We start from the raw sequence: 53,554 nt of genomic DNA on the forward strand, positions 1-53,554 counted from the left end.
GCTGGCCTTGGGCGGCGATCATTCCTTCGGCACCGGCATGGCCGACGTGCTGCGCTTTGCCGCGAGCGACGTGACCGGCGGGGTCATCCCGGATTCCGGGCATTGGATCATGGATGAGAATCCGGCGGCGACGATCGGGTTCGTGACGAAGTTTCTGCGGCAGTAACCGCCGCATGTCGTGTCTAACCACAGCCGTCATCCCGGCGCTAGGCGCCGGGATCCACGCCTTGGGGCTCGAAGAAAGAAAGGCGTGGATCCCGGGACCAAGTCCCGGGATGACGGGCCAGTGATCCGCGACAGCGTGCATCATCCCCAAAGGCCAACTCGCGTCCCGGCAAGCCCGGCTGCTAGAGTTCAGGCATAACCCAGGGGAGCTCTCATCATGCGGATCATGTCCGGCGCAGCTGCGCTGATGCTCACCTTGCTTCTGCCCGGCATCGCCGCGGCGGAGGGCGTGCTGGACCGGATCGCCAAGCAGGGCGAGATCCGGCTGGCCTATCGCGACGATGCGGCGCCGTTCTCCTTCATGGCCGAGGGGGCGAGCGTGCCCGAGGGCTATTCGGTCGAGCTCTGTCGCGCGGTCGTGGAATCGGTGAAGGCCGAGCTGAAGCTGCCCGCGCTCAAGATCGCCTACGTGAAGGTGACGCCCGAGGATCGGCTGCAGGCCATCACCGAGGGCAAGGCCGACCTGCTCTGCGAGGCGACGACCGCGACCCTGGAGCGGCGGGCGTCGATGGATTTCTCGATCTCCACCTTCATCAGCGGCGCCGGCATGATGATCCAGCCGGGCGGACCGACCAGCTTCGAGGCGCTGGCCGGCAGCAAGATCGGGGTGCTCGGCGGGACGACGACGGAGCAAGACCTGAAGGCCTTCCTGGCGGCGCGCAGCATCAGCGCCGAGATCGTCACCATGAAGAGTCATTCCCAGGGCTTCGAGCAGCTGTCGAGCGGCGCGCTCACCGCTTATTTCGGCGACCGCACGATCCTTCAATACATGCTGATGAAGCGCAACCAGAACGGCAAGCTGATGCTGGCCGACCAGTTCCTGTCGGTCGAGCCCTATGCGCTGGCCATGCCGCGCGATGCCGATTTCCGGCTGGAAGTCGACCGGGCGCTGAGCCGCCTGTTCCGCAACGGCGGCGCCAAGGCGGTGTTCGCCAAGGCCTTCGGCGCGGATTCGAAGCCGACCGGGCTGCAGGCGTCGCTGTTCGTGATCTCCGGGTTGCCGGAGTAGGGCTGCACCTTTAGCCGTCACCCGCGGCCTTGACCCGCGGGTCTGGTCGGGAGTTCGCACCGGAGCCAGATCCCCGGATCAAGTCCGGGGATGACGGTTTTATCCCAAGGACTTAGCGGACCTCCTCTGCACCCATCGCGCGGCGGTGGATGGACCTACGCCGCTTGCCGCGGCTGTGGCACCATGGCCGGCATCGAGCGACCTCAATCAGGACCATTTCTCATGAAAATGACCACCGAAGAAGCCTTCGTGAAGGTGTTGCAGCGGCATGGCATCGAGCATGTCTTCGGCATCATCGGCTCCGCCTTCATGCCGATCTCCGACATCTTTCCGGCGGCGGGCATCACCTTCTGGGACTGCGCCCATGAAGGCTCCGGCGGGATGATGGCGGATGGCTTTACCCGCGCCTCCGGCAAGATGGCGATGATGATCGCGCAGAACGGCCCGGGCATCACCAATTTCGTGACCGCGGTGAAGACCGCCTATTGGAATCACTCGCCGCTGCTGCTCGTCACGCCGCAGGCCGCCAACAAAACCATCGGCCAGGGCGGCTTCCAGGAAGTCGAGCAGATGGCCTTGTTCAAGGACATGGTCGCCTATCAGGAGGAGGTGCGCGATCCCAGCCGCATCGCCGAGGTGCTGACCCGCGTCATCGCCCAGGCCAAGCGCCATTCGGCGCCGGCGCAGATCAATGTGCCGCGGGACATGTTCACCCAGGTGATCGACATCGAGCTGCCGCCCATCCTCGCCTTCGAGCGGCCGGGCGGCGGCGCGGAAGCGATTGCGCAGGCGGCGGCCTTGCTCTCCAAGGCGAAGTTCCCGGTGATCCTGAACGGCGCCGGCGTGGTGCTGTCGGCGGGCGGCATCGAGGCCTCGAAGGCGCTGGCCGAGACCCTGGATGCGCCGGTCTGCTGCGGCTATCAGCACAACGACGCCTTTCCAGGATCGCATCCGCTGTTCGCCGGGCCGCTCGGCTATAACGGCAACAAGGCGGGCATGCAGCTGATCGCCAAGGCCGATGTGGTGCTGGCCTTGGGCACGCGGCTCAATCCGTTCTCGACGCTCCCCGGTTATGGCATCGACTATTGGCCGAAGTCTGCTTCGATCATCCAGGTCGACATGAACCCGAACCGGATCGGCCTCACCAAGGCGATCACGGTCGGCATCGTCGGCGACGCGGCGAAGGTGGCGAAGGCGATCCATGCGCAGCTCAGCCCCAATGCCGGCGACACCGACCGCGCGTCGCGCAAGGCGACGATCGCGCAGACGAAATCGGCCTGGGCCCAGGAGCTGACCTCGATGGACCACGAGCAGGACGATCCGGGCACCACCTGGAACGACCGCGCGCGCAAGGCCAAGCCCGACTGGATGAGCCCGCGCAAGGCCTGGCGCGCGATCACCGCGGCCTTGCCGCGCAACGCGATCATCTCGTCGGACATCGGCAACAACTGCGCGATCGGCAATGCCTATCCGACCTTCGACGAGGGCCGGAAATACCTGGCGCCGGGGCTGTTCGGTCCCTGCGGCTATGGCCTGCCCTCGGTGGTGGGCGCCAAGATCGCCTGCCCGACTGTGCCGGTGGTCGGCTTCTCCGGCGACGGCGCCTTCGGCATCGCGGTCACCGAGCTGACCGCGATCGGCCGCAAGGAATGGCCGGCGATCACCCAGGTGGTGTTCCGGAACTATCAGTGGGGCGCGGAGAAGCGCAACTCGACGCTGTGGTACGACGACAATTTTGTCGGCACCGAGCTGGACGAGCAGGTCTCCTATGCCGGCATCGCCAAGGCCTGCGGGCTGCAGGGTGTGCAGTGTTTCACCATGGACGAATTGACGGCGGCTTTGCGCAAGGCGATCGAGGACCAGATGAAGCATGGCAAGACCACGCTCATCGAGGCGATGATCAACCAGGAGCTCGGCGAGCCCTTCCGCCGCGATGCGATGAAGAAGCCGGTCAAGGTCGCCGGGATCGACAAGGCGGATATGAAGCCGCAGGTGGTTTAGCGGCGCGGCTGCGGTGTGCTGGACAAAATGAAACGTCACCCGCGGGCTTGACCCGCGGGTCTTGCGCCGGCGGCAGATTGCCGGGTCAAGCCCGGCAATGACGACTGTTTCGCCGACGCGATTGCGCTTGTCTCCGTCCTGATGTATCGCGGGATAACACAACCTTCGCGTACATCCACACTCTCACAAGGGAATTAGCGCATGGAGTTTCGACGGCTTGGAGCCTCCGGCCTGCGCGTGCCGGCACTTTCGTTCGGCACCGCGACTTTCGGCGGCAAGGGCGACTTCTTCAAGGCCTGGGGGTCGACCGAGGCCAAGGAAGCGACCCGCCTGATCGATGTCTGCCTCGATCACGGGGTTTCGATGTTCGACACCGCCGACGTCTATTCGGCCGGCACCTCGGAAGAAGTGCTGGGCGCGGCGATCAAGGGCAAGCGCGAGCGGCTGCTGATCTCGACGAAAGCCACGTTTCCCACCGGCGACGGCCCGAACGATTTCGGCTCGTCGCGGCAGCACCTGCTGGACACCGTGCATGGCTCGCTGAAGCGGCTGGGCACCGACCGCATCGACCTGCTGCAGCTGCACGGCCAGGATTACAACACGCCGGTCGAGGAGACCTTGGCGACGCTCGACCAGCTGGTGCGCGAAGGCAAGGTCCGCTACATCGGCGCCTCGAACTTCAACGGCTGGCACCTGATGAAGGCGCTCAGCGCCTCGGACAAACACGGCTTCCCGCGCCATGTCGCGCATCAGGTCTATTACTCGCTCTTGAATCGCGACTATGAGTGGGACCTGATGCCGCTAGGGCTAGACCAGGGCATTGGCGCCGTGGTCTGGAGTCCCCTGGGCTGGGGCAAGCTCACCGGCAAGATCCGGCGCGGCCAGAAGGCGGCGGCCGGCACCCGCGCGGCGCAGATCCCGGAGACCGGGCCGCATTTCGACGAAGAGCGTCTCTATAAGATCGTCGATGCCGTGGACGAGGTGGTGAAGGAAACCGGCAAGACCTTCACCCAGGTGGCGCTGAACTGGCTGCTGCAGAAGCCGACCATCTCCACACTCATCATCGGCGCGCGCAACGAGGAACAGCTGATCGCCAATATCGGCGCGGTCGGCTGGAACCTGACGCCCGCGCAGGTGAAGGCGCTGGACGCCGCGAGCGAGCAGAAGCCCGCCTATCCGACCTGGCACCAGTACGAGTTCCCGATGCTCAACGACCGCCGGGTCTGGGGTCGCGACTAATTTAGTCCGTCATGCCCGGGCTTGATCCGGGCATCTCGCGCCGATTGGAACCAGATGCCCGGGTCAAGCCCGGGCACGACGATTGAAACAAGGGGCCGCGACTAGGCCTTGCGGGATGCCGCCACTGCCGCGAGCGCTTCGCGGCAGTTGGCGGCGATCTTGTCCCACTGGGCATTGCGGATGTCCTCGGTCTTCGCGATCCAGGTGCCGCCGACCGCGGCCACGCCGGGGACCTTCAGCCAGTCCCGCATGTTCGAGAGCGACACGCCGCCGGTCGGCACGAACTTCAAGCCAAGATGCGCGAAGGGTGCGGAGATCGACTTCAGCGCCTCGGGTCCGCCGATCGTGCCGGCGGGGAAGAACTTGAAGACCTTGGCGCCCTTGCGCATGGCCGCGGATAGCTCGCTCGGCGTCATGATGCCGGGCACGAAGGGAAAGCCGGCATCGGCGGCGTGATCGACCACTTCCGGATCGAAGCCGGGCGCGAGACCGAATTGCGCGCCGCTCTTCTTGGCGATGTCGAGCGAGATCCGGTCGAGCAAAGTGCCGGCGCCGACCAGCAGCGCCGGACGCTCCCTGGCCATGCGGGCGATGACTTCCGCGGCCGCAGAAGTGCGGAAGGTGATCTCCGCCACCGGGAGGCCGCCCGCGAGCAGCGCATCGGCCAGCGGCACCGCATGCTCCGGATTCTCGATGGCGATGACCGGCAGCACGCCGATCTCGGCGATGCGGCCGAAGGGATTCGAGAGGGCGGGCTTGGACATTCTCGGCGGATCCTTTCAGGAGACCGTTATCGACCGCTTGCCGGGCCGCTGCAAGCCGTCAATGGCCGCCCTCCACCCAGGGCACCCCGGCAGCGCGGAAGGCCTCGGCCAGGACCGGTTCCAGCTCAACCGCTTCCCAGCGCTTCAGCGGATTGAAATGCGCGAAGAGCTGCGGCAGCAGGCGGATGCCGAAGCGATTGACGTAGCGGCTCGCCTTGTAGCCGGTCTTGTGCTGGTCGAAACGCATGTCGGGATCGAGCGAGGTCTCGCCGACATAGAGTCCCCAGCGGCCGGCGCTGCGCGTATCCTTCAGCAGCACGACATAGAGCGCGTGCCTGGCGCCGCGCGTGCCCTGGGTAGTCGCGCGCAGGGCACGCGCCGCCATGAGCGCATCCGGCATCCAGTGCGGAAGGAAGGTCGCCTGACTCATGGCGCGGGAGTCTGGCACGCCGAGGCGGTGCGTTCTAGCGGACCAGGTCCAGGATATGGTCCGCGACTTCCTCGACGCGGGCGAGGCTGCGGGGCACGGGAAAGCGATAGACGGGTGCGGCCGCGATCAGCGCTTCCGCTTCGCACCGCGCGCCGATGCCCGTCTCGAGGATGCGCAGCATGTCGCGGCGATAGAACTGGTCGAGCAGGGCTTCGCGCGCTTCGTCGCGCTCCAGCCGTGCCGGTTCGATCGGCGCATCGGCTTCGGCCTTCCGGAGGCGCAGCACCGCGGCGATTTCGTAGGCACGCGGCTCCGGGCGCGGGCCGGCGATCCAAAGCCGCTTGGCGATCGGAAAGTTGGTATATTGCGGCAGGCCTTCCGGCGCGATGCCGGCGGCGATGAGCGCGTCGTCGGCCAGCGACAGCATCGAGCCGGCGGGATAGCAGCGGGCGCCGGCGACCGCCGCGACCTCGTCGCTGAGCATCGCATGACCGCGGCGGACGAGGGCTGCTGCAAGGAGAGACTTGCCGAGCTCGCGCGGGCCGAGCAGCAGCACCGCCTTGCCGTCGATCGCAACGGCGCTGCCGTGGAAGGCAAGCCGGCCGCGGCGCCAGGCGATGCAGGCCAGCACATTGCCATAGACCGCCGCCGTCACCTCCGGCGCCGCGGGCCCGGTCTCCAGCGCGTAGGCGACTTCCGCTTCCCGGACGAGGAACTTCCCGATGCCGGCGAGGCGCACCAAGGCGGTGCCGTCGGCGGCGATCTGCAGCGCTTCGAGGTCGAAGACCGGATCGGCCAAAGCGCCCGGCACGTCGCCCGGGCGGAAGGTCAGGTCCGGAGCGCCCGGCCGGTCGGCCGGCCAGGGGAGTGCCGCCGGGAGCGGCAGGCCGGTCCGCCAGCGCCAGCCGGCGGCATAGAGGTCGCCATTCGCGGCCAGAATGCCCTCCTTTCGGATTGAACCCGAAGCCGGCCGAGACTACAGTCTTGTTGGAAGGCAAACAATTCCTGTGGATGTTCCGCCTTCTTTCCGTGGGGACGGGCCAACCTGAAATCCGGAAGGAGATCCCGATGACCTCGACGAATCCCAAGGAACAGGGCAAGGCGCCTGCGGCGCCGACGCGCCCGAAGCAGGACTCCGAGCTCGAAGCCCGCGACCTCGAAAAAGTGACCGGCGGCTTGAAGAGAGCCAAGACCGAAGACCCCTGCGGCGGCGGCGAATAGCCGGCACCGGCTCTCCACCAGCGACGAATCTGCATCCTGCAATCACGCGGAGGATCTGCCATGTCGTCCCCGAATCCCGACCCGAAATCGAAGACTCCCCAAGGCCCGCGCAAAGAGGAGCTGACCGCCGACGAACTCGAGAAGATCTCCGGCGGCTTGATGAAGAATACCGGCATCGGCAAGACGACCAAGTCCGCCGATCCTTGCGAGGGCGGCGAATAGCCCGCAATGCAGAAGGGCCGGTTCGGTGAACTGGCCCTTCTCATTTCATCACCGAAGAATAGGTCCTAGGCGTCGCCGCGGTTCACCCAGGGCACGCGCGCGACCGCGATTCCGTCCTCCAGCAGCTCTTCATGCTCGGCGTCGGTCGCCTCGCCGTAGATGCCGCGGGCTTGCGCTTCGCCTTCATGGATCTTGCGCGCTTCCTCGGCGAACTTGTCGCCGACATAGTCGCAATTGGACTCGATCTGGTTCCTGACTTCCAGCAACGCCTGGCGCAGCTCGGCCGGGATCACCGCGGCCTTGGGTGCCGCTACCGGCATCGGCGCGGGCGCGCTCGGCGCCGTCGGCGCTTCGACTGCGGCGATCGCGCGGCTGTTGCTCTTGCGGCCGACGCCCCTACCGACCCTGGGCGCCATCAAGGCCTTGGCGACCTTCATGCTGCCGCAGGACGGGCATTCCACCGTCCTGCGCTTCAGCTGGCGGTCGGCGGTGGCGCCGTCCTTGAACCAGGCTTCGAAGCTGTGTTGCCGATCGCAGTTGAGCTGATAGAGAATCATGATCCGGGCCGGTTGATCGCACTCATATGAAATCTGGTGTCGCCGTATCGGCCGGTCGAGACGGGCTCGGTGACCGGCTAACATGACCTTGGCATAGTATTTGATCTTTGGGTGTGAGCAATGCAAGTCAGCCCGCCGTCATCCTGGATTGCACGGCATGCACATCTCGTTCCGCGCGGCGGCCCGGTGCTGGACCTCGCCGCCGGCGGCGGCCGGCATACGCGGTATTTCAAGGCTTTGGGCCATGCGGTCACGGCGGTGGACCGCAATGTCGCGGGCCTCGCCGATCTCAAGGGTGATGCTCAAATCGAGGTCATCGCCGCCGATCTGGAAGGCGGCGCGCCCTGGCCGCTGGGCGCGCGGCAATTCGCCGGGATCGTGGTCACCAACTACCTGCACCGGCCGCTCTTCCCGAAGCTCGCCGCGGCGCTGCTGCCGGGCGGCGTGTTGCTCTATGAGACCTTCGGGGTCGGCAACGCGCGCTTCGGCAAGCCGAGCAATCCGGACTTCCTGCTGAAGCCGGGGGAGCTCCTGGACGTCGCGCAAGCCGAGGGGCTGGTGGTGCGGGCCTATCACTGCGGCGAGGTCACGGAGCCGCGGCCGGCGGTGCTGCAGCGGATCGCGGCCACAGGGGGCCGTCACCCGCGGACTTGATCCGCGGGCCTTTCTCCAACGGCACCAGATGCCCGGGTAAAGCCCGGGCATGACGATGCTAGGAGCCTGGGTGCGGCAAGGTGACCTTTGCATCCGTCCCGGTTCCGTCCGATATTTCTGTTGAGACAGAAATTACCGAAAGCCCGAGCAATGAACCTGACCCGGCCGATGGAGCGCTATGTGGTGCACTGGGGCGAAATGGGCGCGCGCTGGGGGGTCAACCGCTCGGTGGCGCAGATCCATGCCCTGCTCTATCTCTCGGCCAAGCCGCTGACCGCCGAGGAGATCGCCGACACGCTGTCGATCGCGCGCTCGAATGTCTCGACCAGCCTGAAGGAGCTGCAGGGCTGGGGCCTCGCCAACATGGTGCATGTGCTGGGCGACCGGCGCGACCATTTCGAGACCGAGAAGGATGTCTGGAAGATCGCCCTCACCATCATCGAGCAGCGGAAGCAGCGCGAGATCGACCCGACCATGGGAACGCTCGCCCAATGCGTCGCCGAGGCCAAGGCCGATCCGTCGACCGCGCGGGATGTGACGGAGCGCATGGCGGCGGTGCTTTCCTTCGTCGAGACCGCGACGCTCTGGTATGACCAAGTGAAGACCCTGCCGACTCCGGTGTTGAGCAAGCTGGTGCGCCTGGGGGCGAAGGTGGCGCGGCTGGTGATCCGCAGGCGGGAATAGGAAAAGCGCGAAAAATTTTTGCCGAATGATTTCTGTTTTTTCAGAAACAACCGACTTAACCGATGGAGGCCAAGATGACCGGGAGACTGCTGGAGCGCCGCACGGTTCTGGTGACGGGTGCGACCGGGTTCATCGGCCGGGCGCTGGTCGCGCGCCTGCAGGAGCGCGGCGACCGGGTCATCGTGCTCGCCCGCGACGCGGTCCGGGCGCATCTCCTCCTCGGCACCGCGCCGATGGTGGCGACTGAGCTCAGCGACCTGCCGCCGGGCCTAGCCATCGATGCAGTGGTCAATCTCGCCGGCGCGCCGATCCTCGCCCGGGCCTGGACCAAGGAACGCAAGCGCCAGCTGGTCGGGAGCCGGGTCGGTGTCACGCGGCTGCTGGTCGATTGGCTGGCGACCCGCAGCCGGCGGCCGGAGGTGCTGGTCAGCGCCTCGGCGATCGGCTGGTACGGCGCCGGTGGCGAGACTGAACTGGACGAACGCGCGCCGGCGGGCGAGGGCTTCGCCGCGGTGCTATGCCGGGCCTGGGAGCGCGAGGCGACGAGCGCCGCGATGTTGGGAATGCGCGTTTGCAGGCTTCGGCTCGGCCTGGTGCTGGGGCCGGAAGGCGGCATGCTGAAGAGCCTGCTGCCGGCTTTCCGCCTCGGGCTTGGCGCGGTGATCGGCGACGGGCAGCAGTTCATCAGCTGGATCCATCGCGACGATGCGGTGGAGATGATCGCGCGGGCGATCGCCGATCCGCTGTTCAACGGCGCGATCAACGCGACGGCGCCGCTGCCGGTGCGGCAGGCGGAATTCGCGCGCACGCTCGGCCGCGTGCTGCATCGGCCGGCCTGGCTGCGCATGCCGGCAGCGCCGTTGCGCGCGCTGCTCGGCGAACGGGCGAGCCTGCTGCTGGAAGGATCGCGGGTCAACCCGAAGCGGGCGCTGGAGATCGGCTTCGCCTTCCGCTGCCCGGCGCTGGAGCCGGCCTTGCGCGACCTGCTGCTGCCGGAACGGCACGGTGCAACCGTGCGGCTGCTCGACGATCTGTTGACGTGAGGGGAAGATGACGCTGCAACCGCTGTTCCAGCAGACTTTAGGCCGGCTGTTCCACCAGCTGCCGAAGCCGGTGAGGAGCCAGCATGGTGCGCTCGACATCCTGCTGAGCCAGGGCCGCTGCGACATCGAGCGGGGGCCTGCCTGGCATGCGCGTCTGGTCGGCTGGCTATTCAACTTCCCGCCGGCCGGGCGCGACCTGCCGACCCTGGTGACGGTGATCGCCGAGCGCGGCCGTGAGATCTGGCACCGCGACTTCGACGGCCAGGGCATCTTCACGGTGCTGGAGCCGGCCGGGAAGCAAGGCGCACCGATCATCGTCGAGCGCTTCGGCATCGTCTGCTTCGACCTCGCTGTCGGCGCGGTGAAGGATGGGGTGAGCCTCTCCGTGGTCGGGATGCGGGCCTTGGGGCTGCCGGTGCCGCGCTGGCTCTGGCCGCGGCTGAAAGCGATCGAGCATGCGGAGGCGCAACGCTTCCACTTCGACATCGACATCGACTTGAGTTGGGGCGCGAAGCTGATCCACTACCGCGGCTGGGTGGTGCCGGCGGGTGCGTGAGTTCGAGTGCTGGATCTTCCGCTTTGCTTGATATGCGGCATCACGGCTGGGTGCGCTCGCCGGAAGAGCCAACGCTACGGCCAAGCGTAGCGCGATCAGGCCGCGGCGGGTGGGATGCGGGGGGTGTTGGGGACTTCGTTGGTGTTGACCGGCTTGCCGGGGGCGCCGACCGCCGCTTCATGGGCGACAATCTCGACCAGCAGGTTCGGCTGCAGCATGTCGCGGATCTTCAGGGCCAGGACCGAGACCACCATCAGGAGGCAGGTCGCGTTGGCGAAGATCATCGAGATCGAGCCGATCAGGATGCCGTAGGTCAGCCACATGCTGTTGCCGACCGCCATCATCACATACATGGCGAGGCTGACGTCCCGCGCCGAGCGGGTGCGCCAGATGCGAATCGCCTGGGGCAGGAAGGAGGAGGTGGTCAGGCAGGCGGCGACGAGGCCCAGGGCCTCGATCCAGAAATGCGATGAATTCACCGGCGGCTCCCGGCCTGTGCTTTGATCTGGGGGGCTTTGACTTGGGCAGCTTTGACCGGCTGCTTCTCCGAATGCGGATGCTCGCCCTTCACCAGCTTCTCGATGCGGTAGCGGCACATCGCGTCATCGACATTGGACCAGGAGCGGCGCGACCATTCGGTCTTGGCGGCGTTGTAGTCGTCGAACGGGCCGTACCATTCCTCGCCGCCGCCGGCCGCCGGCTCATCGAACTTGGTGTTGCAGTAGGAGCCGCCCACCACCCAGAAACAGGGCTCGCCGCCCTCCTCCTCGATGCGGAACCGGGCATTGGCATTGTCCACGGTTTCCCAGGCGCGCTTCTGCCAGGCGGCCTTGGCCGTGGCATAGTCCTGGAACGGGCCGATGCGCTCTTCCTTGCCGCCCTCGGCGATCCGGTCGAAACCGGTGTCGGCATAGATCCCGCCGACCACCCAAAACCGCTTCATGATCCCTATGTCTCGTTTGGGAGGTCCGAAATCGCCCCCGAACCCACCCGTTCTGCTGCAATCTCAATGATTCTACGCTAGAATCCCGAGTCTCGGCAGTGCGATCCGTCACAGACGCCCTATGCACAAAAGGCATTCCGGATCACAGCAGCGCGAGCCGGCCAGTCTGCCGGATCAGTCTTAAAAGAAGGTTTCCGGGACCCCATAACCCCGGCAAAACCAGGCCAAGGAGGCAGTGTTGCCAAAGTTCGAAGGGATGCAGCCGCAGGATTACGCGGTGCTTTATGACCGTTTCAAGGCGAGCGTGTCGCGCTACGACTGCGGCAAATACTGCGCCCCGCTCAACAACGGCGAGCCGGTCTGCTGCACCACCGGCCATGCCATCCCGATCATGGACAAGACCGAGTTCAAGCTGCTGCAGACCCGGTCCGACCTCTGGCACAAGTTCAAGATCACCAACGCCGCCGACCGCGACCTGCTCTCGGACATGCACAAGTCCTGCATGGCGGCCGAGTGCAAGGGCCCGGCCCATTGCGAGCGCGACAACCGCAGCTTCGCCTGCCGTGCCTTCCCCTTCTATCCCTACATCACCCGCGAGGACAAAGTGGTCGGATTGGCCACCTATTGGACCTTCGAGGACCGCTGCTGGCTGATGTCCAACATGCAGGTGGTGGAGCAGGACTTCATCGAGGAATTCATCATCGCCTATGAGATGGTGTTCGAGAAGGACTCCTACGAGCGCAAGGTGATGCGCGAGCAATCGGCCAACCACCGGCGGCGCTTCTCGCGCCTGAACCGGATCATCCCGCTGATCGGCCGGGAGGGCGGCTTCTTCAAGGTGATGCCGCGTTCCGGCGAAATCCGGCCGGCGAAGCTCACCGAGTTCAAGAAGCAGGGACCCTTCGGCTCCGAGCGGGCCTACCAGAAGGCGATCAAGGAAGCCGGCGGCACCGCGATCGAGACCTCCCCGCTGGTCTGAGATGGCTGATTCGATCCTGATCGGGCGCGACCCGGCCGCGGGCAAGGACCTCGGCCTGGCGCTGCGCATGGCGAACCGGCATGGCCTCATCGCCGGCGCCACCGGCACCGGCAAGACCATCTCGCTGCAGGTCCTGGCCGAAGGCTTCGCCCGCAATGGCGTGCCGGTCTTCCTGGCCGACGTCAAAGGCGATCTTTCCGGCATATCCCAGGTCGGCGGCGACCATCCGAAGGCGAAGGAACGTGCCGCCGCTTTGGGCTTGAAGGACTGGCAGGGCGATAGCTTCCCGGTGGTCTATTGGGACCTGTTCGGGCAACAGGGGCATCCAATCCGCACCACGGTCTCCGAGATGGGACCGCTGCTGCTTGCGAACCTGCTGGAGCTGAACGAGGTGCAGGAAGGCGCGCTCAACATCGCCTTCCGCCTGGCCGACGAGCAGGGAATGCTGCTGCTTGACCTGAAGGACCTGCGGGCCATGCTGCAGCATATCGGCGACAATGCATCGGATATTTCCACAAGCTACGGCAATGTCGCAAAGCCGACCATCGGTGCGATCCAGCGGCAGCTGTTGGTGCTGGAGAACCAGGGCGCCGGCGGCTTCTTCGGCGAGCCGGCGCTGGACCTCACCGACTTCATGCGCGTCGAGCGCGCGGGCTACGGCTTCATCAGCGTGCTCGCCGCCGACAAGCTGATCCAGTCGCCACGGCTCTATGCGAGCTTCCTGCTCTGGCTGCTGGCCGAGCTGTTCGAGGATTTGCCGGAAGTCGGCGATCCCGAAAAGCCGAAGCTGGTCTTCTTCTTCGACGAGGCGCATCTGCTGTTCAACGAGGCGCCGAAGGCCTTGCTCGAGAAGATCGAGCAGGTGGTGCGGCTCATTCGCTCCAAGGGTGTCGGCGTCTATTTCGTGACCCAGAACCCGCTGGACGTGCCGGACACGGTCCTGGGCCAGCTCGGCAACCGGGTGCAGCATGCCTTGCGCGCCTTCACGCCCCGGGACCAGAAGGCGGTCAAGGCCGCGGCCGAGACTTTCCGCGCCAATCCCGCCTTCGATGCCGCGACCGCGATCACCGAGCTCGGCGTCGGTGAGGCCCTGGTCTCGACCCTCGACGCGAAGGGCGCACCGACCGTGGTCGAACGCATGCTGATCCTGCCGCCGACGGCGCGGATCGGCCCCTGCAAGCCGGAGGAACGCCAGGCGGTGCTGGCGCAGAGTCCGGTGAAGGGCAAATACGACAGCGCGGTCGATCGCGAATCCGCCTATGAGATGCTGACGGCGAAGGCGGACATGCCGAAGCCGGCGCCGACGCCGCAGCGGCGCGAGGATTATCCGGTCGCCCGCGACCCGCAGCCGCCCCGTGGGTCCGAAGGGGGGCCGTGGCGCACGGCACCGAAACCGGCGGGACGGCAGCGCGAAGGCATGGCCGAGGCTTTCGCCAAATCGGCGGTGCGCGCGGTCGGCTCGTCGCTGGGACGGCAGATCGTGCGCGGCATCCTCGGCGCGATGCTGAAGGGGCGGTGATCATGGATCTCCCCGCCTTCAAGCAGTCGCTGAAACAGGACGCGCCGCCCGCCGGGCTGACGCCGGCTTTGCAAGCCTTGTGGTGGGATGCCAAGGGCGACTGGGACCAGGCCCATGGCTGCGTCGATCACGAGTCCGGCAAGGACGCCGCGCGCGTGCATGCCTATCTGCACCGCAAGGAAGGCGATGAAGGCAATGCGCGCTACTGGTACGGTACGGCGGGTGCCAGCTTCTACAATGGCACGCTCGATGCGGAATGGGGCGAGCTGGCGGCGGCAAGGTTGAAGTAGCGGCCGCTTCAGCTTGGCAGGTCTCACGCAGCTTCAAGACCCTCACCCTGTCCCTCTCCCTGCGGGCGAGGGGACGCTGCTTCATTCGCCGTTCCAACTCGTCAGCAGCGCGCGCACCGATGCGCCCCTCTCCCGGAGGGAGAGATTGGGTGAGGGTCTGGACGCTGATTGAGGCCTCGCAGGGCTACCGCCCGCCGTCCTTGAACCCGAAGGTGCCCAGCAGCACCCAGCGGCGCGCATCCTTCTCGCGGCCCGGCTTCGCCTGCAAGGGCGTGGTGAGGTGCCAGAACGGCAGGCGGTAGACGGTGAGCGTGCCGAGGCCGTGCACCGGGACGATCTCGCTGAAATGGCCGGACTTGGCGTAGACCAGGTATTGGTGCGCGATCGCCGGCGACCCCAGCGAGAGATGGATGTCGAGATAACCTTTCTCGTAGCCCTCGTTCTCGGGATGATGGTCGTTGTGCGGGCCCGCATAGTCGCCGGGGCCGTAGCACAGGACCTGCTGGCCGCCCTTGCGCTTCAGCTTGCGGCCGGCGACCGCTTCGGCGAAGGCGATGAAGCTTTCCGAGGAGAGCAGGTCGATCAGGCCGAGCTCGCGCGCGCGGATCGTGGATCTGGCACGCCGCGATTCCAAGGTGGCGGTCTTCACCCGCGCGGTCTTCGGCAGCCATTCTTCGTAATTATGCTTCATCTCCCAGATCGTCTCCGGCGGGATCGGCAGCGCCAGCTCGGAGAGCAGCGGCAGCATCTCGCGCTCGAGGGTCCGGCGCAGGGACTCGGCGGCGCCCTTCTTGACCAGGCCTTCGCAGGCGATGAAGCGGCGCCGGGGATCGCCCAGGGCGCCGCAGATCGCGGCGTCGCGGCCGGCCAGCACGCGGCGGCCGGCGGGGGAGAGCAGGTCTTCGAACTCGGTGGGAATCATCTCTACATCCGTCACCCGCGGGCTTGACCCGCGGGTCTTTATCCGCCTGAGAAAGATCGCCGGGTCAAGCCCGGCGATGACGCGTCTGGAGTGCATGACGACTTTCTAGAACCAGGCAAAACCGCTAGTCTCGCCGCGCCATGCCCTATGATTCCCTGCGCGATTTTATCGCCCGCCTCGAAGCCGCCGGACGCCTGATGCGCGTGACGGCGCCGGTCGATCCCGAATTGGAAGCGACCGAGATCCAGACCCGCCTGATCGCCGAGGGCGGCCCGGCCGTCCTGTTCGAGAAACCGGTCAGCCGCAAGACGGGCAAGGCCTACCAGCACCCGATGCTGGTCAACCTGTTCGGCACGGTCGAGCGGGTCGCCTGGGGCATGGACCGTGAACCCCATGAGCTGCGCCAGGTCGGCGAGACCCTGGCCTTCCTGAAGCAGCCGGAACCGCCCGGTGGCTGGAAGGAAGCCTTGGAAATGCTGCCGCTGGTGAAGACGGTGCTGGCGATGCAGCCGAAGACCGTCGGCTACGGCCCGGTCCAGGACGTCGTCCTCACCGGCGACCAGATCGACCTGAACGAGTTCCCGATCCAGGGCTGCTGGCCGAACGAGCCGGCGCCGCTGATCACCTGGCCCTTGGTCGTGACCAAGGGGCCGGAGAAGAAAAAGAAAGAGGACAACTTCAACCTCGGCATCTACCGGATGCAGGTGCTGAACAAGAACCAGACCCTGATGCGCTGGCTGAAGCATCGCGGCGGCGCGCAGCACCATGCGCGCTGGAAGGCGGCGAAGCCGGAGCCCTTCCCCGCCGCCGTCGTGATCGGTGCCGATCCCGGCACGATCCTCGCCGCGGTGACGCCGGTGCCGGACACGGTCTCGGAATACCAGTTCGCCGGCCTGCTGCGCGGGAAGAAGGTCGAGCTGGTCGATTGCAAGACCGTGCCGCTGAAGGTCCCCGCCTCGGCCGAGATCGTGCTCGAGGGCCATGTGAGCCTCGATGATTATCGCGACGAAGGCCCGTATGGCGATCACACCGGCTTCTACAACGCGGTCGAGCCGTTTCCGGTGTTCACGATCTCCGCGATCACCATGCGGAAGGATCCGATCTATCTCTCGACCTATACCGGCCGGCCGCCGGACGAACCCTCGATCCTGGGCGAGGCGCTGAACGAGGTGTTCATTCCCCTCCTCCAACAGCAATTCCCGGAGATCAAGGATTTCTGGCTGCCGCCGGAGGGCTGCTCCTACCGCATCGCCGTGGTCTCGATGAAGAAGGCCTATGCCGGCCATGCCAAGCGCGTGATGATGGGCGTCTGGTCGTTCCTGCGGCAGTTCATCTATACGAAGTTCGTGATCGTGGTGGATGACGACATCGATGCGCGGGACTGGAAGGACGTGATGTGGGCGATCTCGACCCGCATGGACCCGGTGCGGGATATCGTGACCGTCGAGGACACGCCGATCGACTATCTCGACTTCGCCTCGCCGGAGAGCGGTCTCGGCGGCAAGCTCGGCCTCGACGCCACCCACAAGCTGCCGCCCGAAACGCACCGCGAATGGGGCCGCCAGATCCGCATGGACCAGGATGTGGTGGAGCGGGTCTCCGATATGTGGGCGGGTCTCGGGCTGCCGGGGTCGGGCAAGCCGATTTGGAAATAGCGGATCCGCGGCCCCCGGGCTGATGGAAAGCGGGCCTCAGTCTGACGGGGCCTGTACCGGCGTCGGGCGCACGCCGCGCCGCTGCTCGTTGTCCTCGCCCCGGCGGATCACGTCCGTCGTCGTTGCCGTATCGCCGCTGTCCGAGCGCCAATAGAAGGTGCGCAGGATATCGCCGGTCGCCGGATCGATGGTCTGCTCCCGCTTGACCTCGTGCCAGATGTTCGGGCCGATCAGGAAGAGCGGGCACCCTGAAAGCGTCGCCGACAACGCGGCGAGCAGAACGATCCGCCTGAGCTGTAACATCGTTGACCCCGCAGCTTGGATCGCGCGCCGCTGCCGTAGCGGTGCACCGCAGGACCCGAGTGAGCACCTGCGGCGCGGGGCAGATCAATAATGCAAACGGACTATGGGGGCTTACGCCAGGCCGTTGTCGTACTGAATGTTGGCAACCGCGTGGAGCTGGCTCATGGTGTTCACCGAGGACAGCGCCTCGTTGCCGGAGAAGGTGATCGAGCCGCCGCCGGAGAACTCGATCACCAGCCAGCCGTTGGCGGTGTGATCGATACTGACGCTGCCGTCGTTCTTGTCCGCGCCGGTGAATTTCAGCACGTCGTGGGCGACGTCGAAGTCAACCATGGAGTCATTGCCGGTATCGGCGTTGACGTTGAAGAAGAAGATGTCGGCGGTGTTGAGCGCGGTGGCGTCGCCCCAGAGCTCGTCCGCGCCGGCGCCGCCGATCAGCCAGTCGACGCCGTCGCCACCGACCAGCTTGTCGTTGCCGTCGCCGCCGTCGAGATAGTCGGAATCGGCGCCGCCGGTGAGGCTGTCGTTGCCGCTGCCGCCGAACAGATAGTCGTTGCCACCCTCGCCGAGCAGGTAGTCGCGGTCGTTGCCGCCGTCGATCGAGTCGACGCCGCCGCCGCCATAGATGAGGTCGCTGCCGCTCTCGCCCTTGATGGTGTCATCGGAGCTGCCGCCGGTGATGTCGTCGTCGCCGGAGCCGCCCTCGATGATGTTCGAATCGGCCTCGCCGTAGATCTTGTCGTTGCCGGCGCCGCCGTCGATCGTGTCCTGGCCGGTGCCGCCATAGATCAGGTCGTTGCCGTCGCCGCCCTTGATCGTGTCCTTGCCGTCGCCGCCCTTCAGGACGTCGCTGCCGTCCATGCCGTAGAGCGCGTCGTCGCCGCCCTTGCCATGCAGCTCGTCCTTGCCGTCATAGCCGTAGAACCAGTTGGCGTTGTTGTCGCCGAGGATGAGGTCGTTGTAGAGCGAGCCGTTGATCTGCTCGATCTCCGACAGCGTGTCGCCATAAGCATCCGACTGGGCCGGGTTGGCCGGGTCGTTGTCGCCGCTGTTCGGCTGCGCGAGGTCGATGAAGACCGCGTCCGGCGAGTTGATGTAAGAGACGACGTCGAAGCCGCCGCCGCCGAACATCGCGTCCGCGCCGGCGCCGCCGTCCAGCCAGTCGTTGCCGGTGCCGCCGACCAGGATGTCGTTGCCGCCGGCGCCCAGCAGCTTGTCGTTCTGCGCGCCGCCGGTCAGCGTCTCGCCGGCGGCGGTGCCGGCCAGGGTCTGCGCGTAGCTGCGGTAGTAGCCCATCAGGGCCAAGTCGAAGTCCGTCGGGTAGGCGGGCGGCAGAGGGTTCTGCAGGATGGGCGGTTGGTTCGTCACCTGGGCCATCGAAGTCTCCCGTCAGGAAAGTTGCAGGTTCCTGAGAGGGGTCGCCGCGGCAGGGCAGCGAGGTTCGGCGCTGCGGAACCGAATGCCCGGCGCTGTGACGGTGGTCACGCGGAAAGGATCGGCGGGCAAAAAAGCAGCGGCGGGGCGCTGGTACCTGCCCCGCCGCCTTCCACCGCCGGCCTGTGCGCTCAAGCCATGCCGTCGGCGTACTGCACGTTCGCCAGGATATTCAGGTGAGTCATGTTGGTGACCGTGGCCAAGTCCGCGTTGCCCTCGAACACCACCTGGCCGCCACCCTCGAAGTTCAGCTGCAGCCAGCCTTCCTGGGTGTGGGCGACGGTGACATCGTCGCTGTTCTTGGCGACACCCGAAAGATCGATCACGTCGTTCTTGCGGTCGAAGTCGAGCACGATGTCGTCGCCGTTATCGCCGAACACGTCGAACTGGAAGATGTCCTTGGTGTTGAGCGCGGTGCCGTCGCCCTTCAGGATGTCGTCGCCGGCCCCGCCGTTATAGGTGTCGTTGCCGGCATCGCCGCGGAGCTCGTCGTCGCCTTCTTTGCCGCTCAGGTAGTCATCGTTCGCACCGCCGCCGAGGTCGTCATTGCCGGTGCCGCCATAGAGCGAGTCGTTGCCGGCTTCGCCGCGGAGCCAGTCCTTGTCGCCCTCGCCGTAGATCTTATCCCCGCCTTCGCCGCCGTAGATGCTGTCGATGCCCCAGTTGCCGTAGAGATAGTCGGTCTGGTCGCCGCCCCAGATCATGTCGTCGCCGGTGCCGCCGTTGATGGTATCGACGCCGGTCTCGCCATGCAGGTAGTCGTTGCCGGCGCCGCCGTCGATCGTGTCGGAGTCTTCCTCGCCGTGGATGGTGTCCACGCCGGCGGCGCCGTTGATGTAGTCCAGGCCGGTGCCGCCGAAGATCTTGTCGTCGCCGCCCATGCCGAGCAGCGCGTCGCTGCCGCCCTTGCCATGGAGCTCGTCGTTGCCGTCGTAACCGTAGAACTGGTTCGCCTCGTCGTTGCCGACCAGCAGGTCGTTGTAAAGCGAGCCGTTGACCTCCTCGATGTCGATCAGCGTGTCGCCGACGCTGTCGGCCTCGACGTTGTTGAGGGCGTTGTTGTCGCCGGTATGGCCGCTGCCGAGGTCGACGTAGACCGCGTCGGGGGAGTCGATGTAGCTGGCGACGTCCTGGCCATCGGCACCGCCGTCCAGCACGTCCTTGCCGGCGCCGCCGGAAAGCCAATCATTGCCGCTGCCGCCCTTCAGCGTGTCATCGCCGGCGCCACCCTCAAGCTTGTCGTCGAGGTTGCTGCCGTAGAGCGTGTTCGCGCCGGCGTCGCCGGTCTTGGTGACGGCGAAAGTGCGGTAGTAGCCCATCAGCGTCAAGTCGAGGATCTGCTGGGCGAGCTTCGGGTCGAAATTGAGCAAGGCCATGATGTTCTCCTGTCTCGAAAGGTTGCGTTGTCGTCGTTCAGGAGATCTGTCGCCGGCCGGTCGGGGCGGGTTTGGCTCAAATGCCGGGGAAACCGGGCCGGAGTGACCCAGCTCACGCAAAAAGACGGGGAAACGCGGCGTCGGACCGGCGAATTTCAGGATTTTCGGGCGGAGGACCGGAAAATGTAGGATTCGGATCGGACGCTCGCCGCGGCGCCCCAATAGCCACGGGCGGCGAGGAGGTTGCCCTCCCCGCCGCCCGGTGTCGGACCGCCTCAGATGATCGTGACGTCGGCGGTGGCGACGAGCTGGTTGAAGTCCTTCACGTCGGCCAGTTGCTGATTGCCGACGAAGGTCACCGAGGTGCCGCTCTCGAACTCGAGCTGCAGCCAGCCTTCCGCGGAGTGGTCGAGCGAGATGTCGTTGGGGTCGGATATGATGATCCGGATCTCGTCCCGCTCGACATCGAAGCCGAAGACCTTGTCGTCGCCTTCGTCGAGGTCTCCGTAGAAGTCGAAGACGTCGTAAACATCGATCCCGCTGCCGCCGTGGAGTTCGTCGTTGCCGGCGCCGCCGATGAGAACACCGCCATCGGAGTAGATGACATCGTCGCCGTCGTCGCCATAGAGCGAATCGGAGCTCTCACCGCCGTAGATGGTGTCGTTGCCGGTCCCGCCGTAGATCACATCGTAGCCTTCCTCGCCGTACAGGAAATCGTCGCCGGCTTCGCCATAGATCGTGTCGCCGGCAAAGGGATCCTGGTTGGAGTCATTGCCGCCGTAGATCGTGTCGTTGCCGGTGCCGCCGTGCAGGAAATCGCCGCTGTAACCGCCGTTGATGGTGTCGTCGCCGGCTTCGCCATAGATGGTGTCGGAACCGCTTTCGCCGTTGAGATGGTCGTTGCCGGCCCCGCCGTGGAGCGTGTCCTGGTCTCCACCACCCCAGAGCGTATCGTTGCCCAGGCCGCCGTTCAGATCGTCGTCACCGGCGTCGCCGCTGAGAATGTCGGCGCCGTCCATGCCGTAGAGCTTGTCGTTGCCCGCGCCGCCATACAGCTTGTCGGCGCCGTCATAGCCGAAGAAGGTGTTGACGTCGGCGTTGCCGACGATCTTGTCGGCGTAGCGCGAACCGTTGATCTGCTCGATCTCCGAAAGGATATCGCCGACGCTGTCCGCCACCGCGACATTCCCTGGTGCGTTGTCGCCGGTCGCGCCGGTGCCGAGATCGATGAAGACGCCGTCCGGCGAGTCGATGTAGCTCGCCACATCATGGCCGATGCCGCCGACCAGGATGTCCTTCCCGGCGCCGCCATTCAGCCAGTCGTTGCCGTTGCCGCCGGCCAGGGTGTCATCGCCGGCACCGCCGTTCAGCTTGTCGGCATAGATGCTGCCGACCAGGGTGTCGGCCCCCGCTCCACCAGTCTGGTAGCCGTAGAAAGTTCGATACCACCCCATCAGGTTGAGGTCGTAATCGCGCGTGTTGTCCGTGGGGTCCGTGTTGCTGTTCAAGGCCATGGTTCTCTCCTGTTCAAGAAGCTCTCGGCTTCCTGGAGAACGTCGCCTCAAGAATGAGACGGTTTGTCCCGCATGATGAGAGGTTCGGTGGGGTGTGACGTCCGTCACGCAAAAAACACGGACACACAGGCTGTTTACCGCAAGATATCAGGCATCCCGGCCTAGAAACTACGTTTTACAGGCATCAGATCCTTCATCGCCCCGGCGCCCGCTCGCGCCTGAATCCTCCTCAGGCGCGCAGGCTCCGAGCGCCAGGCGCAGGAGATCCGCCTGGCGGTGCACGCCGGTCTTCTGGAACAGGGTGCGCAGCTGGACCCGCAGCGTGTTCACGCTGACGCCGGATTCGTCGGCGATCTCGATCAGCCGCCGGCCGACGGTGAGGGCTGCCCAAAGCCGGGTCTCCGCCGGGGAGAGGCGAAAGGCGGCGGCCCAGGTGTCGAGGCCGCGCGGCGGCGGCGGCAGCTCCACCATCAGCGCGATGCGGCCCGACCACTCGGCGCGGTTCGGCCGGCGCAGCGGCATGACCCGGACGATGACCGGCGCCTTGGCGCCGGCACGGCGGAGAGCGAGGCTGCCAGGACCGACCGCGCCTTCGGGTGCCAACGCCGCGGCGAATGCCGCGACATCGGCGCGATGCGCGGCGCGCAGACGGCCGCCGGCGAGCCGCAGCAGCGTTGCCTCGCGCAGCAGCTGCTCACCCGCCGCGTTGGTGAAGCTGAGCCGGGCCTCGCGGTCCACCACCAGCACCGGCTGCCGCAACAAATGCAGCACCGTCTCGAACGCCATGCCCTCGCGCCGCACGCTGTCGAGCGCTTCCTGCATCCGGTAGGCGCGGCGGAAATGCGGCGCCAGCGCGGTCACCAGCGCCTGGATCTCGGGCGAGAAGAAGCCGTTCTCGTAGCTGCCCTGGATGCCGAACACCGCCATATGGCTGTGCGTCCGCTCGACCGGGCCGCCCATCGCGTAGAACAGCTTCTGCGGCCTGAGATGATCCTGGTAGAACTCGGTGCGCTTCAACTCGCTGTCGGGGATCAGCGCGGGGGTCTGCGCGACCGAGCCGACCGGCCAGGAGAGCCCGGCCTTGTGCCAAGGGTCGAGCGCGCCGTAATACTGCTCATAGCGTAGCAGCGTGTGCTCCTCAAAGCCTTCCATCCCGAGGATGCGCGACTGCCGGGTCACGTTGTGGTGGTCGTAGAAGATGCCGCTGCGGGCGCCGGTCTTGCGCACCAGCCGCAACATCACGTCGCTCCAGAGCGCCGGCTCGGTCGCGGCGTCGTAGATGCCGCCGATCAGGTCCGCGCCACTCGTCATCGCTCCGGCTCCCGCCCGCGCAGTTCCATGGCACGGCGCACCAGGTCGGCCTGGCGGTGCACGCCGACCTTGTCGAACAGCCGCGCGAGTTGGACCCGCAAGGTGTTGACGCTGACCTGCCGGCGGCGGGCGATCTCGGCCAGCGTCGCGCCGGTCGCGAGATCGGCCCAGAGCCGGGCTTCGGCCGCGGTCAGCCCGTAGAGCGCGGCGAGGCGGTCGGGCGAAGGATGCGCGGGCGAATCGACGTCGATCAGCAGCACGATCCGCCCGGCGGGATCCCAGCGGCCGTTGATCCGCAGCGGCACCGCCTGGACCAGCAGCGGACGGCGGCTGGCCGGACGTCGCAGGGCGGCGACCGCGCCGGCCTCTACCAGGGCGCCCAGCGGGTTCAGCAAGGTTGCAAAGGCGGCCCGGTCGTCGCGATGCGCGGCGGAGAGACGCCCGGCACTCAGTCGGATGCCGTCGCCCGCCTTCAGCATGCGCTCGGCCGCGTCATTGGCGAAGACCAGCCTGGCGTCGCGATCGACGATCAGCACGGCTTGCGGGACCACCCGCAACGTCTCCTCGAAAGTTTCGCGGTCGCGGCGCGCCCGGCCGATCGCGCTGTGCAGACGATAGGCGCGCTTCAGATGCGGCATCAGGGCGCCGACGAGCGCGACCGTTTCCTGGGGGAACCGGCCGTCTTCGTAGCCGCGCTGCACGCCGAACACCGCGATCCGACCGTCGGCTCGCTCGACCAAGCCGCCGAGGCCGTAGAACACGCCGGTGCGGCGCAGATAATCCTGGTAGAACTCGGTGCGGCGGAACTCATCCTCGGGCATCAGCATGTAGGTCGGCGCGGCGACGCCGACCGGCCATTGCATCACACGCGCGTTCCAGGGATCGAGCGCACCGTAATGCGCGACGTAGTCGCGCATGAACTCGGTGTTGAACTGGTGGAAACCGAGTGGCTGCGACTGATGGGTCACGACGTCGTGCTCGTAGAAAACACCGGTGCGACAACCGGTGGCCTCCACGATCCGTCCGATCGCATGCGACCACAGTTCCGGATCGGCCGCCGCATCGTAGATGCCGCCGACCAGGTCCTCCACCGCGTGTGCCTGTTCCATGCCGAGTCCCACCGACATAGACGACAACCGCCCCAGCTGAAGCGTGGTCCTTCGGACAGGGACCTGTCAATGGGTCGAAGCGCTCCGGCAGGAATACCCCGTTAATCATCGGCGGGACCCGCCGATCTCAATCGGTGACCCGCGGCTCTGGACGCGCCCGGTCCCATCGGCGCACCTCGTTGCCGCGCGGTATGCGCTTGACGGTCGTGGTCTTGTAGCCGTCCTCGTATTCCCAATGCGATGTGATGACCGTTTCGCCGGTCAGCGGATCGATGACCCGTTCCTCGGCGGTCAGGTCATAGCGGATGATCCGGGCATTGGATTGCCCCCGGGGATCGGCGCATGCGAAGGCCTGCGTCAGGATCATCACCGAGATCAGGCCGAAAGCCTTAAGGACTCTGCCCTGCATCATCTCGCCTCCCGAAATTGCCCGCGGATCTCAGAATTTGAACGCAGCACCGCGCAGCACGGCATCGACGCTGCGGTCGGTCTGCGCCGAGCTGTTGCTGCCGACCGAAACCGGGAGCTTCACGAGGTCCACGGTCATGTCGAAATAACGGATCGGCACTCCGTAGATCTCCGACAGCCGCTGCGCCTCGGTCTTGGTCCGGTCTTCGGTGGGCGGGAGCGGATCGAACTTGTAGATGTCGCCGGTGCGGACATCGATCAGGAAGATCGAGCCGGGCGCGTTGCGCTCCCGGAGGCCCCGCATGACGGCGTCGCGCTGCTCCGGGGTGATGGCCTTCCAGTCCTTGCCGCTGTAGACCCGATGCTCGTCCTTGAGCTCCTTGCGCTGGGCCTTGCTGAGCGGGTGGATCGGTTGCGGCGGCTGTGCCGGCTCGGTCTGGTCCGGCGCCATGGCCATCCGCGTGTTGGCGCGGACCTCGTCCTGGGTGGGCTGCGGCGGATCGTCGTCGGACCAGCTCGGCCCGCCGGACCATGCGAGCAGGAGTGACACCAAGAGTAACCGTGCCCCGATTTGCATCTTTGCCTCCGTTCGACCCGTCCCCACCCTGGACTTCACGCCGGAGCCCGGCATGGTTCAATAATGCAAACGGACTATTCGACGGCGCAGCGAGGCTATCGGATTGATCGCTATGCGATACTATGCCCCGAACGACAGGAGATGAGCCAGGAGATGCGGCACCATGGATGAGGCCACGGAAACCATCGTCACCCCGCTGACCGCGCGGCTGGGCTGCCGCCATCCGATCATTTCGGCGGGGATGGGCGGGCCGGCGCGCTCCGAGCTGGCCGCCGCCGTCTCGCAGGCCGGCGGATTCGGGCTCCTCGGCATGGTGCGGGAATCCCCGGCCCTGATCGCGCGCGAGATCGCCGCGGTCCGGCAGCGCACCAACCGCGCCTTCGGCGTCAACCTCATTCCCGCCTGCACCGCACCCAAGTTGCTCGAGGACGAGCTGGCGGCCTGTTTCGACGCCGGGGTGCCGGCGATGTGCTTCTTCTGGGACGTCGATGCCCAAGCCGTCGCCAAGGCGAAGCGCGCCGGCTGCCTGGTGCTCTACCAGGTGGGATCGGTGGCGGATGCCGTAAAGGCGGAGGATGCCGGCGCCGACGTGATCATTGTGCAGGGCGTCGAGGCGGGCGGCCATGTCTGGGGCCGCCGCGGGCTTTCGGTGCTGCTGCCCGAAGTCGCGGACGCGGTGGACGTCCCGGTCGCCGCTTCCGGCGGCATTGTCGACGGCCGCGGCCTGGCGGCGGCGCTCGCCTTGGGCGCCGACGGCATCCATTGCGGCACCGCCTTCCTCGCCAGCGTCGAATCCTTCGCCCACGACTATCACAAGCAGCGCCTGATCGAGGCCGGCCCCGATGCCACGGTGCACACCGATCTCTTCGTCATCAACTGGCCGAAGGGCGCCCCGGTTCGGGTCTTGAAGAACAGCCAAACCGAAGCCGCCGGCGACAAACTCTGGGGCTATGATCCGGACCAGATGCCACGCGAGATCATCGGTCATGACGATGGCGCACCGGTCCACCGCCATGACACGAACTCGCCATTGCGCCGAACCACGGGCGACCTGGAAGCGATGGCGCTCTATGCCGGTGATGGCGTGGCGCGGGTGACCGCCTCCCTGCCGGCGGGCGAAATCGTCGAACGGATCATGGCGGAAGCGATCGCGACGCTCCGCGGCAGTGCCGCGAAGATCGCGCCGGCCCGCGCCGGATGACCGGGGCTGCGGTCAAGGCCTGGCGTCGCGAGGCGCGCCAGAAGCTGCTGGCGGCACGCGCGGCGATGTCGGTGGCGGTCCGGGAGGAGCTTTCGTCCCGGCTGATCGAGCGCCTGCGGCCGGTGCTCAGGGATCGGCCGGCGCCGGTCTCCTTCTATTGGCCGATCAAGGCGGAGCCCGACCTCAAAACCTTGATGCGCGAACTGGACGCGGCGGGAGTCGAAGTCTGCCTGCCGGTCTGCATCAAGCTCGGCGCGCCGCTCAGCTTCCGGCGCTGGACCCGTGGCGCCAGGATGGAGCGCGGCTTCTGGGACATTCCGGTACCGGCCGATCCGACCGAAGTCCAACCCAGGACCTTGATCGCACCGATCGTCGGCTATGATCCGGCCGGCTACCGGCTCGGCTATGGCGGTGGATTTTTCGACCGGACGCTGGCGCAGCTCGGCGACGCGGCCGCGGCGATCGGCGTCGGTTTTGGCATGTTCCGCATCGCCACCATCCATCCCCAGCCGCACGACATCCCGATGGCGGCGATCGTCACCGAGACCGGCATGCACAACCGCGAGGACCCGGAGCGCGCATCGAAGGTCTGCGCCCTCGATGAAGCCGATGCCGTCTATGCCGGCTTCGCCACGGAGCCCGAAATCGCCGCCGCGCTCGCCGCGCTGCGCCGAGCCTTGCCGCCGGAGCGCCAGGCGCTCATCGACTACGCGCTGTGGCGGCTCGGCGCCGTGGCCGGAGCGATGCCCGATCCGAACGGCGCGCCGGACGAGACGCTGGCGGCGCTGCTGCCGCGCATACGCGACGATGCGCTGCATGCGACGCTCAAGGCGCTGCAGGCCACGCTGAAGAGCGCCTAGGGGTCCCTCAGCGGGCCGACCACCAGCCGGTCGCCTCGGATCTGCCGGTCCATGATCGTCAGTACGACCGGCAGCATGGCCATGTCGTAGAGCGACCAGGGCTGGATGCCGCTGCGGGCGAGCATGTAGCGGTATTGGAAGTAGGGTATCGCAAAGAGCGCGCCCTCCGGCACCATGAGCGCGAAGATGAGCCGATTCTCCGCGCCTTGGAACTGCGGGAGCCGCGAGAAATAATTGTGCAGCATCACCAGCCGCAGGTAACGCTGCACCGGCGTCTCCCGGAGCCAGGTCGCCATCAGCGCCACCTGGAAGCCCTGCAGGCTCCGGATCTCCTGGTGGCCGACCGCGCCGAAGCTGTGGAGATAGCGGAGTTCTTCCAGTCCCTGCCTGAGGGCGACCAGTGCCGCGAAGCGCTGGCGCGTGAGCGGGCTCCAGGTCCGGCGCGGCGGATCCCAGCCCTCGTCCAGCCAGTAGTATTCCGCGTCGGTCCAGGGACGGAACGCATCCGGCAGCAGCGCGCCATCGGGCAGCGGAACCTGCCAGATGTCGCCGGTGGAGACATCGATGACCAGGTCGGTGCCGTCCGGCATCGTATCCTGGATCTCATTCAGCATGTCGTTGCGCTCGTAGTCGTCCGCATCGAGCCACGCCTCGCCGTCGATCACCTTGGTGGCGCCGGCGGCCGTGGCCGCGGCCGCGTCGACCTCGTGCACCTCGAGCGGCGGCATGGCCGGGTCGGCGTCGTCAGCCGGGGTGAAGGCGATGGTGTCGTCGAACTCGTCGGCGGTGATGTCGAAGTCCGGGATCTGGTCGGACATTGCAGCCTGGGACATCCAGGCAAAGAACAGCAGCGCCAAGGCAGGAACCAAAGTCGTCGTCCGGCGCATTCCGCCCGCGAACCCGCGCATCTCAACCTCCCCGACCTGCATTCCCGCCCCTAGTCAGGGGCAGGTCCGGTGGCGAGGCAATAATGCAAACGGACTATGCGCCCTGGGCCGGGCGGTCGGACGAGCTAGGCGGTCAGGCGGCCGTGGCAGTGCTTGTATTTCTTGCCGGAGCCGCAGGGGCATTCGGCGTTGCGGCCGAGCTGCGGCCAGGTCGCCGGGTTGTTGGGATCGACCCCCGCCGGCAGGTCGGCCTTGGTCCGCGACGCGCCGTTGGTGGCGCCCGCACCCTGCGCAATCACCTGGCGCGCGCCGCCGCCCTGTGGCGCGGACGCGGGCGCTGCCGTGACGGCCGGCGGTGGGGCCGGCTCCTGGGCCCGGATCTCGACATGGGCGAGCAAGGTGGTGATCTGCTCGCGCAGGCGATCCAGCATCGCCTCGAACATCTCGAAGGCTTCGCGCTTGTACTCGTTCAACGGATCGCGCTGACCATAGGCGCGCAGGCCGATGCCGTGGCGCAGATGGTCGAGCGACAGCAGATGCTCCTTCCAGTTCTGGTCCAGGAGCTGCAGCAGCAGCGACTTCTCGATCGAGCGCATCACCTCGGGGCCGATGTTGGCGGCCTTCTCGGCCATCTTGCGGTCGACCGCGTCCATCACCCGCTCGCGGATCGCCTCGTCGGCGATGCCCTCTTCCTTGGCCCATTCGACCACCGGAAGATCGATGCCGAAGATGCGCAGCACCTCCTCATGCAGCCCGGCGGCATCCCATTGCTCGGCGAAAGCCTTCTCCGGGATATGCGCGGAGATCAGCGAATCCACCGTCTCCTTCCGCATGGTCGCGATCTCTTCCTTCAAGTCCTCGGCGGCCATCAGCTCGCGGCGCTGCTCGTAGATCACCTTGCGCTGATCGTTCATCACGTTGTCGAACTTCAGCAGGTTCTTACGGATGTCGAAGTTGCGCGCCTCGACCTTCTGCTGGGCCTTTTCCAGCGCCTTCGAGACCCAGGGATGTACGATCGCCTCGCCTTCCTTGAGGCCCAGGCGCTGCAGCATGCTGTCCATGCGCGCCGGGGCGAAGATCCGCATCAGGTCGTCTTCCAGCGAGAGATAGAACTTCGAGCGGCCGGGATCGCCCTGGCGGCCGGAGCGGCCGCGCAGCTGGTTGTCGATGCGCCGGCTCTCGTGCCGCTCGGTGCCGATGATGAACAGCCCGCCCGGGAAGGTCTCGGTCTTGTTCTTGGCGGCGTCGATGACCAGGACCTCGCCGGCCTTCAGCACCTGCTCGCGCTTGGCGGCGATGTCGGCCTTGATCTCGGCGATCTTCGCCTGGATCGCCGCGACGTCGGTCATCCCCGCGGTCTCGCGCTCGACCCGCATCTGCAGGTTGCCGCCCAACTGGATGTCGGTGCCGCGGCCGGCCATGTTGGTCGCGACCGTCACCATGCCGGGCACGCCGGCCTCGGCAATGATATGCGCCTCCTGCTCGTGGTAGCGGGCGTTCAGCACCGAATGCGGGATGCCCTTCTGCTTCAGCAGCGACGACAGCAGTTCCGACTTCTCGATCGAGACCGTGCCGACCAGGACCGGCTGGCCGCGCTCGCGCGCCTTCTTGATCTCCTCGATGATCGCGTCGTACTTCTCGCGGGCGCTGCGGTAGACCTCGTCTTCCTCGTCCTCGCGGCTGACCGGCTTGTTGGTCGGGATCTCGATCACGTCGAGGCCGTAGATCTCGGAGAATTCCGGCGCCTCGGTCATCGCCGTGCCGGTCATGCCGGAGAGCTTGGGGAACAGGCGGAAGTAGTTCTGATAGGTGATCGAGGCCAGGGTCTGGTTCTCGTTCTGGATCTCGACGCCTTCCTTGGCCTCGAGCGCCTGGTGCAGGCCCTCGGAATAGCGCCGGCCTTCCATCATGCGGCCGGTGAACTCGTCGATGATGACGACCTTGTTGTCCTTCACCACGTAGTCGACATCGCGGCTGAACAAGGTATGCGCGCGCAGCGCCTGGTTGGCGTGGTGCACCAGCGCGATGTTCGAGATGTCGTAGAGCGCGCCCTGCTTCAAGAGGCCGACGCCCTTCAGGAGCTGCTCGATATGCTCGGTGCCTTCCTCGGTGAAGGCGACATGGCGCGACTTCTCGTCCTTCTCGAAGTCGCTGGGTTTCAGATGCGCCATCAGCTTATCGACCTTGTTGTAGAGCTCCGAGTTATCCTCGGTCGGGCCGGAGATGATGAGCGGGGTGCGCGCCTCGTCGATCAGGATCGAATCGACCTCGTCCACGATGCCGTAGTTGAACGGCCGCTGGGTCATGTCCTCCAGGCGGAACTTCATGTTGTCGCGGAGGTAGTCGAAGCCGAACTCGTGGTTGGTGCCGTAGGTGATGTCGCAGGCATAGGCCTCGCGGCGCTGCGCGTCGTTGAGGCCGTGCACGATCACGCCGACGGTCAGGCCGAGGAAGCGGTAGATCTGCCCCATCCATTCGGAGTCGCGCTTGGCCAAGTAGTCGTTGACGGTAACGACGTGGACACCCTTGCCTTCGATCGCGTTGAGGTAGACCGGGAGCGTCGCGACCAGGGTCTTGCCTTCGCCGGTCTTCATCTCGGCGATCTTGCCCTGGTGGAGGACGACGCCGCCTTTCATCTGCACGTCGAAGTGCCGCTGGCCGAGGGTGCGGACCGCCGCCTCGCGCACCGTCGCAAACGCATCCGGCAGGATGTCGTCCAGCGTCTCGCCTTTCGCCAGGCGGTCGCGCAGCCAGGCGGTGCGGGCCTTCAGGGCTTCGTCGTCCAGCTTCTGGACTTCCGGCTCCAGCGCGTTGATCGCCGCGACCGTCGAATTGAGAGACTTGATGAAACGGTCGTTGGCGGATCCGAAGACCCGCTTGGCAAGCGCCGCGAACATGTTCAAAAAACCTTTGATTTCCGGCTTTATAGGTGGGCAACAGATAGGTCCCCCCGGACCCCCTGTCAACGGAGCAGGAAGTCACGGGAATCTCATCGATTTGCTTTGATTCGCTTGGATACTTTGCCCGGGTTTCCGCTTGTATCGGGTGGGGCGGTTCGGCATGATGCCGCCCGTTTGCGGCGCAAAACGCCGCCTTTCGGCCTCGATCTGGGAGTTGGAAGCAGAGGCCGGACCCGCGAACCCCGGAACCAGGAAAGATCCCGGCTAATGCCAAATGTGTCGTTTCGCGCCGCTCTGCTTGCCGGCGCCGTTGCCTTCTCGACTGCTGGATTGGTTCTGAGCGGCGGCCCGGCGGGCGCCCAGGACGCCACCACCAACACCACCAATACGGAAACCACGCCCCCCGCGCCGGACGCCCAGGCGCCCGCGACCGAGACGCCCGCGGCGCCGGCCGAGGCCGCGCCGGACGGCACCCCGATGCCGACCGCCAACGGCGCGCCGGCCCCCGCACCGGCCGATCCCGCGGAGGTGGTGGCGACGATCAACGGCACGCCGATCACCCGCCAGGACGTGCTGGATTCCGCGTCCGACCTGCCGCCGCAGTACCAGGCGCAGATCGACAAGCTGTTCCCGCAGCTGCTGAACCGTCTGATCGGGATCCGGCTGGTCGAGGCCAAGGGCCGCGAACAGGGCCTGGCCGACGATCCCGAGGTAAAGCGCATCGTGAAGCAGGCCGAGGAAGACGCGATCAGCCGGGTCTACATCCAGAAGATCGTGAGCGAGCGGGTCACCGAGGATTCGCTCAAGCAGGCTTACGACGCCGCCCTCGCCGAGAATCCGCCGCAGATCGAGATCCGCGCCAGCCACATCCTGGTGAAGACCGAGGAGGAGGCCAAGGAGATCATCAAGCAGCTCGAAGGCGGCGCCGACTTCGCGACGCTGGCCAAGGAGAAGTCGATCGACAAGGGCAGCGGCGAGCAGGGCGGCGACCTCAGCTGGTTCACCAAGGGCACCATGGTGAAGGAATTCTCCGACGCCGCCTTTGCCATGCAGCGCGGCGATGTCAGCAAGGTTCCTGTTAAGAGCCAATTCGGCTGGCACATCATCAAGATCACCGATTCGCGGATGCAGACCCCGGCGCCGTTCGAGCAGCGCAAGGACGATCTGCGCCAGGCCAAGACCCAGGAAGTGATCCACACCGAGGTCGAGGACCTGATCAAGGCGGCCAAGGTCGAATACGGCAAGGAAGAGTACAAACTGCCGTTGGCGCCCAGCAACCAGCCGCAATAGGCTAGACGACGCCAGAGCACCGCGTGCCTTCCGCGACGGAAGGCACGCGCATTTCGGGGGAAGTGAGATGAGCCACAAGGTCTCGCCGTTGGCGCCGACCCATGCGCCGCAACTGTCGGCGATCGACGGCGTGCGCCTTGCCATCCGCGAATGCAACATCCGCTACAAGGGGCGCCCCGACGTCATGCTGATGGAGCTTGCCCCCGGCTCGACCATCGCCGGCGTGCTCACCAAGTCGCTCTCCCCCTCCGCCGCGGTCGATCTCTGCCGCAAGCATCTCAAAGCCGGCAAGGCGCGGGCGATCCTGGTCAATGCCGGCAATGCCAACGCCTTCACCGGCAAGCTCGGCAAGCAGGCCGCCGAGGCCTGCGTCGATGCCGCGGCGAAGACCCTGGGCTGCAGAAAAGGCGAGATCTTCGTCGCCTCGACCGGCGTGATCGGCGAGCCGCTGCCGGCCGATAAGATCACCGCCAACCTCCCCGCGCTCAAGGCCGCGCTGAAGGCCGACGCCTGGGCGGAAGCGGCTGCGGCGATCATGACGACGGATACCTTTCCCAAGCTCGCCTCCCGCGAGGCGAAGATCGGCGGCGTGACCGTCACCCTGAACGGCATCTGCAAGGGCTCCGGCATGATCGCGCCGGACATGGCGACCATGCTGGCCTTCGTCGCGACCGATGCGAAGCTGCCGGCCGACATCCTGCAGACCCTGCTCGCCAAGGGGGCCGACAAGTCGTTCAACTGCATCACCGTCGATGGCGACACCTCGACCAGCGACACGCTGCTGCTGGCGGCCACCGGCCAGGCCAAGAACCCGAAGCCGAAATCCGCCGGCGATCCGCTGCTGAAGGAATTCCGCGCCGCGCTCGATTCATTGCTGACCGATCTCGCGGTTCAGGTGGTGATGGACGGCGAGGGCGCGGAGAAGCTGGTGACCATCGACGTGACCGGCGCCGCCAGCGCCGGCGCGGCGCGGCGCATCGGCCTCTCGATCGCCAACTCGCCGCTGGTGAAGACCGCAATCGCCGGCGAGGACGCGAACTGGGGCCGGATCGTGATGGCGGTCGGCAAGGCCGGCGAGAAGGCCGAGCGCGACAAGCTCGCGATCAAGATCGGCGGCGTGCTGATCGCCGCCAAGGGCCAGCGGGTCGCCGATTACGACGAGGCGCCGGTCGCCAAGCACATCAAGGGCCGCGACATCCGGATCGAGGTCGATGTCGGCGTGGGGACGGCCAAGGCGCGGGTCTGGACCTGCGACCTCACCCACCGCTACATCGAGATCAATGCCGACTATCGCAGTTGAGCTGACGACCGAGCGGCTGCGCCTGCGGCCGCTCCATCCGGCCGACGCCCCCGCGATTGCCGAACAGGTCAACGACTGGGACGTCGTGCGCTACACGACCTCGATCCCGTTTCCCTATGACCGCGCCATGGCCGAGGATTTCATCGCCAGCCAGCAGAAGCGCTGGCAGGCATGGTCCGGCAGCCAGGTGCCGGATGAGGAAGTTGCCTTCGCCATCGAGCGGAACAGCGACCGGCGGCTGATCGGCTGCATCGGCCTGCAGCCCGCCGAAGCTGGGCCCGAGGCTGCCGAGGGGGGCCTGGAGTTCGGCTACTGGCTCGGCAGGCGCCATTGGGGCCAGGGCTACGCCACGGAAGCCGTGGGCCGGCTGGTGCGCTTCGGCTTCCTCGATCTCAACCTGCCGGAGATCTGGGGCGCCGCGGTGCCGAACAACGATGCCTCGCATCGCGTGATGGAGAAGAACGGCTTCGTCATCGTCGGCGCCGGCGAGCGGCCGTCCGACGTCCGCGGCCATCCCCTGCCGGTGATCCTCCGCAAATTGACGCGCGCGCAATGGGCGGCGGCGCAGGCGACCACCGTCTGATGACCGAGCCCGGCCTGCCGATCCTGACCGTCGTTGCCGTCGCCCTGGTCGACGCGGACGGTCGCGTGCTGCTGGCGCAACGTCCCGAAGGCAAGCCGATGGCCGGGCTCTGGGAATTTCCCGGCGGCAAGATCCATCCGGGCGAGAGCCCCGAAGCGGCGCTGATCCGCGAACTCAAGGAAGAAATCGATATCGATGTGACGGAGGCCTGCCTCGCCCCCTTCACCTTCGCCTCGCATCGCTACGAGAAATTTCATCTGCTGATGCCGCTCTATGTCTGCCGGCGCTGGAAGGGGGCGATGCGGCCACGCGAGGGCCAGACCCTCGCCTGGGTGCGGCCGTTGAAGCTCGGCGATTACCCGATGCCGCCGGCCGACAAGCCGCTGATCGCGATGCTGCAGGACCTGCTGTGAGCTTGGTGAGCTTGCTCACTGTTGCGTAGAGTCGGGCGCCTTTATGTGGAGCTTCCCACATCAAAGGAGATCGACCGATCATGCATTCCAAATGGCTTCTGACCCTCGGAACCGCGACTTGGCTGATCCTGGCCAATACGGCCTTCGCCGAGGAGTTCAACACCGGCGGCAGCGATGCCGTCGATACCAAGACCACCAGCGAGGCCGCCGACGGCGCGGCTGACGCCACGGACGGGGGCGGCTTCTCCACCCGCGGTGGCGGCAATGTCGAGCATCGCCGCAACGACCATTCCGGCCCGAGTGGACGAGCCTCCTCCTCCTACGGCGGTGATTCCGGCCGCGGCCCGTCGGGCGGCGGCGAAAGCGGCGGCGAAAACGGCGGCAGCGACGGCGGCGACGTCGACTGACCCACTGCCAAGGATGCCGGCGCAGCCCCAGTCGATCGCAGGCGGGACCGCGCCGGCATCATCATCGTTATCATCGTTGCATCAGGCTCTGTGATGGGCATCACGCCGCTTGGTTGAACATGTGCGGCGCGTCACTCGACCCAATGCGTCGGGGCGCGTAATTGTCGGCCCCGTTCATCGAAAACTAACCTTACCCAGGAGACTCTCGATGCGTACCCAAATCATCGCCGCGGTCGCGGCCGCTTTCACTGCAGCGATCAGCAGCGCGGCGCTCGCCAGCGACGCCGGCCTGGTGGAGACCGTCGCAGAGACCGCCTACGGCACTGCGCCGAGCCAAACCAAGGTCGAGAAGCACGCGGGCGACGTGGTTCAGCATCGCGAGCTGCTGGAGACCACGAAATCCGGCGGCATGAAGGTGAAGTTCACCGACGGCTCGAAGCTCGACCTCGGCGCCGACAGCAAGGCTTTCATCGTCGCTTATGTCTACAAGCCGGAGCAGAAGGTGACCAACGCCATCGTCTCGCTGCCGGAAGGCAAGATGCATTACGTGACCGGCGCGATGCCGATGAACCGCACCACGATCTACACGCCGACCGCGACCATGCAGCTGAACGGCGCCGACATCACCGTCGGCGTGAATGAGCGCGGCAACACCCATCTCATGGTGGAAGAAGGCGTCGTCACCGTGCACTCCCGCACCACCGGCCAGGAACTGGTGTACAATGCCGGCGAGAGCGTGGACATCACGCCGAACGGCGTCACCACCAGCACCGCGGAACTGCATTAATCCAGGCGGAGCCGGGCGCGGCATGGGTTCTGCTGTTCGCGCCCGGTTGCCGACTGTGACCAAGATCACTCGACGGAATGCCGAACCCCTTCTAATTCAGCGGCAATCGCGTCGGAAAGCACCGGAAGGACCTTAAGGGGAGCCCGATCATGCGCTCGATCCACACCGCCATCGCCACCATATTGTTCGGCGCGACCACGGTCGCCGTCGCTTATGGTGCCGCATCCACCATGCCGGTGGGCGACGTCGAGGCGGTGCAGGAAACGGCCTATGGCACGCCGCCGTCGGCCGCGCGCGAAGCCAAGCACCAGGGCGACGGCGTCGTCTTCCAGGAGATGCTCGAGACGCTGGCCAAGAGCGGCATGCTGGTGAAATTCACCGACGGCTCGAAGCTGACGCTGGGCGCCAACAGCAGGGTCCTGGTCGACAATTTCGTCTATGCCCCCGGCGACGCCAACAGCAAGGCGCTGATCTCGATCCCGGCCGGCGCGCTGCGCTACGTGACCGGCGAGATGCCGAAGGGTCAGACCACGATCGACACGCCGACCGCCACCATGGTGCTGCGCGGTACCAATGTAAAAATCCTCACCGATGGCAGCAACACGCTGCTGGTGGTCGAGGAAGGCAGCGTCAAGGTCCACAGCAAGCAGACCGGCCAGGATACGATCGTCGAGGAAGGCGACAGCCTCGAGATCAGCAACGCCGGCTTCGGCGCCAGCGATGAGGACGAGACCGGCGACCCGGCGGTCGATGACGGCATCAGCCAGCAGACCGACAACGGCGGCAACAAGGACAATCCCGAGCAGCGCCGCGGCGGGGAACGCAATACGCCTTCCCGAAATACGCCGAGCGGCGGCAACAGCGGCGGCGGCGGCACGCCGGGCTAGGACGCACTGGAATCAATCGGCCGGGCCGGGCTGATCTCGATCAAGCCCGGCCCATCGCCGTTACAGGAGAGAATTGGTTTGAGTTGAGTGCATGCCTTCATGCCGAAGGCATCGTGAAAAAAGCGACACCGGCCCGAAATCGCGGCCGATTTGTGACTGGGGAGTCATCCATTGAAAAAGAGTTTGAAGGTCGCCGCGACCGTCGCGGCGATGAGTGTCCTGTTGCGCACCGGGATCGCCGAGGCACTGGATGTCGGTGCGATGGAAGAGGTTCGCCAGAACGTCTATGGCGTGCCGCCGCAAGGTGGCGAGGCAGTCAAGCGCAAGGGCGATCCGGTCGTCTTCCAGGAAACGCTGCAGACCCTGGACGAAAGCGGGGCGCTGATCCGCTTCATCGACGACTCGAAGCTCAGCCTGGGCGCCAAGTCCAAGGTGCTGATCGACGCGTTCGTGTTCGATCCGAAGAATGCGAAGGGCAATGCGCTGATCGAGATCTCGGTCGGAACCTTGCGCTTCGTCACCGGCGACATGCCCAAGGGCGGCGTCGTCATCAAGACGCCGACCGCAACGCTCACGCTGCGCGGCACCGATGTGCTGGTGCACGTGCACCCGGACGGCACCACCGACACAACCGTCTATGACGGCAAGGTGGAGGCGCAAAACATGGTCACCAACGAGGTGACCAACATGCTGCCGGGCGAAGGCTCGACCATCGGCGTGGGCGGCACGACCAGCTACGACACCGACGAGACACCCGACCTTGGCACCGCCAACGCCGGCGGCCGGAGCTACGACGTGCCCGAGCACCGGCGCGGTGATTCGCCGGCGCCGGAGCGGCCGACCACGGATAGAACGGCGGGCGGCGACGCCGGCGGTGACGATGGCGGTGGAGACGACGACGGCGGCTGCGACTGCATCTGACGCGCCGGCTACGCGCGGGACGGCAACCGCTGGACCCTGATCCGGGGAGCCCGTAAGCTGGGTATCGGATCGATGAGGAGATCATCCTTGGGCCGTTGTTCGGGACTTGCCGCTGCCGTCGTGACCGGATGGTGCCTGCTGGCCGGCGCGACCGCCGCGGCGGCGACCGAGGTCGGCGCGATGGCGGAAGTCCAGCGCACCGTCTATGGCGTGCCGCCGCAGGGCAGCCAATCGGTCAAGCGCCAGGGCGATCCCGTGCTGTTCCGCGAGGCGCTGGAAACCGTCGAGAGCAGCTCGGCCCTGATCCGCTTCATCGACGACTCGACGCTCGCGCTCGGCGCCAAGTCGAAGGTGCTGATCGATGCGTTCGTGTTCGATCCGGCCAAGGCCGAGGGCAACGCCCTGATCCGGATCTCGGTCGGCACTTTGCGCTTCGTCACCGGCGAGATGCCGAAAGGCAAGACCGTCATCAAGACGCCCACCGCCACGCTGGTGCTGCGCGGCACCGACGTGACCGTGCATGTGCATCCCGACGGCACCACCGACGCGACCGTCAACGAAGGCAGCGTCGACGGCCACAACGACATCACCAACGAGGACCTCGACATCGCGGAAGGCCAGGGCGCGACCTTCGGCAACGGCGGCAGCGGCGGTTTCGGCGGCACCATTCCCTCGACCGGTTCCGGTGACGGTGGCGATGCCGGCAGCAACCCGGAGCAGCGCCGCGGCGGCGGCTCCACGCACAGCAATACCGGGCCGGGCAGCAGCAGCCCGGGTCCGAGCAACTAGTCCCGCATCGGGCGGAGCACTTCGCCGAGGTTGACCTTGCCGCTGCCGCGGCGCGCCGGCTGCTGCTGGGATTCATGCGGCGCCCAGCCGGTCAGGAAGATCAGCCGGAAGCTTGCCGGGATGCGCCCATCCGGCATCGCAAACCTCTCCTGGTAGAGCCTCGCCGCGCGGGCAATCACGGCCCGCCGGGTCGGCCGCTTCAGCCGCGCATCGAGGATGTTCGTCTCGCCCATGGCGCGGAGATCGCCCAGCAAGGGCATCATCCCGGCATAGGTCACGGTCACGGCCTCGACATCGGCGACCGGTAGCGCGAAGCCCGCGCGCTGCAACAGTCCGGCGGCGTCGCGGAGATCGGCGAAAGGTGCGACGCGGGCGCTGGCGCCGCCGGTCTCGGCGATCTCGGCCTCCATCAGCACGCTGCGCAATTCAGCCAACGTACCGGCGCCGAACAGCACCGCGAGGAAGAGGCCGTCCGGCTTCAACACATGCCGGATCTGCGCCAGCGTCCCCGGCAGGTCGTTGGTCCAGTGCAGCGAGAGGTTGGCGAGCACCAGGTCGAAACTCTCCGGCGCGAAGGGTAAGGCCTCCTCGTCGAGCTGCAGCACGCGACCACCTGCCTGGCGCAGCATGCCCAAGGAAAGGTCGCCCTGGATCAAGGTCTCGACCCCGCCCCGCCCGAGCATCAGGCGGCCCAGCAATCCATCGCGGCTGCCGAGGTCGAGCGCCCGCGGAAAGCGCCGTTTGACGTCGTCCAGGCGGTCGAGCATCCGCTCGCCGGCTTCCGCGAACAGGAAGTCGCGCTTGGGGTCGAGGATTTGCGCGACGCGGTCTCGCCGCCGTCGCAGCAGGGCGCGGTCGAAAATCTTCGGCGGGGTCGCGGGCGGGGTCATGCGCGCAGTACTAGAGCATCGCGCCGCGGCCCGCTAGACTGACACCCATGCTGCAGAATCTGGGGCGCCTCTCGGGCCGCGTCTCCCGCATCGTGCTCGATGCGGTGCTGCCGCCGCGCTGCCTGAAATGCGGCGATATCCTGAGCCAGGCGCAAGGCCTCTGCCCGGATTGCTGGCGCAAGCTGAGCTGGCTCGGGGCACCCTGCTGTGGCTGCTGCGGCCAGCCCTTCCCCTTCGATGCCGGTGCAGAGTCGCTCTGCGGCGCCTGCCTGCAGAAGCGCCCGGCCTATGACCGGGCCCGCGCCGTCTTCCGCTATGACGACGAAAGCCGCGACCTGGTCATCGGGTTGAAACATGCCGACCGCACCGAGAGCGTCCCGGCCCTGGCCGGCTGGATGTGCCGGGCCGGCGCCGCGCTGCTGGAATCAACCGATCTGATCGTGCCGGTGCCGCTGCACTGGACCCGCCTGGCCACCCGCCGCTTCAACCAAGCCGCGCTGCTCGCCCAGGCGATCGGCCGCGCGGCGGGATTGCCGGTCCTGCCCCAGGCGCTCAGCCGGCGCCGGGCCACGCGGAGCCAGGGCCATCTCGGCCGGCTCGCCCGATTCCGCAACGTGAAGGGCGCCATCGCGGTGGCCAAGCGCCAGGCGACGGCCGTCTCCAACCGCCGCATTCTCCTGATCGACGACGTGATCACCACCGGTGCCACGGTCGAATCGGCCGCTAAGGCCTTGATTTCGGCTGGCGCCCGGAATGTCGATGTCCTCGCCCTGGCGAAGGTGGTGCGGGCCGATTAACCGGTGTCGAGCCTTGCCAAAATGGACAGGAGAGGCGATCTATTAAGGAACCCCGTGGGAGGGTTGGTCCCACCTCAATGGTGTGAAATGGCCAAAGTCGAAATCTACACGACCATGATCTGCCCCTACTGCTACCGCGCGAAGCGTCTCTTCGACGATCGCCAGGTACCGTATGAGGAGATCGACGTCATGGCGGATTCCAAGCGCCGGGCGGAGATGGTGCAGCGGGCCGGCGGCCGGACTTCGGTGCCGCAGATCTTCATCAACGGAAAGCATGTCGGCGGCAGCGACGATTTATACGCGCTTGACCGCGCCGGGGGTCTCGCCCCCATGCTGGCCCAACCGGCCGCGGAGTAGCGCGACCGCAATCTCAGGAGTGCTCGCGTGGAAGACGCCGCGGTGAAATTCGCCTGCGTGCAGATGACGGCCGGACCCGAGGTCCAGCCCAATCTCGATGCCGCCGCGGCGCTGATCCGCGAAGCCGCCGCCGCCGGCGCCAGGTTCGTCTTCACGCCCGAGAATACCAGCATCATCGAGCCCAACCGCGAATTGGCGCTGGCGAAGTCCTTCACCCAGGATGAGCATCCCGGCCTGCCGTTCTTCTCGAAGCTGGCGAAGGAGCTCGGCGTCTGGCTGCTGATCGGCTCGATGCCGGTCCGGGTCGAGCCGGAGCGGCTCGCCAACCGCAGCTTCCTGATCGACGACCAGGGCCGGGTCATCACCCATTACGACAAGATCCATCTGTTCGACGTCGATCTGCCGAACGGCGAGGTCTATCGCGAATCCGAGCGCATCCGTCCCGGTTCGCAGGCGATGCTGGCGCCGACCCCGTTCGGGCCGCTCGGCATGACGGTCTGCTACGACCTCCGCTTCCCGCAGCTCTATCGCGATCTCGCCCATGCCGGTGCGACGCTGATCAGCATCCCGGCCGCCTTCACCGTGCCGACCGGGGAGGCGCATTGGCATGTGCTGCTGCGCGCCCGGGCGATCGAGACCGGCGCCTTCGTGCTGGCGCCGGCGCAATGTGGCCAGCATGCCGGTGGAAGGCGCACTTATGGCCATTCGCTGATCGTCGCCCCCTGGGGCGAGATTCTGGCGGAAGCCGGCGAGCGGGTGGGCATTATCACAGCCGAACTTGATTTTTCGAAGGTGGCATCGGCGCGTGCCATGATACCGTCGCTGCGTCATGATAGGGACTATGCGCGGCCGCAGCCCGTTCTGCGCGTCGCCGGCGAATAACAAAGTCCCCAACAAATTCAACCCGACCGTCACAAGGCAGAAGGAGGACACCATGGCCCTGCAACTCGGCGATACCGCCCCTGACTTCGAGCAGGATTCGACCGAAGGCAAGATCAAGTTCCATGAATATCTCGGCAACGGCTGGGGCATCCTGTTCTCGCATCCGAAGGACTTCACCCCGGTCTGCACCACCGAATTGGGCGAGGTGGCGCGCCTGAAGCCGGAGTTCGACAAGCGCAACACCAAGGTGATCGGCCTTTCCGTCGATCCGCTCGCCGATCACAAGGCCTGGGCCGGCGACATCAAGGAGACCCAGGGTCATGCCTTGAACTTCCCGCTGCTCGCCGATCCCGACCGCAAGGTCTCGAACCTCTACAACATGATCCATCCGAACGCGAACGACACCCTGACCGTGCGCTCGGTCTTCGTCATCGGCCCGGACAAGAAGATCAAGTTGATCATCACCTATCCGGCTTCCACCGGCCGCAACTTCGAGGAGATCCTGCGGGTGCTGGATTCGCTGCAGCTGACCGCGAACTACAAGGTCGCGACGCCGGTCAACTGGAAGCATGGCGAAGACTGCATCATCGTGCCGGCGCTCAGCGATGCCGACGCCGACAAGCTCTTCCCCAAGGGCTACAAGAAGATCAAGCCGTACCTGCGCACGACCAAGCAGCCGAACCTGTAAGGCTCGGACGCAGCGCGCTAGCGGAAGCGTCAACCCCCACCCTCACCCGCCCCCATCTTGGGGGCGGGAAGAAGGCGAAAGCCTTCGCGTTCTCGTAGAGCAGCGCCTTCAGATATCTCCCGCCCCCAAGATGGGGGCGGGCCGGGGTGGGGGTTGACCTCTCCGCGTGATGAACGCTTCGGATCACTCCTCGATTTTGACTTCGTCACCCACCGCCACCCGCCCGGCCTGCGAGACTTTCGCATAGATCCCGGCATTGGTGCCGTTCTCCAGCATCACCGTGTGGAGGATCTTGGGGTCGCTCGGCAGATCGCCCTGCGCGCGGGTGGTCAGCGCGCAGCGGGCGCAGTCCTCGGTGCCTTCCAGCACCACGCCGGATGACGCCTTGATCAAGTGGCCGAGCCAAGGCTGCTCGATGAAGCCAATCGCGTCGCCGCAATCCAGCACCATGTTCGGGCGGAAGCGCTCCGGCGCGAAATCGCCCTCGGGATAGCTGGCGCGCAACCGCTTCAGCGTGGCGCTGGTGAGCAGGTGGCAGGAAGCCATGCGGTAGCGGTGATCAGCCTTGATACCGTCCTTGCCCTTGAGCTCGACGGCGCGGCCGAGCCGCTCGGAAAGCACACGATCCGCATCCGCGTCGTCGCTCAGCAGATGCGCGCCGTCGGGAAAGCGGATCTCGACCTTCGGCGCCGCACCAGCATCCACGATGACCGCGTCCCAGGTGATCAGCGGCAGCCAGGCGCGCTTGCCCATCGAGGAGCCGACCATGCCGCCGGTCTCGACGTCGCGGATGCCGAACCAGCGGTCCATGCGCAAGCCATTGAGCGCGAAGTCGAGCGCCGCCATCTTCTGCCCGCGCAGGGATTGCACGGGATAGAGCCAGAGCGCCGAAACCTGCATACGCAACTCCTAAGGCAACAATCTGAGCACGCGGGTCACGCGCAGCTCGCGGTCTTCCAATTCCTTCGAGGTCGGCACGTCATAGCTTGCGACCTCGACCAGGCCTTGCGCCGGCAGATAGGCGCGGCCGGGATCGCCCATCAGCACGGTGACTCCGGATCCGGCGAGCGCGCGCAGCCAGGGAATCACCCGATCCGCCATCGGCCGCTCGTAGCAGACGTCACCCGCCAACACGACATCCCAGCCCTCGTTGCGGCCGATGAGATCATGGCGCAGCACGTCGATCGCCACGTTGTTGGCTTCGGCGTTGAGCAGGATCGCCTCGATCGCGAAATCGTCGATCTCGTTGGCCAGCACCCTCTCCGCCCCCGCGAGCTTAGCGCCGATCGTGCCCAATCCGCTGCCAGCGGCGAAGTCGAGCACGCGCTTCGACTTCACCCAGTGCGGCTGGTCCAGGAGGAAGCGCGTCACCGCCTGCCCACCCGGCCAGGCGAAGGCCCAATAGGGCGGCGGCAGGTTGTTGGCTTCGAGCGTCGCCTCGGTCGCCTCCCAGATCGGCGTGATCTCGGTCGCGAGATGGAGCTTGATCTCCGGCGTCAGCGGCGGCGCTGCGAGCGTGGTCTGCGACTGGATGAAGCTGCGCCGTTGCTCCGGCGTGGACGGAAGCGCACTCACTGCATCAGCTTGGCGATGACGAGGCCGGCGAGCAGGATCCAGCCGATATAGCGGTTGCTGGTGAACTTCTGCTTGCAGTCCCGCGGGTCGGCAAAGTTGCAGAATGCCGCCTGCCAGCCGAGATGCAGCGCGACGCCAATGACGCCGAGCTTCGCCACCCAGCCGAGGCCGGCGGCGGTGACCGTCGCCATCAGGAGCAGGATGGTGGCGACGGCGAAGCCGGTGAGCCAGCTGCGCGTCTTGTCGCCGAAATAGCGCGCGGTGGATTTGACGCCGATGAGCGCGTCGTCTTCCTTGTCCTGGTGCGCGTAGATGGTGTCGTAGAACAGGGTCCAGAAGATGCCGGCGCCATAGAGCAGCACCGGCGGCCAGGCGAGCGTGTTCGTCACCGCGGCATAGCCCATCAGCGCACCCCAGTTGAAGGTGAGGCCGAGGAAAGCCTGCGGCCACCAGGTGATCCGCTTCATGAAGGGATAGGCGGCGACCAGCAGCAGCGACAGCACCCCGAGCTTGATTGCCAGGGGCTCCAGCTGCAGCAGGATGATGAAGCCGACGGTGAGCTGCAGCGCCAGGAACACCAGCGCTTGCTTCAGGCTCAGCTGGCCGGAGGCGAGCGGCCGGTTGGCGGTGCGCGCCACCTGCTTGTCGAAGTCGCGATCGACGATGTCATTGACCGTGCAGCCGGCGCCGCGCATCACCAGCGCGCCGATCGCGAACAACACCATCATATAGCCGTCGGGCAGATCGCCGGGCGGGGCGGCCAAGGTCAGCGACCACCAACCGGGGAAGAGCAGCAGCCAGGTTCCGATCGGCGCATGGAGCCGCGCGAGCCGCAGGTAGGGCCGGATCCCTTCCGGAACCCGCCGGTCGATCCAGTCGCCGGCTTGAATGTCGGTGGCGCTGCTCATAATTTGCGGGACCTTAGTGGCTGGGCGGGGAGCCCACAAGAACGATGATTCCGAGACTCTATGTCGCGGAGCACCTGCAGAAGAACGCGCGGTTCCAGGCCGACGAGCGCGCCGCGCATTATCTCGTCAACGTGCTGCGAAGGGGCAGCGGCGATCCGGTGCTGCTGTTCAATGGGCGCGACGGCGAATATCGCGGCCGCATCGCCGAAGCCCAGAAGCGACGGCTCACCCTCGAGGCCGTGGAGCGGACCCGCGAACAGGAATCCGAGCCGGATCTCTGGCTTTGCTTCGCGCCCCTGAAGAAGGACGCGGTGGATTTCCTGGTCGAGAAGGGCACCGAGCTCGGCGTCGCGCGCTTCCAGCCGGTCCTGACCCAGCATAGTGCCAGCAACCGGATCAACCAGAGCCGGCTGAGCGCGGTCGCGACCGAGGCCGCCGAGCAATCCGAACGACTGACCGTCCCCGAGGTGCTGGAGCCGATCAGCCTGGAGGCGATGCGCACCGGCTGGCCGAAGGACCGGCATCTGCTGGTCTGCGCCGAGGCCGGGGATGCGACACCCATAGCCGAGGCGTTATCCGCGCTAACATCCGATGTGAGATTGCCTCACAAGTACGCGGTCCTGATCGGTCCTGAGGGAGGATTTCAGGACGGCGAGCTTGACCGGCTGAAGAAACTGCCCTTTGTTACGCCCGTCGGGCTGGGGCCTCGCATTTTGCGCGCCGAGACGGCTGCTTTGGCGGCCTTGTCGGCCTTTCAGGCGATCCTCGGCGACGGTGCCAAACGGCCGCCCAGATAGCCCTGGGGGCTGCAAGGCGCCCCGGCAATCGGGGTTCGGCAAGCATCGGTTCCGATTCTTGCCTGTTAGAATTTTTCCAAGCAGGATTTTCCTGGGGAGCGGCCTTTGTCGGCACCACCGAAGTCACAGGGCGAACCGATCACGTCCAAAGCCCAGCTGGTCGAGTATTTCTCGTCCGGCTCGAAGCCGAAATCCGCCTGGCGCATCGGCACCGAGCACGAGAAGTTCGTGTTCGACGCGAAGACCCTGAAGCCCATTCCCTATGAAGGCCCGAACGGCATCGGCGCCATCCTCAACGGCCTCACCCGCTTCGGCTGGGAGGCGATCGAGGAGAACGGCAAGGTCATCGCCCTCACCAAGGACGGCTGCAACGTGAGCCTGGAGCCGGGCGGCCAGTTCGAGCTCTCCGGCGCGCCGGTCGAATCGATCCACCAGACCTGCGCCGAGGTCGGCAACCATCTCAGCCAAGTGAAGGCGATCGGCGCCGAATTGGGCGTCGGCTTCCTCGGCATGGGCTTCCGGCCGAAATGGACGCGCGAAGAAACGCCTTGGATGCCGCGCAACCGCTACCAGATCATGCGAAACTACATGCCGAAGGTCGGCAAGCTCGGCATCGACATGATGACCCGCACCTGCACCGTGCAGGTCAACCTCGATTTCGCCGACGAAGCCGACATGGTGAAGAAGCTGCGCGTCTCCCTGGCGCTGCAGCCGGTCGCGACCGCGCTGTTCGCCGACTCGCCGTTCACCGAAGGCAAGCCCAACGGCTACTTGAGCTATCGCGCCCAGATCTGGACCGACACCGATCCCGACCGCACCGGGCCGCTGCCCTTCGCCTTCGAGGACGGCATGGGCTTCGAGCGCTATGCCGACTACCTGCTCGATGTGCCGATGTATTTCGTCTACCGCGACGGTAAGTATATCGATGCCAGCGGCCAGTCGTTCCGCGATTTCCTGGAGGGCAAGCTGCCGGCGCTCCCCGGCGAGACGCCGACCACCGCCGACTGGTCGGATCACGCCACCACGGCCTTCCCGGAAGTCCGCGCCAAGAAGTTCCTGGAGATGCGCGGCGCCGACGGCGGTCCCTGGGACCGGCTCTGCGCCCTCCCCGCGCTCTGGGTCGGCCTCTTGTACGACCAGACCGCGCTCGATGCCGCCTGGGACCTGGTCAAGAACTGGACCGCGGAAGACCGCGCCAACCTCAAGGCCGCGGTGCCGAAACAGGCGCTGAAGGCGAAGTTCGGCAAGGGCACCGTGCAGGACCTGGCGATCGAGGTGCTCAAGATCGCCCGCGCGGGCCTCAACGCCCGCAAGTCCGGCGACCTCGCCGGCTCGGACGAGAGCGGCTTCCTCAACGTGCTGCAGACCATCGCCGATTCCGGCGAATGCCCGGCCGAGGAGAAGCTGAAGCTGTTCCACGGCAAGTGGGGCGGCTCGGTCGATCCGGTCTATGCGGAGTTCGCGTATTAGGGCGCGCCGGGCGCTGGATCGCCTACGGAGCGATGACCGCCTCGTCCCCTACAAACGGAGCCATGCAACCTTCGACGCGCTATCCGGGGGCGTCATGCCAATCCGACATGAAAACTCTTTCCTGTCCGGGTCGGGTCCGGGTTGCGGGTGCAGCAATCCTTACCGGAGCGGTCCTTTTTGCCGGAGAGCGAAGGACTCGTAACCCGCTGGCGTCGCATGACTTTGCCCGCTGAGTCGGCAAGCAGATGCTCAATTCCGTACATGCTGGGTCAATGCAGGTGACAACCCGGCAGAAGCATGGTTTTGCCCGCTGAGCCGGCAAGCGGATGCTCAATTCCGTACATGCTGGGTCAATGCAGGTGACAGCCCGGCAGTCGCATGACGTTGTCCGCTGAGCCGGAAAGCGGACGCTCAATTCTGTACATGCTGGGTCAATGCAGGTACCGGCAGCTGCTTGCGCAGGCGCAAGCAAGTTGCGTCAGGCCGGCGCGATGCCCGATACGGCCTTCACGATGTCAAACAGCACCCGCCCAAGCGCTGCCCGATTCCGCCTTCGCTGGAGCTTCGGCGGACCGGTCGGAGGGCAGGCCGCGATCATACCACGATCGCCGCCGCGAGTCTTGTTTTCAAGAATGACCTGAATTCGGGAGTATGCAGCGATATCATTGGCTGGCGCGGCCGAACGTCGACTTGACCTCGACAGTCATGCCAAGGCGACCGAGCGGTGGTGGCACGTCGATTCCATGGTTGAACGGGCGTGGAAGCTGAGGCAGCCGCGAAGACCGACCATCCACGAGTTTGCGTCAGGGAACGCTTTCTTTCCGATGCGGGCCGTACGCCGCTCCGGGCAAGCAACTCGTGGATGGTCCGCCTTCCCCCTACGCGCTCTGCGCTTCAGGGGACTCGTCGCGGGACTCGCATCCCTTACTTGATCGCGATGCCCCAGGGCAGCTCGCCGACCGGGATCGACTTCACCACCTTCAGGGACGCGACGTCGATCACCGAGACGTCGTTGGATTCGCCGTTGGCGCTCAAGAGGGTCTTGCCGTCGGGTGTCAGTGCGAGCTGCCAGACCCTTTGCCCGACCAGCAGGTAGTCCTTCACCTCATAGGTCGCCATGTCGACCACCGCGACGCGGTTGGCCGGGCCGAGCGCGATGAAGGCGGTCTTGGCATCGGGGGTCAACGAGATGCCGACCGGCTGCAAGGTCTCCTTGCGCACGCCCTGCACCGCGAACTCGATCTTGTGCAGCACCTTGCGGGTCTCGGTGTCGATCACCGCGACCGTGCCGCCGACCTCGGAGGAGACCCAGACCTTCGATCCATCCGGGGTGAAGGCGGCGAAACGCGGCCTGGTGTCGACCAGCACATTGTCCTTCACCTCGAGCGTGGCGGTGTCGATGAAATGCGCCATGCTGGTGGTCTCGGAGGTGTTGACCAGCCATTTGCCGTCGGGGCTGACGCCCATGCCTTCGGGCTCGGTGCCGACCGCGATCTCGCCGGCGACATCGCCGGCCTCGACGTCGAGCACCGTCACCATGTTGTTGTCCTCGTTGGCGACGTAGAGCGTCTTGCCGTCGGGCGAGAGCACGAAGAGCTCGGGATCCGGGCCGCTGGGCAGGGTGTGCAGCACCTTCAAGCTCTCGGTATCGAGCACCTCGATATGGTCGGCATCGCTGGTGCAGATATAGACGTGCTTGCCGTCCTTGCTCATGGTGATGCCACGCGGGCGCTCGCCCACCTCGACGGTCGCGGTCACCTCCATCTTGTCGAGATCGATGACGCTGACCGTGTTGCCCTTCTCGTTCGAGACATAGGCCGTGAAGGCTGAAGCCGAGCTCGGCATCAGCGCCCAAGCCGCAACCGCAAGACCAGCGATCATCCCTCCAGCGCGCATCTCCCAACCCCCTCATCCTAAAGGTGGATTTCGCGTTTGCCCCGCGATCCATCGGTGGGAGGCACTATGAAATGCGCGCGCGGCGCGGAGCAATTTCCATTAGTCCCGTCGACTTCGGGACTTTCTCCCGAGGCTTTGCGACGGAACGCCGCCGCTCTACTCTGACGCCAAGTTCATTCGAGGACGATCAACATGCGAAGCCTCGCCCGCTTTCAGTCGATCCGCGCGCGCCTGATCCTGATCCCATTGCTGATTCTGCCGGCGATGCTCGTCTTCGCCGTGACGATCCTGCTCGCGGGCGCCGGCGAACGCATCGCCGAGGAGACCCGCTCCGGCATGCAGACCGGACGCGTGCTGGTCGCCTATTCACTGCGCACGATCGGCAACACGCCGAACCCCGATGCCGAGATCCGGCATCTGATGGGCAACCTCGCCAATGTGCGGCATGTGCAGTTCGTCTATCTGCCGGGCGCGACGTTGACCGGCACGCCGCCGCTGCTGCATGTCGAGACCTCGCGCATCGAGGCGCCCGACTGGTTCGTGAACCTGTTCTCCGCCGAGCGGCCAGTCGAGACCTATCCGGTGACGATCCAGGGCGCACGGCGCGGCGAGGTCATCGTCGTCGGCAATCCGCTCGACGAGATCGGCGAGGTCTGGTCGGAGCTGGTGTTCCTGGTCGGCCTGCTCGGTGGCGCCTCGGCGCTGATCCTCCTCGCCTTGCTCTGGACCGCCCATTTGGTGGCGCGGCCTATGCGGGCGCTGAGCTCAGGCATCGACCGGCTCGGCCGCGGCGAGTTCGCGCCGGTCGCTCGCTTTCGCGTCTCCGAGCTGCAGCGGATCGGCGAGAAGTTCAACACCCTGGCGCAATCGCTCGACCGGGCGCAGAGCGACAACCGCCTGCTGATCGGCAAGCTGATCGCGGTGCAGGAATCCGAGCGCCGCGAGATCGCCCGCGAACTGCACGACGATTTCGGCGCTACCCTATTCAGCATCCGCGCCGAGCTCGCTTTGATCCGCGACACTGGCGATCCCGGGGAGATCCGCCAGCATACCGCGGCGATGTCCGGCATGATCGACGAGATCCAGAAGCAGAACTACCGGATGCTGGACCGCCTTCGCCCCGGCTCGCTGGCGCATGCGCGCTTGAGCGAATCGATCGGCGACCTGGTCGATGCCTGGGCCGAGCGGCATCGCGGCATCACCTGGCTCTTGAACATCGAGGAAGAGATCGACGGCGCCGGCGAGGAAGCGGCACTCACCGTCTACCGCATGGTGCAGGAGGGGCTGGTGAACGCGCTGCGCCACGCCAAGGCGGAAACCGTCGAGGTCGCGCTGGCCTTGCGCGCGGATGACCTCGTCGTCTCGATCCGCGACGATGGCGCCGGGTTGCCGAAGAACTTCCACATGGGTTTCGGCTTGCTTGGCATGAGTGAGCGCGTGCGGCGGCTGGGCGGGGGACTCGCGGTGACCGCCTGCGCGGAGGGTGGCACATTGATCGAGGCGGCGATTCCCTGGGCAAGGCAACGGATCGGCGAGGCGCAAACCTCCGCAGCGACCCCCGATCTGCAGCTCCATGCCGCGGTGGCGCATGCCTGAGCGCATTCTCCTGATCGAGGATCATCCGCTGATCCGCGCCGGGGTGCGACGCCTGCTGGCGCAGCGGAAGAGTTTCGAGCTGTTCGAAGCGGAGCGGGGCCAGGCGGGTCTCGAACTCAACAAGAAGCATAGGCCGGGCGTGGTCTTGCTCGATCTCGACCTGCCGGACGGCAACGGGCTCGACCTGATGCGGCAACTCGCCGCCGACAACGCGGCGGCGCGGATCATCATCCTCAGCATGTACGGCGATTCCGGCCGCGTCTCCCGCGCGCTGGCCAAGGGCGCCCGGGGCTATGTCACCAAGAACGACGACCCTGCGGTGATCCTGACCGCGATCGACAAGGTGCTCGCGGGCGAGACCTACCTCGGCCAGAGCGTCGCCCAGGCGCTGGCGATGACGCAGCTTCGGCCGGAAACCCCGGACCTGGGTGAGCGCGAGAAGGCGATCCTCGATGGGCTGGGCGACGGCAAGAGTCTCGCCGAGATCGCCGGCGAGCTCGGCGTCACCTACAAGACGGTCGCCAATGCCGCCGCCCTGCTGAAGAGCAAGCTCCGCATCCGCACCAGCGCCGCCCTGGTGAAGTTCGCGGTCGAGCGGAAGTCGGCCTAGACCCGCAGCAGGTCCGCGAGGGGCTTTGCCGCGGCGCTGCCCGGGAAGACCTCGCGGTCGAGGGCGTCCGGCGGCAAGCCCAGATGCGCCTGCAGGACCGCCTTGGCGACGCTGCGGAAGTCCGTGGTGGGGGCGAGGTCGCGGTTCTGGTAGAGCTGCGCGGAATCCAATCCGGGCCAGTCTGCGATCACGCGCTTGCCGGCGACGGCGCCGCCGGCAAGGAAGAGCGCGGTCGCCGTGCCGTGATCGGTGCCGTTGCTGCCGTTGGGGCGCGCGGTGCGGCCGAACTCGGTCGCGGTCATCACCACGGTCTTCGCCCAGACCGGACCGAGCGAAGCCTTCAACGCGGCGAGCGCGTCGTTCATCTGGGCGAGCGCCGCCGCCATGCGGCCGTTCTGGTTGGTATGCGTGTCCCAACCCGGCAATTCGAGCACGGCGATGCGCGGCCCGTTCGGCTGGGCCAGCAGCTTGCCGCCGGATTCCGCGAGGATGCGCGCCGCATTGCCGGGGCGGAAAGAAGCCATGCCGGCGGTGTTGCCGACCGCGGCCTGCGCCATCCGGTCGGCATCGATCGCCTGGCGCAGCACCGCTTGCAGCGCCGGCTGCTTGGCATACATCGCCTGCACCAAGTTGAGGAAGTCGGGTGCGGCCGCGGGCAGCTTGTCCGGCGCCCAGGATGCGACGGCCACCTCGCCGCGCAAGGCGAGCGGCACTTCCGGCCCCAGAGCGAGTCCAAGACGCCGATCGCCGCCACCCATCAGCCCGATCGCACGGTTGAGCCAGCCGGAATTGCCGGCATGCGGTTGCGCGCTGCCGTTCTCCAGCAGGTCCTGGCCGTCGAAATGCGAGCGCTCGCGATAGGGCGTCGCCACCGCATGCACGACCAGCAGCTCGCCCTGGTCGTACCAGGACTTCAGCGCGGCGAGCTTGGGGTGCAGGCCGAACCTGCCGTCGAGATCGAGCAGGCTATCCGCACCGCCATCAGCGGCCAGCGCGAGATTGCCGCGCAGAGTCTTGTAGTGGGGATCGCCGTAAGGCGGCACCGCGTGCAGCCCATCCATCGCGCCGCGCTGGATCGCCAGCACGAAGCGCGCCTCGGTCGACGCATCGGCCAGCGCGAGCCGGGCGGGCAAGGCGCCCAGCACCGCGAGCGAGCCGGTCAGAGAGAGCATGTGGCGGCGGTTCAGCATGCCTATCTCCTCAGGAATTCCGGGCTGACCAGCAGCAGCGCGACCGCATCGCTGCGGCTCGGCGCGCGCTGGATCGAGAGTTTCGACTCCGTCGAGAGCGCGGCGCCGACAGCGAGATCCGCCAGCTGCATCGGGTCGCTCTCGCCTTTACTGCGCCCGACCGCCTCGGCGTAGTCGACGCGCGCCAGCAGGGATTCCGGGGAAAGCCAGGCGGCGGAATCGTCCGGCCAGCCGGCCGGCGAGGGTGCGAAATAGAGCCGCTGGCCGAGCTGGTTCATCGCCTGCGCCGCGCGGCTCGCGCGGTCCGGCGCATCGGCGGCGAAGGCGCGGAAGATCGCCACCACCCAGTCATAAGGCGAGCGATACTTGCCCTCGCCGCTCCAGGCGACGTCGAGATCGATCAGCCGAATATAGAGCGCCGTGAGATCGCCGTCGGTCTTCGTGAACGTCTCCGCCAGGGCCGCCACGGCTTCCGGCGGCGGATCGTCGGCGATGAAATGCCGCGCCAGCTTGGTCGCGATGAAACGCGCGGCCGCCGGGCGGCGCGCGAGATCCTCCAGCGCTGCATCGGCTTCATTCTCGCCGGCGTCGCGATAGGTCCGGCCAAGCAGCGACTTCTCGCCCGGTTCGTGGATCGCCGGGATGAAGACGGCGCTGCCGCGGTTCGCGGCGATGGCGCGCTGCGGCTGGTTGGGGCGGCGGATGGTCCAGCCGGTCAGGATCTTCGCCAGCTCGGTCACGTCGGCCTGGGTATAGCCGCCATCGACCCCGAGCGTGTGCAGCTCCATCAGCTCGCGGGCGAGGTTCTCGTTGAGGCCTTTGTCACGGCGCTGCCCCGCGCGCGAGTTCGGGCCGATCGAGGTCGCGTTGTCGAGATAGAGCAGCATCGCGGGATGCAGCGTCGCCGCCTTCAAGAGATCGACGAAGCGGCCGAAGAGATGCGGCCGGATCGCTTCGGCCTCATAGGGGCCGATCAGCCCGGCGGCGACCGGCCGCGCGCCGGAGACGGTGAAATGGTTGGACCAGAAGGCGGTGAGCCGCTCGACCAGCGGCGTCTTCGCGGTGATGGCAGCCTGCAGGCGCGCGGCGCTGTCCTGCGGCAGCTGGTCGCGCGCGGCCTTGAGCACCGCTTGCGCCAGTTTCTTCTGCGCCTCGGCGGGATCGCCCATCAGGCTGGGCAAGGCCGCGAGGCGCGCTTCGGTGCCGGGAAGTACCGCAATCGGCGCCGGCACGGCGTTGGCGGGATCGAGCTGCGCCTTCAGCCAGCCGCGCGGGTCGCCGCCGATCGCCTTGAGCTCGCCCGGCCGTGATCCCAGTCCGAAGCGGTTGGCGGCGAGCAGGGCGGCGGTCATCGGACGGCCTCGTGGCTAGACGATCACTCCGGCGCGTCGCCCGGCGGCGGCGGTCCATCGGGGCCGTCCGGACCATCGCCGCCCTTCGGGCCCCAGCGCTTCGACCATTTCTCGACCAGCTTCTTCCGCTGCTCGGCCGGGATCTGCGGCAGGATCTCGCGGATGGTCTGGTGCGCGATGCTGCCCATGCCGCTCATCGCCTGCTGGAAATCACCGAAGGCCTGGTCGAAGGCGGCGGGATCGAAGGGATCGGCTTCCGCGGCCGCCGCCAGCTTGTCGCGGGCAGTCTTGATCTGCTCGCGCTGCGCCTGGAACTGCGGCTTCGCGGCTTCGAATTTCTGCTTGATCATCGGCCGGAGATCCTCCGGCACGCCGG

The 53,554-nt window shown here is 66.6% G+C and carries 58 protein-coding genes (2 of these 58 cut by a window edge); 33 read left to right on the top strand and 25 right to left on the bottom strand.

Features of this window, described 5'->3' with window-relative positions:
• From ACYQ4T_RS25355 to ACYQ4T_RS25370, 4 genes are all read left to right on the top strand, one after another.
• Nucleotides 1-166, top strand: partial view of an alpha/beta fold hydrolase gene (locus ACYQ4T_RS25355; protein ID WP_459859417.1) — the final stretch only. 761 nt of this gene lie to the left of the window's left edge; only the last 166 of its 927 coding nucleotides appear in the window; its start codon lies off the left edge, out of view; the stop codon is at nt 164-166.
• A gap of 216 nt (nt 167-382) precedes the next feature.
• Nucleotides 383-1,234, top strand: coding sequence for an amino acid ABC transporter substrate-binding protein (locus tag ACYQ4T_RS25360; RefSeq protein WP_459859418.1), 852 nt, complete (start codon nt 383-385; stop codon nt 1,232-1,234).
• Between the two features lie 222 nt (nt 1,235-1,456).
• A complete protein-coding gene (gene xsc, locus ACYQ4T_RS25365) occupies nt 1,457-3,235 on the top strand; it encodes a sulfoacetaldehyde acetyltransferase (RefSeq protein WP_459859419.1) in 1,779 nt (592 codons plus the stop codon).
• A gap of 201 nt (nt 3,236-3,436) precedes the next feature.
• Nucleotides 3,437-4,474: an aldo/keto reductase gene (locus ACYQ4T_RS25370; RefSeq protein WP_459859420.1), complete on the top strand. Its 1,038-nt coding sequence runs from the start codon at nt 3,437-3,439 to the stop codon at nt 4,472-4,474.
• Nucleotides 4,475-4,575: 101 nt separating this feature from the next.
• Here ACYQ4T_RS25370 and eda read toward each other — a convergent pair whose 3' ends face one another.
• From eda to ACYQ4T_RS25385, 3 genes are all read right to left on the bottom strand, one after another.
• Nucleotides 4,576-5,238, bottom strand: a complete 663-nt coding sequence (gene eda, locus ACYQ4T_RS25375; protein ID WP_459859421.1) for a bifunctional 4-hydroxy-2-oxoglutarate aldolase/2-dehydro-3-deoxy-phosphogluconate aldolase — start codon at nt 5,236-5,238, stop codon at nt 4,576-4,578.
• Nucleotides 5,239-5,296: 58 nt separating this feature from the next.
• Nucleotides 5,297-5,623 (bottom strand): hypothetical protein, encoded by a 327-nt coding sequence (locus ACYQ4T_RS25380; protein ID WP_459859422.1) that lies wholly within the window; start codon nt 5,621-5,623, stop codon nt 5,297-5,299.
• 79 nt (nt 5,624-5,702) lie between these two features.
• Complete coding sequence (locus ACYQ4T_RS25385; RefSeq protein ID WP_459859423.1) at nt 5,703-6,479, bottom strand: hypothetical protein; 777 nt, start codon at nt 6,477-6,479, stop codon at nt 5,703-5,705.
• A gap of 257 nt (nt 6,480-6,736) precedes the next feature.
• Between ACYQ4T_RS25385 and ACYQ4T_RS25390 the strand changes: the two genes are divergently transcribed.
• Nucleotides 6,737-6,889 (top strand): hypothetical protein, encoded by a 153-nt coding sequence (locus tag ACYQ4T_RS25390; protein ID WP_459859424.1) that lies wholly within the window; start codon nt 6,737-6,739, stop codon nt 6,887-6,889.
• Between the two features lie 60 nt (nt 6,890-6,949).
• Nucleotides 6,950-7,111, top strand: a complete 162-nt coding sequence (locus ACYQ4T_RS25395) for a bacteriocin (RefSeq protein WP_459859425.1) — start codon at nt 6,950-6,952, stop codon at nt 7,109-7,111.
• Between the two features lie 65 nt (nt 7,112-7,176).
• Here ACYQ4T_RS25395 and ACYQ4T_RS25400 read toward each other — a convergent pair whose 3' ends face one another.
• Entirely contained in the window at nt 7,177-7,668 is a 492-nt protein-coding gene (locus tag ACYQ4T_RS25400; protein WP_459859426.1) for a DUF1178 family protein, read from the bottom strand.
• Nucleotides 7,669-7,788: 120 nt separating this feature from the next.
• On the opposite strand from ACYQ4T_RS25400, the gene ACYQ4T_RS25405 reads away from it, so the two are divergent.
• The 4 genes from ACYQ4T_RS25405 to ACYQ4T_RS25420 all read left to right on the top strand — a co-directional run bounded on the left by ACYQ4T_RS25405 (nt 7,789) and on the right by ACYQ4T_RS25420 (nt 10,605).
• Nucleotides 7,789-8,322 carry a class I SAM-dependent methyltransferase gene (locus ACYQ4T_RS25405; RefSeq protein WP_459859427.1) on the top strand — a complete coding sequence of 178 codons (534 nt, stop codon included), beginning with the start codon at nt 7,789-7,791 and terminating at the stop codon, nt 8,320-8,322.
• A gap of 150 nt (nt 8,323-8,472) precedes the next feature.
• Complete coding sequence (locus tag ACYQ4T_RS25410) at nt 8,473-9,006, top strand: GbsR/MarR family transcriptional regulator (RefSeq protein WP_459859428.1); 534 nt, start codon at nt 8,473-8,475, stop codon at nt 9,004-9,006.
• Between the two features lie 74 nt (nt 9,007-9,080).
• Complete coding sequence (locus ACYQ4T_RS25415) at nt 9,081-10,049, top strand: TIGR01777 family oxidoreductase (protein ID WP_459859429.1); 969 nt, start codon at nt 9,081-9,083, stop codon at nt 10,047-10,049.
• A gap of 7 nt (nt 10,050-10,056) precedes the next feature.
• Complete coding sequence (locus ACYQ4T_RS25420; protein ID WP_459859430.1) at nt 10,057-10,605, top strand: DUF4166 domain-containing protein; 549 nt, start codon at nt 10,057-10,059, stop codon at nt 10,603-10,605.
• 95 nt (nt 10,606-10,700) lie between these two features.
• Here the strand turns inward: ACYQ4T_RS25420 and ACYQ4T_RS25425 are convergent, their stop codons facing one another.
• Together ACYQ4T_RS25425 and ACYQ4T_RS25430 are read right to left on the bottom strand one after the other, a co-directional pair.
• Entirely contained in the window at nt 10,701-11,084 is a 384-nt protein-coding gene (locus tag ACYQ4T_RS25425; protein ID WP_395016739.1) for a SemiSWEET family sugar transporter, read from the bottom strand.
• Nucleotides 11,081-11,548, bottom strand: coding sequence for a DUF4170 domain-containing protein (locus ACYQ4T_RS25430; RefSeq protein ID WP_459859431.1), 468 nt, complete (start codon nt 11,546-11,548; stop codon nt 11,081-11,083). The genes ACYQ4T_RS25425 and ACYQ4T_RS25430 overlap by 4 nt, the downstream gene beginning before the upstream one ends.
• A 238-nt stretch (nt 11,549-11,786) precedes the next feature.
• On the opposite strand from ACYQ4T_RS25430, the gene ACYQ4T_RS25435 reads away from it, so the two are divergent.
• Genes ACYQ4T_RS25435 through ACYQ4T_RS25445 form a run of 3 tightly spaced genes read left to right on the top strand, consistent with a single transcriptional unit; the run spans nt 11,787 to nt 14,336 of the window.
• Nucleotides 11,787-12,527: a hypothetical protein gene (locus ACYQ4T_RS25435; protein ID WP_459859432.1), complete on the top strand. Its 741-nt coding sequence runs from the start codon at nt 11,787-11,789 to the stop codon at nt 12,525-12,527.
• 1 nt (nt 12,528) lies between these two features.
• Nucleotides 12,529-14,046, top strand: a complete 1,518-nt coding sequence (locus ACYQ4T_RS25440; RefSeq protein ID WP_459859433.1) for a helicase HerA-like domain-containing protein — start codon at nt 12,529-12,531, stop codon at nt 14,044-14,046.
• A 2-nt stretch (nt 14,047-14,048) separates the two neighbouring features.
• Nucleotides 14,049-14,336 (top strand): hypothetical protein, encoded by a 288-nt coding sequence (locus tag ACYQ4T_RS25445; RefSeq protein ID WP_459859434.1) that lies wholly within the window; start codon nt 14,049-14,051, stop codon nt 14,334-14,336.
• Between the two features lie 184 nt (nt 14,337-14,520).
• Here the strand turns inward: ACYQ4T_RS25445 and ACYQ4T_RS25450 are convergent, their stop codons facing one another.
• Nucleotides 14,521-15,258 carry a hypothetical protein gene (locus ACYQ4T_RS25450; protein WP_459859435.1) on the bottom strand — a complete coding sequence of 246 codons (738 nt, stop codon included), beginning with the start codon at nt 15,256-15,258 and terminating at the stop codon, nt 14,521-14,523.
• Nucleotides 15,259-15,398: 140 nt separating this feature from the next.
• Here ACYQ4T_RS25450 and ACYQ4T_RS25455 point away from each other — a divergent pair, with 140 nt between their 5' ends.
• The gene (locus ACYQ4T_RS25455) at nt 15,399-16,913 is read left to right on the top strand and encodes a UbiD family decarboxylase (protein ID WP_459859436.1); all 1,515 of its coding nucleotides are present in this window, start codon (nt 15,399-15,401) and stop codon (nt 16,911-16,913) included.
• A 36-nt stretch (nt 16,914-16,949) separates the two neighbouring features.
• Here ACYQ4T_RS25455 and ACYQ4T_RS25460 read toward each other — a convergent pair whose 3' ends face one another.
• The 8 genes from ACYQ4T_RS25460 to ACYQ4T_RS25495 form a co-directional block, all read right to left on the bottom strand.
• Nucleotides 16,950-17,216, bottom strand: a complete 267-nt coding sequence (locus ACYQ4T_RS25460) for a hypothetical protein (protein ID WP_459859437.1) — start codon at nt 17,214-17,216, stop codon at nt 16,950-16,952.
• A gap of 111 nt (nt 17,217-17,327) precedes the next feature.
• The gene (locus ACYQ4T_RS25465) at nt 17,328-18,593 is read right to left on the bottom strand and encodes a calcium-binding protein (RefSeq protein WP_459859438.1); all 1,266 of its coding nucleotides are present in this window, start codon (nt 18,591-18,593) and stop codon (nt 17,328-17,330) included.
• A gap of 188 nt (nt 18,594-18,781) precedes the next feature.
• Nucleotides 18,782-20,026 (bottom strand): calcium-binding protein, encoded by a 1,245-nt coding sequence (locus ACYQ4T_RS25470; protein ID WP_459859439.1) that lies wholly within the window; start codon nt 20,024-20,026, stop codon nt 18,782-18,784.
• 275 nt (nt 20,027-20,301) lie between these two features.
• Nucleotides 20,302-21,540, bottom strand: a complete 1,239-nt coding sequence (locus tag ACYQ4T_RS25475) for a calcium-binding protein (RefSeq protein ID WP_459859440.1) — start codon at nt 21,538-21,540, stop codon at nt 20,302-20,304.
• Nucleotides 21,541-21,708: 168 nt separating this feature from the next.
• On the bottom strand, nt 21,709-22,851 hold the full coding sequence (locus ACYQ4T_RS25480; RefSeq protein ID WP_459859441.1) for a helix-turn-helix transcriptional regulator: 1,143 nt from the start codon (nt 22,849-22,851) through the stop codon (nt 21,709-21,711).
• On the bottom strand, nt 22,848-23,960 hold the full coding sequence (locus tag ACYQ4T_RS25485) for a helix-turn-helix transcriptional regulator (RefSeq protein ID WP_459859442.1): 1,113 nt from the start codon (nt 23,958-23,960) through the stop codon (nt 22,848-22,850). Before ACYQ4T_RS25485 ends, ACYQ4T_RS25480 begins: the two co-directional genes overlap by 4 nt.
• A gap of 127 nt (nt 23,961-24,087) precedes the next feature.
• Nucleotides 24,088-24,372 (bottom strand): hypothetical protein, encoded by a 285-nt coding sequence (locus tag ACYQ4T_RS25490; protein ID WP_459859443.1) that lies wholly within the window; start codon nt 24,370-24,372, stop codon nt 24,088-24,090.
• 27 nt (nt 24,373-24,399) lie between these two features.
• Nucleotides 24,400-24,918: a hypothetical protein gene (locus tag ACYQ4T_RS25495; protein WP_459859444.1), complete on the bottom strand. Its 519-nt coding sequence runs from the start codon at nt 24,916-24,918 to the stop codon at nt 24,400-24,402.
• Nucleotides 24,919-25,108: 190 nt separating this feature from the next.
• Between ACYQ4T_RS25495 and ACYQ4T_RS25500 the strand changes: the two genes are divergently transcribed.
• The gene (locus tag ACYQ4T_RS25500; protein ID WP_459859446.1) at nt 25,109-26,146 is read left to right on the top strand and encodes an NAD(P)H-dependent flavin oxidoreductase; all 1,038 of its coding nucleotides are present in this window, start codon (nt 25,109-25,111) and stop codon (nt 26,144-26,146) included.
• Nucleotides 26,143-27,006 carry a 5-formyltetrahydrofolate cyclo-ligase gene (locus ACYQ4T_RS25505; protein WP_459859447.1) on the top strand — a complete coding sequence of 288 codons (864 nt, stop codon included), beginning with the start codon at nt 26,143-26,145 and terminating at the stop codon, nt 27,004-27,006. Before ACYQ4T_RS25500 ends, ACYQ4T_RS25505 begins: the two co-directional genes overlap by 4 nt.
• Here ACYQ4T_RS25505 and ACYQ4T_RS25510 read toward each other — a convergent pair.
• Together ACYQ4T_RS25510 and secA are read right to left on the bottom strand one after the other, a co-directional pair.
• Complete coding sequence (locus ACYQ4T_RS25510; protein ID WP_459859448.1) at nt 27,003-27,914, bottom strand: hypothetical protein; 912 nt, start codon at nt 27,912-27,914, stop codon at nt 27,003-27,005. The genes ACYQ4T_RS25505 and ACYQ4T_RS25510 overlap by 4 nt on opposite strands.
• Nucleotides 27,915-28,018: 104 nt before the next feature.
• Nucleotides 28,019-30,790 (bottom strand): preprotein translocase subunit SecA, encoded by a 2,772-nt coding sequence (gene secA, locus ACYQ4T_RS25515; protein WP_459859449.1) that lies wholly within the window; start codon nt 30,788-30,790, stop codon nt 28,019-28,021.
• Nucleotides 30,791-31,060: 270 nt separating this feature from the next.
• On the opposite strand from secA, the gene ACYQ4T_RS25520 reads away from it, so the two are divergent.
• From ACYQ4T_RS25520 to ACYQ4T_RS25560, 9 genes are all read left to right on the top strand, one after another.
• The gene (locus tag ACYQ4T_RS25520; RefSeq protein WP_459859450.1) at nt 31,061-32,083 is read left to right on the top strand and encodes a peptidylprolyl isomerase; all 1,023 of its coding nucleotides are present in this window, start codon (nt 31,061-31,063) and stop codon (nt 32,081-32,083) included.
• A gap of 67 nt (nt 32,084-32,150) precedes the next feature.
• Nucleotides 32,151-33,383 (top strand): bifunctional glutamate N-acetyltransferase/amino-acid acetyltransferase ArgJ, encoded by a 1,233-nt coding sequence (gene argJ / locus ACYQ4T_RS25525; protein ID WP_459859451.1) that lies wholly within the window; start codon nt 32,151-32,153, stop codon nt 33,381-33,383.
• Nucleotides 33,364-33,966, top strand: coding sequence for a GNAT family N-acetyltransferase (locus tag ACYQ4T_RS25530; RefSeq protein ID WP_459859452.1), 603 nt, complete (start codon nt 33,364-33,366; stop codon nt 33,964-33,966). The genes argJ and ACYQ4T_RS25530 overlap by 20 nt, the downstream gene beginning before the upstream one ends.
• A complete protein-coding gene (locus ACYQ4T_RS25535) occupies nt 33,966-34,379 on the top strand; it encodes a (deoxy)nucleoside triphosphate pyrophosphohydrolase (RefSeq protein WP_459859453.1) in 414 nt (137 codons plus the stop codon). The genes ACYQ4T_RS25530 and ACYQ4T_RS25535 overlap by 1 nt, the downstream gene beginning before the upstream one ends.
• Before the next feature lie 80 nt (nt 34,380-34,459).
• Nucleotides 34,460-34,786: a hypothetical protein gene (locus ACYQ4T_RS25540; protein ID WP_459859454.1), complete on the top strand. Its 327-nt coding sequence runs from the start codon at nt 34,460-34,462 to the stop codon at nt 34,784-34,786.
• Between the two features lie 208 nt (nt 34,787-34,994).
• On the top strand, nt 34,995-35,573 hold the full coding sequence (locus ACYQ4T_RS25545; RefSeq protein WP_459859455.1) for a FecR domain-containing protein: 579 nt from the start codon (nt 34,995-34,997) through the stop codon (nt 35,571-35,573).
• A 149-nt stretch (nt 35,574-35,722) separates the two neighbouring features.
• Entirely contained in the window at nt 35,723-36,460 is a 738-nt protein-coding gene (locus ACYQ4T_RS25550) for a FecR family protein (RefSeq protein ID WP_459859456.1), read from the top strand.
• A gap of 171 nt (nt 36,461-36,631) precedes the next feature.
• Nucleotides 36,632-37,381, top strand: coding sequence for a FecR family protein (locus ACYQ4T_RS25555; protein WP_459859457.1), 750 nt, complete (start codon nt 36,632-36,634; stop codon nt 37,379-37,381).
• An 87-nt stretch (nt 37,382-37,468) separates the two neighbouring features.
• Nucleotides 37,469-38,170 carry a FecR family protein gene (locus tag ACYQ4T_RS25560; RefSeq protein ID WP_459859458.1) on the top strand — a complete coding sequence of 234 codons (702 nt, stop codon included), beginning with the start codon at nt 37,469-37,471 and terminating at the stop codon, nt 38,168-38,170.
• On the opposite strand, the gene ACYQ4T_RS25565 is transcribed toward ACYQ4T_RS25560, so the two are convergent.
• The gene (locus tag ACYQ4T_RS25565) at nt 38,167-39,060 is read right to left on the bottom strand and encodes a methyltransferase domain-containing protein (RefSeq protein ID WP_459859459.1); all 894 of its coding nucleotides are present in this window, start codon (nt 39,058-39,060) and stop codon (nt 38,167-38,169) included. The two genes, ACYQ4T_RS25560 and ACYQ4T_RS25565, sit on opposite strands and share 4 nt — an antisense overlap.
• A 47-nt stretch (nt 39,061-39,107) precedes the next feature.
• Between ACYQ4T_RS25565 and ACYQ4T_RS25570 the strand changes: the two genes are divergently transcribed.
• From ACYQ4T_RS25570 to ACYQ4T_RS25585, 4 genes are all read left to right on the top strand, one after another.
• Nucleotides 39,108-39,857 (top strand): double zinc ribbon domain-containing protein, encoded by a 750-nt coding sequence (locus tag ACYQ4T_RS25570; RefSeq protein WP_459859460.1) that lies wholly within the window; start codon nt 39,108-39,110, stop codon nt 39,855-39,857.
• Nucleotides 39,858-39,944: 87 nt separating this feature from the next.
• A complete protein-coding gene (gene grxC, locus ACYQ4T_RS25575) occupies nt 39,945-40,214 on the top strand; it encodes a glutaredoxin 3 (RefSeq protein WP_395016669.1) in 270 nt (89 codons plus the stop codon).
• 27 nt (nt 40,215-40,241) lie between these two features.
• Nucleotides 40,242-41,096: a carbon-nitrogen hydrolase family protein gene (locus ACYQ4T_RS25580; RefSeq protein WP_459859461.1), complete on the top strand. Its 855-nt coding sequence runs from the start codon at nt 40,242-40,244 to the stop codon at nt 41,094-41,096.
• 52 nt (nt 41,097-41,148) lie between these two features.
• The gene (locus ACYQ4T_RS25585) at nt 41,149-41,784 is read left to right on the top strand and encodes a peroxiredoxin (protein WP_459859462.1); all 636 of its coding nucleotides are present in this window, start codon (nt 41,149-41,151) and stop codon (nt 41,782-41,784) included.
• A 183-nt stretch (nt 41,785-41,967) separates the two neighbouring features.
• Here ACYQ4T_RS25585 and ACYQ4T_RS25590 read toward each other — a convergent pair whose 3' ends face one another.
• Genes ACYQ4T_RS25590 through ubiA form a run of 3 tightly spaced genes read right to left on the bottom strand, consistent with a single transcriptional unit; the run spans nt 41,968 to nt 44,267 of the window.
• Entirely contained in the window at nt 41,968-42,684 is a 717-nt protein-coding gene (locus ACYQ4T_RS25590; protein ID WP_459859463.1) for an MOSC domain-containing protein, read from the bottom strand.
• Nucleotides 42,685-42,693: 9 nt separating this feature from the next.
• The gene (locus ACYQ4T_RS25595; RefSeq protein ID WP_459859464.1) at nt 42,694-43,359 is read right to left on the bottom strand and encodes a class I SAM-dependent methyltransferase; all 666 of its coding nucleotides are present in this window, start codon (nt 43,357-43,359) and stop codon (nt 42,694-42,696) included.
• Nucleotides 43,356-44,267 (bottom strand): 4-hydroxybenzoate octaprenyltransferase, encoded by a 912-nt coding sequence (ubiA, locus tag ACYQ4T_RS25600; protein ID WP_459859465.1) that lies wholly within the window; start codon nt 44,265-44,267, stop codon nt 43,356-43,358. Before ubiA ends, ACYQ4T_RS25595 begins: the two co-directional genes overlap by 4 nt.
• 44 nt (nt 44,268-44,311) lie before the next feature.
• Here ubiA and ACYQ4T_RS25605 point away from each other — a divergent pair, with 44 nt between their 5' ends.
• A complete protein-coding gene (locus ACYQ4T_RS25605; RefSeq protein ID WP_459859466.1) occupies nt 44,312-45,064 on the top strand; it encodes a 16S rRNA (uracil(1498)-N(3))-methyltransferase in 753 nt (250 codons plus the stop codon).
• 105 nt (nt 45,065-45,169) lie between these two features.
• The gene (locus tag ACYQ4T_RS25610) at nt 45,170-46,534 is read left to right on the top strand and encodes a glutamate--cysteine ligase (protein WP_459859467.1); all 1,365 of its coding nucleotides are present in this window, start codon (nt 45,170-45,172) and stop codon (nt 46,532-46,534) included.
• A 924-nt stretch (nt 46,535-47,458) separates the two neighbouring features.
• On the opposite strand, the gene ACYQ4T_RS25615 is transcribed toward ACYQ4T_RS25610, so the two are convergent.
• Nucleotides 47,459-48,415: a YVTN family beta-propeller repeat protein gene (locus tag ACYQ4T_RS25615; RefSeq protein WP_459859468.1), complete on the bottom strand. Its 957-nt coding sequence runs from the start codon at nt 48,413-48,415 to the stop codon at nt 47,459-47,461.
• A 207-nt stretch (nt 48,416-48,622) separates the two neighbouring features.
• Between ACYQ4T_RS25615 and ACYQ4T_RS25620 the strand changes: the two genes are divergently transcribed.
• Nucleotides 48,623-50,026: a histidine kinase gene (locus tag ACYQ4T_RS25620; protein WP_459859469.1), complete on the top strand. Its 1,404-nt coding sequence runs from the start codon at nt 48,623-48,625 to the stop codon at nt 50,024-50,026.
• Nucleotides 50,019-50,636: a response regulator gene (locus tag ACYQ4T_RS25625; RefSeq protein WP_459859470.1), complete on the top strand. Its 618-nt coding sequence runs from the start codon at nt 50,019-50,021 to the stop codon at nt 50,634-50,636. The genes ACYQ4T_RS25620 and ACYQ4T_RS25625 overlap by 8 nt, the downstream gene beginning before the upstream one ends.
• Here ACYQ4T_RS25625 and ACYQ4T_RS25630 read toward each other — a convergent pair.
• The 3 genes in view from ACYQ4T_RS25630 to ACYQ4T_RS25640 are tightly spaced (at most 23 nt apart) and all read right to left on the bottom strand, a layout consistent with a single transcriptional unit that may run on beyond the window.
• Nucleotides 50,633-51,826, bottom strand: a complete 1,194-nt coding sequence (locus ACYQ4T_RS25630) for a DUF1501 domain-containing protein (RefSeq protein ID WP_459859471.1) — start codon at nt 51,824-51,826, stop codon at nt 50,633-50,635. The genes ACYQ4T_RS25625 and ACYQ4T_RS25630 overlap by 4 nt on opposite strands.
• 2 nt (nt 51,827-51,828) lie before the next feature.
• Nucleotides 51,829-53,178, bottom strand: coding sequence for a DUF1800 domain-containing protein (locus ACYQ4T_RS25635; RefSeq protein WP_459859472.1), 1,350 nt, complete (start codon nt 53,176-53,178; stop codon nt 51,829-51,831).
• 23 nt (nt 53,179-53,201) lie between these two features.
• A protein-coding gene (locus ACYQ4T_RS25640) for a periplasmic heavy metal sensor (RefSeq protein WP_459859473.1) crosses the window boundary here: on the bottom strand, nt 53,202-53,554 show its 3' portion. 169 nt of this gene lie beyond the right edge of the window; 353 of the gene's 522 nt are visible here — the last part of the coding sequence; its start codon lies off the right edge, out of view; its stop codon occupies nt 53,202-53,204.

Source organism: Dongia sp. agr-C8, assembly GCF_054658695.1.

Excerpts from the sequence above, each read along its gene's own strand:
- ACYQ4T_RS25455 (WP_459859436.1), top strand. The coding sequence starts at position 15,399 with ATGCCCTATGATTCCCTGCGCGATTTTATCGCCCGCCTCGAAGCCGCC.
- eda (WP_459859421.1), bottom strand. The coding sequence starts at position 5,238 with ATGTCCAAGCCCGCCCTCTCGAATCCCTTCGGCCGCATCGCCGAGATC.
- ACYQ4T_RS25585 (WP_459859462.1), top strand. The coding sequence starts at position 41,149 with ATGGCCCTGCAACTCGGCGATACCGCCCCTGACTTCGAGCAGGATTCG.
- ACYQ4T_RS25500 (WP_459859446.1), top strand. The coding sequence starts at position 25,109 with ATGGATGAGGCCACGGAAACCATCGTCACCCCGCTGACCGCGCGGCTG.
- ACYQ4T_RS25370 (WP_459859420.1), top strand. The coding sequence starts at position 3,437 with ATGGAGTTTCGACGGCTTGGAGCCTCCGGCCTGCGCGTGCCGGCACTT.
- ACYQ4T_RS25360 (WP_459859418.1), top strand. The coding sequence starts at position 383 with ATGCGGATCATGTCCGGCGCAGCTGCGCTGATGCTCACCTTGCTTCTG.
- ACYQ4T_RS25420 (WP_459859430.1), top strand. The coding sequence starts at position 10,057 with ATGACGCTGCAACCGCTGTTCCAGCAGACTTTAGGCCGGCTGTTCCAC.
- ACYQ4T_RS25545 (WP_459859455.1), top strand. The coding sequence starts at position 34,995 with ATGCGTACCCAAATCATCGCCGCGGTCGCGGCCGCTTTCACTGCAGCG.
- secA (WP_459859449.1), bottom strand. The coding sequence starts at position 30,790 with ATGTTCGCGGCGCTTGCCAAGCGGGTCTTCGGATCCGCCAACGACCGT.
- ACYQ4T_RS25615 (WP_459859468.1), bottom strand. The coding sequence starts at position 48,415 with ATGATCGCTGGTCTTGCGGTTGCGGCTTGGGCGCTGATGCCGAGCTCG.
- ACYQ4T_RS25605 (WP_459859466.1), top strand. The coding sequence starts at position 44,312 with ATGATTCCGAGACTCTATGTCGCGGAGCACCTGCAGAAGAACGCGCGG.
- ACYQ4T_RS25625 (WP_459859470.1), top strand. The coding sequence starts at position 50,019 with ATGCCTGAGCGCATTCTCCTGATCGAGGATCATCCGCTGATCCGCGCC.
- ACYQ4T_RS25410 (WP_459859428.1), top strand. The coding sequence starts at position 8,473 with ATGAACCTGACCCGGCCGATGGAGCGCTATGTGGTGCACTGGGGCGAA.
- ubiA (WP_459859465.1), bottom strand. The coding sequence starts at position 44,267 with ATGAGCAGCGCCACCGACATTCAAGCCGGCGACTGGATCGACCGGCGG.
- ACYQ4T_RS25475 (WP_459859440.1), bottom strand. The coding sequence starts at position 21,540 with ATGGCCTTGAACAGCAACACGGACCCCACGGACAACACGCGCGATTAC.
- ACYQ4T_RS25415 (WP_459859429.1), top strand. The coding sequence starts at position 9,081 with ATGACCGGGAGACTGCTGGAGCGCCGCACGGTTCTGGTGACGGGTGCG.
- ACYQ4T_RS25470 (WP_459859439.1), bottom strand. The coding sequence starts at position 20,026 with ATGGCCTTGCTCAATTTCGACCCGAAGCTCGCCCAGCAGATCCTCGAC.
- ACYQ4T_RS25445 (WP_459859434.1), top strand. The coding sequence starts at position 14,049 with ATGGATCTCCCCGCCTTCAAGCAGTCGCTGAAACAGGACGCGCCGCCC.
- ACYQ4T_RS25400 (WP_459859426.1), bottom strand. The coding sequence starts at position 7,668 with ATGATTCTCTATCAGCTCAACTGCGATCGGCAACACAGCTTCGAAGCC.
- xsc (WP_459859419.1), top strand. The coding sequence starts at position 1,457 with ATGAAAATGACCACCGAAGAAGCCTTCGTGAAGGTGTTGCAGCGGCAT.
- ACYQ4T_RS25395 (WP_459859425.1), top strand. The coding sequence starts at position 6,950 with ATGTCGTCCCCGAATCCCGACCCGAAATCGAAGACTCCCCAAGGCCCG.
- ACYQ4T_RS25510 (WP_459859448.1), bottom strand. The coding sequence starts at position 27,914 with ATGCGCGGGTTCGCGGGCGGAATGCGCCGGACGACGACTTTGGTTCCT.
- ACYQ4T_RS25535 (WP_459859453.1), top strand. The coding sequence starts at position 33,966 with ATGACCGAGCCCGGCCTGCCGATCCTGACCGTCGTTGCCGTCGCCCTG.
- ACYQ4T_RS25480 (WP_459859441.1), bottom strand. The coding sequence starts at position 22,851 with ATGACGAGTGGCGCGGACCTGATCGGCGGCATCTACGACGCCGCGACC.
- ACYQ4T_RS25505 (WP_459859447.1), top strand. The coding sequence starts at position 26,143 with ATGACCGGGGCTGCGGTCAAGGCCTGGCGTCGCGAGGCGCGCCAGAAG.
- ACYQ4T_RS25440 (WP_459859433.1), top strand. The coding sequence starts at position 12,529 with ATGGCTGATTCGATCCTGATCGGGCGCGACCCGGCCGCGGGCAAGGAC.
- ACYQ4T_RS25520 (WP_459859450.1), top strand. The coding sequence starts at position 31,061 with ATGCCAAATGTGTCGTTTCGCGCCGCTCTGCTTGCCGGCGCCGTTGCC.
- ACYQ4T_RS25390 (WP_459859424.1), top strand. The coding sequence starts at position 6,737 with ATGACCTCGACGAATCCCAAGGAACAGGGCAAGGCGCCTGCGGCGCCG.
- ACYQ4T_RS25490 (WP_459859443.1), bottom strand. The coding sequence starts at position 24,372 with ATGATGCAGGGCAGAGTCCTTAAGGCTTTCGGCCTGATCTCGGTGATG.
- ACYQ4T_RS25620 (WP_459859469.1), top strand. The coding sequence starts at position 48,623 with ATGCGAAGCCTCGCCCGCTTTCAGTCGATCCGCGCGCGCCTGATCCTG.
- ACYQ4T_RS25450 (WP_459859435.1), bottom strand. The coding sequence starts at position 15,258 with ATGATTCCCACCGAGTTCGAAGACCTGCTCTCCCCCGCCGGCCGCCGC.
- ACYQ4T_RS25460 (WP_459859437.1), bottom strand. The coding sequence starts at position 17,216 with ATGTTACAGCTCAGGCGGATCGTTCTGCTCGCCGCGTTGTCGGCGACG.
- ACYQ4T_RS25380 (WP_459859422.1), bottom strand. The coding sequence starts at position 5,623 with ATGGCGGCGCGTGCCCTGCGCGCGACTACCCAGGGCACGCGCGGCGCC.
- ACYQ4T_RS25565 (WP_459859459.1), bottom strand. The coding sequence starts at position 39,060 with ATGACCCCGCCCGCGACCCCGCCGAAGATTTTCGACCGCGCCCTGCTG.
- ACYQ4T_RS25590 (WP_459859463.1), bottom strand. The coding sequence starts at position 42,684 with ATGCAGGTTTCGGCGCTCTGGCTCTATCCCGTGCAATCCCTGCGCGGG.
- ACYQ4T_RS25530 (WP_459859452.1), top strand. The coding sequence starts at position 33,364 with ATGCCGACTATCGCAGTTGAGCTGACGACCGAGCGGCTGCGCCTGCGG.
- ACYQ4T_RS25540 (WP_459859454.1), top strand. The coding sequence starts at position 34,460 with ATGCATTCCAAATGGCTTCTGACCCTCGGAACCGCGACTTGGCTGATC.
- ACYQ4T_RS25550 (WP_459859456.1), top strand. The coding sequence starts at position 35,723 with ATGCGCTCGATCCACACCGCCATCGCCACCATATTGTTCGGCGCGACC.
- ACYQ4T_RS25635 (WP_459859472.1), bottom strand. The coding sequence starts at position 53,178 with ATGACCGCCGCCCTGCTCGCCGCCAACCGCTTCGGACTGGGATCACGG.
- ACYQ4T_RS25485 (WP_459859442.1), bottom strand. The coding sequence starts at position 23,960 with ATGGAACAGGCACACGCGGTGGAGGACCTGGTCGGCGGCATCTACGAT.
- grxC (WP_395016669.1), top strand. The coding sequence starts at position 39,945 with ATGGCCAAAGTCGAAATCTACACGACCATGATCTGCCCCTACTGCTAC.
- ACYQ4T_RS25430 (WP_459859431.1), bottom strand. The coding sequence starts at position 11,548 with ATGAAGCGGTTTTGGGTGGTCGGCGGGATCTATGCCGACACCGGTTTC.
- ACYQ4T_RS25630 (WP_459859471.1), bottom strand. The coding sequence starts at position 51,826 with ATGCTGAACCGCCGCCACATGCTCTCTCTGACCGGCTCGCTCGCGGTG.
- argJ (WP_459859451.1), top strand. The coding sequence starts at position 32,151 with ATGAGCCACAAGGTCTCGCCGTTGGCGCCGACCCATGCGCCGCAACTG.
- ACYQ4T_RS25570 (WP_459859460.1), top strand. The coding sequence starts at position 39,108 with ATGCTGCAGAATCTGGGGCGCCTCTCGGGCCGCGTCTCCCGCATCGTG.
- ACYQ4T_RS25465 (WP_459859438.1), bottom strand. The coding sequence starts at position 18,593 with ATGGCCCAGGTGACGAACCAACCGCCCATCCTGCAGAACCCTCTGCCG.
- ACYQ4T_RS25405 (WP_459859427.1), top strand. The coding sequence starts at position 7,789 with ATGCAAGTCAGCCCGCCGTCATCCTGGATTGCACGGCATGCACATCTC.